General features: G+C 61.4%; 53 protein-coding genes (2 of these 53 running past the window's edge). 29 read left to right on the plus strand and 24 right to left on the minus strand.

Annotated elements, in window-relative coordinates:
* On the minus strand, window positions 1–1219 hold the 5' portion of the coding sequence (locus tag ELH03_RS15220) for an ABC transporter ATP-binding protein (RefSeq protein WP_130766473.1). The gene continues 695 nt to the left of window position 1, outside the view; the window shows 1219 of its 1914 coding nt (coding positions 1–1219); it begins with the start codon at window positions 1217–1219; its stop codon lies beyond the left edge, outside the window.
* A gap of 162 nt (window positions 1220–1381) precedes the next feature.
* Between ELH03_RS15220 and ELH03_RS15225 the strand changes: the two genes are divergently transcribed.
* Window positions 1382–1612 carry a CopG family ribbon-helix-helix protein gene (locus ELH03_RS15225; protein ID WP_003561346.1) on the plus strand — a complete coding sequence of 77 codons (231 nt, stop codon included), beginning with the start codon at window positions 1382–1384 and terminating at the stop codon, window positions 1610–1612.
* A gap of 112 nt (window positions 1613–1724) precedes the next feature.
* Here ELH03_RS15225 and ELH03_RS15230 read toward each other — a convergent pair whose 3' ends face one another.
* Window positions 1725–3581 carry an ABC transporter ATP-binding protein gene (locus ELH03_RS15230; RefSeq protein WP_128402825.1) on the minus strand — a complete coding sequence of 619 codons (1857 nt, stop codon included), beginning with the start codon at window positions 3579–3581 and terminating at the stop codon, window positions 1725–1727.
* Window positions 3582–3967: 386 nt separating this feature from the next.
* Between ELH03_RS15230 and ELH03_RS15235 the strand changes: the two genes are divergently transcribed.
* Together ELH03_RS15235 and ELH03_RS15240 are read left to right on the plus strand one after the other, a co-directional pair.
* Window positions 3968–4429, plus strand: coding sequence for a tRNA (cytidine(34)-2'-O)-methyltransferase (locus ELH03_RS15235; RefSeq protein WP_130766474.1), 462 nt, complete (start codon window positions 3968–3970; stop codon window positions 4427–4429).
* A 216-nt stretch (window positions 4430–4645) separates the two neighbouring features.
* Window positions 4646–6292: a Na/Pi cotransporter family protein gene (locus ELH03_RS15240; protein WP_130766475.1), complete on the plus strand. Its 1647-nt coding sequence runs from the start codon at window positions 4646–4648 to the stop codon at window positions 6290–6292.
* A 3-nt stretch (window positions 6293–6295) separates the two neighbouring features.
* Here ELH03_RS15240 and ELH03_RS15245 read toward each other — a convergent pair whose 3' ends face one another.
* Entirely contained in the window at window positions 6296–6556 is a 261-nt protein-coding gene (locus ELH03_RS15245; RefSeq protein ID WP_027683569.1) for a hypothetical protein, read from the minus strand.
* Between the two features lie 178 nt (window positions 6557–6734).
* Here ELH03_RS15245 and hemF point away from each other — a divergent pair, with 178 nt between their 5' ends.
* The 3 genes from hemF to ELH03_RS15260 all read left to right on the plus strand — a co-directional run bounded on the left by hemF (window position 6735) and on the right by ELH03_RS15260 (window position 8319).
* Entirely contained in the window at window positions 6735–7646 is a 912-nt protein-coding gene (gene hemF / locus ELH03_RS15250) for an oxygen-dependent coproporphyrinogen oxidase (RefSeq protein WP_130766476.1), read from the plus strand.
* A gap of 103 nt (window positions 7647–7749) precedes the next feature.
* Window positions 7750–8019, plus strand: a complete 270-nt coding sequence (locus ELH03_RS15255) for a hypothetical protein (RefSeq protein ID WP_003561356.1) — start codon at window positions 7750–7752, stop codon at window positions 8017–8019.
* 114 nt (window positions 8020–8133) lie between these two features.
* On the plus strand, window positions 8134–8319 hold the full coding sequence (locus ELH03_RS15260) for a DUF1059 domain-containing protein (protein ID WP_027683567.1): 186 nt from the start codon (window positions 8134–8136) through the stop codon (window positions 8317–8319).
* Here ELH03_RS15260 and ELH03_RS15265 read toward each other — a convergent pair whose 3' ends face one another.
* From ELH03_RS15265 to ELH03_RS15275, 3 genes are read right to left on the minus strand one after another with little or no spacing between them, the layout of a single operon-like run.
* Window positions 8320–9573 (minus strand): CCA tRNA nucleotidyltransferase, encoded by a 1254-nt coding sequence (locus tag ELH03_RS15265; protein ID WP_128411345.1) that lies wholly within the window; start codon window positions 9571–9573, stop codon window positions 8320–8322. It lies immediately after the preceding gene.
* A complete protein-coding gene (locus ELH03_RS15270) occupies window positions 9570–10220 on the minus strand; it encodes a CoA pyrophosphatase (RefSeq protein ID WP_128402831.1) in 651 nt (216 codons plus the stop codon). The genes ELH03_RS15265 and ELH03_RS15270 overlap by 4 nt, the downstream gene beginning before the upstream one ends.
* Window positions 10217–10840, minus strand: coding sequence for a DUF1285 domain-containing protein (locus ELH03_RS15275; RefSeq protein WP_128402832.1), 624 nt, complete (start codon window positions 10838–10840; stop codon window positions 10217–10219). Before ELH03_RS15275 ends, ELH03_RS15270 begins: the two co-directional genes overlap by 4 nt.
* 158 nt (window positions 10841–10998) lie before the next feature.
* Here ELH03_RS15275 and ELH03_RS15280 point away from each other — a divergent pair, with 158 nt between their 5' ends.
* The 5 genes from ELH03_RS15280 to ELH03_RS15300 are packed head-to-tail and all read left to right on the plus strand — an operon-like array spanning window position 10999 to window position 18245.
* Complete coding sequence (locus ELH03_RS15280) at window positions 10999–12009, plus strand: AAA family ATPase (protein ID WP_128411347.1); 1011 nt, start codon at window positions 10999–11001, stop codon at window positions 12007–12009.
* A 13-nt stretch (window positions 12010–12022) separates the two neighbouring features.
* Window positions 12023–12943, plus strand: a complete 921-nt coding sequence (locus ELH03_RS15285; RefSeq protein WP_027683563.1) for a DUF58 domain-containing protein — start codon at window positions 12023–12025, stop codon at window positions 12941–12943.
* The gene (locus tag ELH03_RS15290) at window positions 12940–15753 is read left to right on the plus strand and encodes a DUF4159 domain-containing protein (protein ID WP_130659174.1); all 2814 of its coding nucleotides are present in this window, start codon (window positions 12940–12942) and stop codon (window positions 15751–15753) included. The genes ELH03_RS15285 and ELH03_RS15290 overlap by 4 nt, the downstream gene beginning before the upstream one ends.
* Window position 15754: 1 nt before the next feature.
* Window positions 15755–17824: a hypothetical protein gene (locus ELH03_RS15295; RefSeq protein WP_128411349.1), complete on the plus strand. Its 2070-nt coding sequence runs from the start codon at window positions 15755–15757 to the stop codon at window positions 17822–17824.
* A gap of 4 nt (window positions 17825–17828) precedes the next feature.
* Complete coding sequence (locus tag ELH03_RS15300; RefSeq protein WP_130766477.1) at window positions 17829–18245, plus strand: GNAT family N-acetyltransferase; 417 nt, start codon at window positions 17829–17831, stop codon at window positions 18243–18245.
* A gap of 108 nt (window positions 18246–18353) precedes the next feature.
* On the opposite strand, the gene ELH03_RS15305 is transcribed toward ELH03_RS15300, so the two are convergent.
* A complete protein-coding gene (locus ELH03_RS15305) occupies window positions 18354–18917 on the minus strand; it encodes a GNAT family N-acetyltransferase (RefSeq protein ID WP_080763986.1) in 564 nt (187 codons plus the stop codon).
* 194 nt (window positions 18918–19111) lie between these two features.
* Here ELH03_RS15305 and ELH03_RS15310 point away from each other — a divergent pair, with 194 nt between their 5' ends.
* Window positions 19112–20122 carry a glutathione S-transferase family protein gene (locus ELH03_RS15310; RefSeq protein ID WP_128402837.1) on the plus strand — a complete coding sequence of 337 codons (1011 nt, stop codon included), beginning with the start codon at window positions 19112–19114 and terminating at the stop codon, window positions 20120–20122.
* A gap of 81 nt (window positions 20123–20203) precedes the next feature.
* Here ELH03_RS15310 and ELH03_RS15315 read toward each other — a convergent pair whose 3' ends face one another.
* A complete protein-coding gene (locus ELH03_RS15315) occupies window positions 20204–20680 on the minus strand; it encodes an NUDIX domain-containing protein (RefSeq protein WP_128402838.1) in 477 nt (158 codons plus the stop codon).
* Window positions 20681–20753: 73 nt separating this feature from the next.
* Here ELH03_RS15315 and ELH03_RS15320 point away from each other — a divergent pair, with 73 nt between their 5' ends.
* The 4 genes from ELH03_RS15320 (at window position 20754) to ELH03_RS15335 (ending at window position 23926) form a co-directional block, all read left to right on the plus strand.
* The gene (locus ELH03_RS15320; RefSeq protein ID WP_128402844.1) at window positions 20754–21662 is read left to right on the plus strand and encodes a metallophosphoesterase family protein; all 909 of its coding nucleotides are present in this window, start codon (window positions 20754–20756) and stop codon (window positions 21660–21662) included.
* Between the two features lie 159 nt (window positions 21663–21821).
* On the plus strand, window positions 21822–22382 hold the full coding sequence (locus tag ELH03_RS15325) for a tetratricopeptide repeat protein (protein WP_003561379.1): 561 nt from the start codon (window positions 21822–21824) through the stop codon (window positions 22380–22382).
* A 186-nt stretch (window positions 22383–22568) separates the two neighbouring features.
* Window positions 22569–23078 (plus strand): RNA polymerase sigma factor, encoded by a 510-nt coding sequence (locus ELH03_RS15330; RefSeq protein WP_018243069.1) that lies wholly within the window; start codon window positions 22569–22571, stop codon window positions 23076–23078.
* Window positions 23079–23080: 2 nt separating this feature from the next.
* Window positions 23081–23926 carry an anti-sigma factor family protein gene (locus tag ELH03_RS15335; RefSeq protein WP_128402839.1) on the plus strand — a complete coding sequence of 282 codons (846 nt, stop codon included), beginning with the start codon at window positions 23081–23083 and terminating at the stop codon, window positions 23924–23926.
* A 56-nt stretch (window positions 23927–23982) separates the two neighbouring features.
* On the opposite strand, the gene ELH03_RS15340 is transcribed toward ELH03_RS15335, so the two are convergent.
* On the minus strand, window positions 23983–24963 hold the full coding sequence (locus ELH03_RS15340; RefSeq protein WP_128411352.1) for a quinone oxidoreductase family protein: 981 nt from the start codon (window positions 24961–24963) through the stop codon (window positions 23983–23985).
* A gap of 5 nt (window positions 24964–24968) precedes the next feature.
* On the opposite strand from ELH03_RS15340, the gene ELH03_RS15345 reads away from it, so the two are divergent.
* On the plus strand, window positions 24969–25478 hold the full coding sequence (locus tag ELH03_RS15345; protein ID WP_197729998.1) for a winged helix-turn-helix transcriptional regulator: 510 nt from the start codon (window positions 24969–24971) through the stop codon (window positions 25476–25478).
* A 91-nt stretch (window positions 25479–25569) separates the two neighbouring features.
* On the opposite strand, the gene leuA is transcribed toward ELH03_RS15345, so the two are convergent.
* From leuA to ELH03_RS15360, 3 genes are all read right to left on the minus strand, one after another.
* The gene (gene leuA / locus ELH03_RS15350; protein WP_412104555.1) at window positions 25570–27357 is read right to left on the minus strand and encodes a 2-isopropylmalate synthase; all 1788 of its coding nucleotides are present in this window, start codon (window positions 27355–27357) and stop codon (window positions 25570–25572) included.
* Window positions 27358–27720: 363 nt separating this feature from the next.
* Window positions 27721–28980: a benzoate/H(+) symporter BenE family transporter gene (locus ELH03_RS15355; protein ID WP_130766479.1), complete on the minus strand. Its 1260-nt coding sequence runs from the start codon at window positions 28978–28980 to the stop codon at window positions 27721–27723.
* A gap of 162 nt (window positions 28981–29142) precedes the next feature.
* A complete protein-coding gene (locus ELH03_RS15360) occupies window positions 29143–29727 on the minus strand; it encodes an ATP-dependent Clp protease proteolytic subunit (RefSeq protein WP_003561390.1) in 585 nt (194 codons plus the stop codon).
* Between the two features lie 331 nt (window positions 29728–30058).
* Here ELH03_RS15360 and ELH03_RS15365 point away from each other — a divergent pair, with 331 nt between their 5' ends.
* On the plus strand, window positions 30059–30850 hold the full coding sequence (locus tag ELH03_RS15365) for a DUF2076 domain-containing protein (protein WP_128402002.1): 792 nt from the start codon (window positions 30059–30061) through the stop codon (window positions 30848–30850).
* Between the two features lie 135 nt (window positions 30851–30985).
* Here the strand turns inward: ELH03_RS15365 and queF are convergent, their stop codons facing one another.
* From queF to ELH03_RS15400, 6 genes are all read right to left on the minus strand, one after another.
* Complete coding sequence (queF, locus tag ELH03_RS15370) at window positions 30986–31450, minus strand: preQ(1) synthase (RefSeq protein ID WP_128411362.1); 465 nt, start codon at window positions 31448–31450, stop codon at window positions 30986–30988.
* Window positions 31450–32364: a CDF family cation efflux transporter EmfA gene (emfA, locus tag ELH03_RS15375; protein ID WP_128411355.1), complete on the minus strand. Its 915-nt coding sequence runs from the start codon at window positions 32362–32364 to the stop codon at window positions 31450–31452. Before emfA ends, queF begins: the two co-directional genes overlap by 1 nt.
* 216 nt (window positions 32365–32580) lie before the next feature.
* On the minus strand, window positions 32581–33252 hold the full coding sequence (locus tag ELH03_RS15385) for a DUF2161 domain-containing phosphodiesterase (protein WP_128411357.1): 672 nt from the start codon (window positions 33250–33252) through the stop codon (window positions 32581–32583).
* 15 nt (window positions 33253–33267) lie between these two features.
* Window positions 33268–33507 (minus strand): hypothetical protein, encoded by a 240-nt coding sequence (locus tag ELH03_RS15390; protein WP_003561395.1) that lies wholly within the window; start codon window positions 33505–33507, stop codon window positions 33268–33270.
* A 120-nt stretch (window positions 33508–33627) separates the two neighbouring features.
* The gene (locus ELH03_RS15395) at window positions 33628–35817 is read right to left on the minus strand and encodes an anthranilate synthase (protein WP_128411358.1); all 2190 of its coding nucleotides are present in this window, start codon (window positions 35815–35817) and stop codon (window positions 33628–33630) included.
* Window positions 35818–36082: 265 nt separating this feature from the next.
* On the minus strand, window positions 36083–38317 hold the full coding sequence (locus ELH03_RS15400) for a TonB-dependent hemoglobin/transferrin/lactoferrin family receptor (protein ID WP_130766482.1): 2235 nt from the start codon (window positions 38315–38317) through the stop codon (window positions 36083–36085).
* 269 nt (window positions 38318–38586) lie between these two features.
* Between ELH03_RS15400 and ELH03_RS15405 the strand changes: the two genes are divergently transcribed.
* Window positions 38587–39540 carry an extensin family protein gene (locus ELH03_RS15405; protein ID WP_128402008.1) on the plus strand — a complete coding sequence of 318 codons (954 nt, stop codon included), beginning with the start codon at window positions 38587–38589 and terminating at the stop codon, window positions 39538–39540.
* 24 nt (window positions 39541–39564) lie between these two features.
* Here ELH03_RS15405 and ELH03_RS15410 read toward each other — a convergent pair whose 3' ends face one another.
* Window positions 39565–41244 (minus strand): formate--tetrahydrofolate ligase, encoded by a 1680-nt coding sequence (locus ELH03_RS15410; protein WP_128402009.1) that lies wholly within the window; start codon window positions 41242–41244, stop codon window positions 39565–39567.
* A gap of 259 nt (window positions 41245–41503) precedes the next feature.
* Here ELH03_RS15410 and ELH03_RS15415 point away from each other — a divergent pair, with 259 nt between their 5' ends.
* A complete protein-coding gene (locus ELH03_RS15415; protein WP_080686023.1) occupies window positions 41504–42034 on the plus strand; it encodes a TIGR00645 family protein in 531 nt (176 codons plus the stop codon).
* A gap of 94 nt (window positions 42035–42128) precedes the next feature.
* Here the strand turns inward: ELH03_RS15415 and ELH03_RS15420 are convergent, their stop codons facing one another.
* Window positions 42129–43808: a hypothetical protein gene (locus tag ELH03_RS15420; protein ID WP_128402010.1), complete on the minus strand. Its 1680-nt coding sequence runs from the start codon at window positions 43806–43808 to the stop codon at window positions 42129–42131.
* A gap of 465 nt (window positions 43809–44273) precedes the next feature.
* On the opposite strand from ELH03_RS15420, the gene ELH03_RS15425 reads away from it, so the two are divergent.
* The gene (locus tag ELH03_RS15425; RefSeq protein ID WP_128402011.1) at window positions 44274–44999 is read left to right on the plus strand and encodes a helix-turn-helix transcriptional regulator; all 726 of its coding nucleotides are present in this window, start codon (window positions 44274–44276) and stop codon (window positions 44997–44999) included.
* A 46-nt stretch (window positions 45000–45045) separates the two neighbouring features.
* A complete protein-coding gene (locus ELH03_RS15430; RefSeq protein ID WP_128402012.1) occupies window positions 45046–45507 on the plus strand; it encodes a PAS domain-containing protein in 462 nt (153 codons plus the stop codon).
* A 71-nt stretch (window positions 45508–45578) separates the two neighbouring features.
* Here ELH03_RS15430 and ELH03_RS15435 read toward each other — a convergent pair whose 3' ends face one another.
* The 3 genes from ELH03_RS15435 to ELH03_RS15450 all read right to left on the minus strand — a co-directional run bounded on the left by ELH03_RS15435 (window position 45579) and on the right by ELH03_RS15450 (window position 48681).
* Window positions 45579–46709, minus strand: coding sequence for a DUF2333 family protein (locus ELH03_RS15435; protein ID WP_128402013.1), 1131 nt, complete (start codon window positions 46707–46709; stop codon window positions 45579–45581).
* Between the two features lie 149 nt (window positions 46710–46858).
* Window positions 46859–47932 carry a hypothetical protein gene (locus ELH03_RS15440; RefSeq protein ID WP_130766483.1) on the minus strand — a complete coding sequence of 358 codons (1074 nt, stop codon included), beginning with the start codon at window positions 47930–47932 and terminating at the stop codon, window positions 46859–46861.
* Between the two features lie 146 nt (window positions 47933–48078).
* Window positions 48079–48681: a thymidine kinase gene (locus ELH03_RS15450; protein ID WP_018243095.1), complete on the minus strand. Its 603-nt coding sequence runs from the start codon at window positions 48679–48681 to the stop codon at window positions 48079–48081.
* Between the two features lie 236 nt (window positions 48682–48917).
* On the opposite strand from ELH03_RS15450, the gene ELH03_RS15455 reads away from it, so the two are divergent.
* The 6 genes from ELH03_RS15455 (at window position 48918) to aptA (ending at window position 54737) form a co-directional block, all read left to right on the plus strand.
* Complete coding sequence (locus tag ELH03_RS15455) at window positions 48918–49874, plus strand: choline ABC transporter substrate-binding protein (protein ID WP_027683535.1); 957 nt, start codon at window positions 48918–48920, stop codon at window positions 49872–49874.
* A 72-nt stretch (window positions 49875–49946) separates the two neighbouring features.
* Complete coding sequence (choW, locus tag ELH03_RS15460) at window positions 49947–50792, plus strand: choline ABC transporter permease subunit (protein WP_026242356.1); 846 nt, start codon at window positions 49947–49949, stop codon at window positions 50790–50792.
* The gene (gene choV, locus ELH03_RS15465) at window positions 50789–51841 is read left to right on the plus strand and encodes a choline ABC transporter ATP-binding protein (protein WP_128402015.1); all 1053 of its coding nucleotides are present in this window, start codon (window positions 50789–50791) and stop codon (window positions 51839–51841) included. The genes choW and choV overlap by 4 nt, the downstream gene beginning before the upstream one ends.
* Before the next feature lie 31 nt (window positions 51842–51872).
* Window positions 51873–52622: a HugZ family pyridoxamine 5'-phosphate oxidase gene (locus tag ELH03_RS15470; protein ID WP_130766484.1), complete on the plus strand. Its 750-nt coding sequence runs from the start codon at window positions 51873–51875 to the stop codon at window positions 52620–52622.
* A 115-nt stretch (window positions 52623–52737) separates the two neighbouring features.
* A complete protein-coding gene (locus tag ELH03_RS15475) occupies window positions 52738–53055 on the plus strand; it encodes an ArsR/SmtB family transcription factor (protein ID WP_128402017.1) in 318 nt (105 codons plus the stop codon).
* Window positions 53056–53411: 356 nt separating this feature from the next.
* Window positions 53412–54737 (plus strand): omega-aminotransferase AptA, encoded by a 1326-nt coding sequence (gene aptA / locus ELH03_RS15480; protein ID WP_130766485.1) that lies wholly within the window; start codon window positions 53412–53414, stop codon window positions 54735–54737.
* 82 nt (window positions 54738–54819) lie between these two features.
* Here the strand turns inward: aptA and ELH03_RS15485 are convergent, their stop codons facing one another.
* A complete protein-coding gene (locus ELH03_RS15485) occupies window positions 54820–55734 on the minus strand; it encodes an HD-GYP domain-containing protein (protein ID WP_130659181.1) in 915 nt (304 codons plus the stop codon).
* Window positions 55735–56221: 487 nt separating this feature from the next.
* Here ELH03_RS15485 and ELH03_RS15490 point away from each other — a divergent pair, with 487 nt between their 5' ends.
* Window positions 56222–57303, plus strand: the 5' portion of a protein-coding gene (locus ELH03_RS15490; RefSeq protein ID WP_128402020.1) for a branched-chain amino acid ABC transporter substrate-binding protein. The gene runs 22 nt beyond the window's last position; 1082 of the gene's 1104 nt are visible here — the first part of the coding sequence; it begins with the start codon at window positions 56222–56224; the stop codon falls past the right edge of the window.

The following is a 57303-nucleotide window of genomic DNA, read 5'->3' on the forward strand; positions in this document are numbered from 1 at the left end:
CCGAACGGCCGACGATCCCGACCTTTTCACCCGGGCGGATGGTCAGGGAGAAATTCTCGACGACCGGCTGATGACCCTTGCCGTAGCGGAAGGAAACATTGTCGAAGCGGATGCCGGGCTGCCGGATCACCAGGCTTTTGGCATCCGGCCGATCGACGAGCCCCAGAGGCTGGGAAATCAGCTCGGCGGCGTTCTGGATGGTGCCGAGATTGCGCATGATGCCGTTGAACTGCGTCATCAGCCGTCCGAGCAGGAAATTCAACCTGAGCACGAGTGCCAACGAGAATGCCACAGCACCGGAGCTGACCAGGCCGCGCAACCAGAGATCGACGCTCAACCCCGCCATCGTCACGATCATCAGGCCGGAGAGCAGCGCCATCGAGGCCCTGACGCCCGTGATGAACCGCGTAAAGCGCAGCACCGTATCCTGATAGATATCGAAACCCTGCCGCATATAGCGGTCGCTCTCCTCGTCGCGCGCAAACAGCTTCAGCGTCTGCATGTTGCTGTAGGAGTCGACCATTCGGCCGTTCAGCATCGATCCGGCTTCCGCCGTTTCGCGGGAATGATGGCGGATCCGCGGAACGAAGTGACGCGCAAGCAGGCTGAAGGCGCAAAGCCAGAACAGCACGACGGCGGCCAGGGAAAAGTCCAGCCGGGCGACGAGCACGAGCGTCGTTGCGGCATAGATGCCGACGAACCAGACGCTTTCCATCAGCGAGGTGACGAGATCGCCGGTTGCCTGCCCGGCCGACCAGACTTTGGTGACGATGCGCCCGGAGAAATCGCTCTGAAAGAACGACAATGACTGCCTCGAGACGTGAAGATAGGATTGCCAGCGTGCGAGATTATAGAAGCCCGGCGTGATCACCTGCTGGTCGACGAGAGCGATCAGGAAGGCGACGACGAAACGCACGAGCCCGATAAGGGCGAGCATGCCGAACAATTCGCCGCCATGGGCGGCGAGAAGACCGTTCCAACCGGCCCCAGGCGTGATGCTCCCGAGGATATCGACCAGCCGCCCGACGAACCAGAAGAGCGCCGCCTCGATTGCCGCCGACGTGCCGCCGAGAACGAGCATGGCGACGAACGGCATCCTCGCCTGGCCGATATAGAACCAGATGAATCCAAGCGTCGAGCGCGGCGGCTGGAGATTGGCGCGTGGGCGGAACGGATCGATCCAGGTTTCGAACCGGCGGAGGATAGGGTTCAGCAACATAGAAGCGATATAGGCGGATTAGCCGGGCCGGCAAAGGGAATGAAAAGCGGACAGAATGTTATATTTTGGTAATTATCGGTAACATCGGCGGCATACCCATTGAATGCCCCCGAACTGGTCACAATCTCACGTTACGATCGCGCTTTACCGGAGACCATTTCCATGGAAACGAAAATGCTCGATGTGCATGTTCCGCTTCCGCTTGCAGAAAGGCTGGATGCCCTGGCATTCGCCCTGGGGTTGCCGCGCGACGAGATCATCGCCGAGGCCATTACCACCTGGATCGATCAGGAGGAGCACCGCCGCCTCGTCGCACTGCGCACGATCGCGGCCGCCAACACCATGGTCGTCGTCGAGCATCACCGCGTGATCGACTGGGCCGACAGTCTTTGAACGGATAAGAGGCAAACGCAGTCAGGTCTTCAGCAACCATCCGGCAAGCTTATAGCCATCCTAAGAATTCAAGAGGTCCTCCCCGCTTTCGCAGGGAGGGTCTCATTTCATCTTATTCCGCCGCCACTTCCGATTCCTCGGCGTGATCGGAGAGGAAGCCGCCGGACTGGCGGTTCCAGAGGTCGGCATAGATGCCGCCGCCTTCGACCAACTCGCTATGCGAGCCCGCCTCGATGATCCGGCCCTTGTCGAGCACGATCAGCCGGTCCATCTCCGTCAGCGTCGAAAGCCGGTGGGCGATCGCGATCACCGTCTTGCCCTCCATCAGGGCGAAGAGGTTTTCCTGGATCGCCGCCTCGACTTCCGAATCGAGCGCCGAGGTTGCCTCGTCGAGCACCAGGATCGGCGCGTCCTTCAGGAAGACGCGGGCGATCGCGACACGCTGCCGCTGGCCGCCGGACAACTTGACGCCGCGTTCGCCGACCTGTGCGTCGAGCCCCGCGCGGCCCTGCATGTCGACGAGGCCTTCGATGAACTCCCAGGCATTGGCGCGTTTGGCTGCCTCGATGACCTCGTCGTCCGTTGCTTCGGGACGACCATAGGCGATGTTGTCGCGGATCGAGCGATGCAGCAGCGAGGTGTCCTGCGTCACCACGCCGATCAGCGAGCGCAGGCTTTCCTGCGAGACGCCGGCGATGTCCTGCCCGTCGATGGTGATGCGGCCGGCCTCCAGGTCGTAAAAGCGCAGCAGCAGGTTCATCAGCGTCGTCTTGCCGGCGCCGGAGCGGCCGACCAGGCCGACCTTCTCCCCCGCCTTGATGTCGAGCGACAGGTTGTCGATGACGCCCTTGCTCTTGCCGTAATGGAAGCGGATGCGGTCGTAGTGGATCGCGCCCTTCTTCGCCGTCAGGGTGGGTGCGCCCGGCTTGTCGACGATGTCATGCTGTTTGCTCATCATCTCCATGCCGTCATAGACCGTGCCGATATTCTCGAACAGCGCCGAGACTTCCCACATGATCCATTGCGACATGCCGTTAACGCGCATGGCAAGACCGATGGCGATGGCGATGGCGCCGACCGAGATCGCTCCGTTCAGCCAGAACCAGATCGACAGACCCGAGATGACGAACAGCGCAACGCAGTTGTTCACGTAGACGCAAATATGGAAAAGCGTCACCTTGCGCATCTGCTTGTGCACGGTCTGCAGGAACTCGTCCATGCCCTCCTTGGCATAGACCTCCTCGCGGCCCGCATGCGAAAACAGCTTGACGGTCGCGATATTCGTATAGCTGTCGACCACGCGCCCGGTCATCATCGAGCGCGCATCCGCCTGCGCCGCCGCGATCTTGCGAAGCCGCGGCACGAAATAGGCGACGATGCTGATATACACCCCGAGCCAGACGAGGATCGGGATCATCAGCCGCCAGTCGGCCGCTGCGATAACGATGATCATCGTCAGGAAGTAGGTGACGACATAGACGAAGACGTCGAGGATCTTCATCACCGTTTCGCGCACGGCAAGCGACGTCTGCATCACTTTGGTCGCGACACGCCCGGCAAACTCGTTGGCGAAGAACGACATGCTGTGGCGCAGCAGGAAGCGGTGCATCTGCCAGCGTGCGATCATCGGATAATTGCCGAGCATCATCTGATGCATGATCAGCGAATCGAGCCCGGCCGTCAGCGGCAGGCCGACCAACACCAGCGCCGCCATCCAGAAAAGCTTGTGGCCTTCCCTCTCCAGGAATGTGGCGCGGTCGGCATTGGTCAGCCAGTCGACGATGTCGCCGAGGAACTGGAAGAGCGCCACTTCGCCGATCGCGATCAGCGCGGTGAGCACGGCCATCAGGCCGAGCCAAGGCGCAGCCGGTTTGCTGTAGTGCCAGCAAAAGGCAAAAAGACCTTTCGGCGGGGCGACAGGGTCCTCGCTTGGAAAGGGATTGAGTCGCTGTTCGAACCAGCCAAACATGAAATTGCTCCGAAACGTCACCGTTCCGGCTCCCGGCTTCGCGCCATCCCAGCGCTATGCAAGCACATATGGGAACCGAACGTTCAAGGGGCGAGGCTGAGACAGCCGCACAATGGATCAAAAAAGGAAATTCAGGGAAGAAATCCGCACTATCGGCGGAAAATCGCACCGCTTGGCATCACGGCCGGGAGGCGCACATACAGCAAAATATTCATTCTGGCGCTCCTTGCTGGCGATTAAAGATATGCACCGATAACGCGAAAACGAGGAATTTTCCAGCCCTGTTCTGCCGAAAAATTCATCTTTTCGGGTCCAAACGCGCCCTGTTGCGTCGAAATCACAGTTGCATTAGGCCTTTGGCGGCGAGAGCGGGAAGATGGCGCATCATGACTTCACTCAGACTGGCACTCTATCAGCCGGATATTCCCGGCAATACCGGCACGATCCTGCGTCTTGCCGCCTGCCTTGGCTTTGCGGTCGATCTGATCGAGCCCGCCGGCTTCGACATCTCCGACCGCAACCTGAAACGGGCCGGCATGGATTATATCGCCGCCGCCGCCCTCACCCGCCATGTCAGCTGGGACCATTTCGAGGCATGGCGTCTGACCACCGGCCGCCGCCTGATCCTCGCCTCGACCAAAGCTGCGGAGCGCTACACCGATCTTGCCTTTCGCCCGGACGATATCCTGCTCTTCGGTCGCGAAAGCGCCGGCGTGCCGGATCAGGTGCATGAGAGGTCCGACGCCCGCATCCTGATCCCGATGATCGAAGGCCAGCGGTCGATCAATGTCGCCGTGTCGGCGGCCATGATCGTCGGCGAGGCGATGCGCCAAACCGTCTGGGCCTGACGGACACCGGCGCTGGCCGAGCAAAGCCCGCGGAGTTGCCGATCCGCTCCAGAATATGTCGCAAAATAGCGTTGTCTATCTGTCAAACCGGCGTATATTTATTAGCCGGGCAATCAAAAATTCAGTATTGGCCTCCATGATTCCAACAAGTTGGAATGGTCATGCGAGGAAAACCGCATTTCTCCAGATCTGTGAAAGAAGAATAAAAACAACAAAATGGACTCTACAATCATCATGATCAACCTGTTCGGCGCCGTGGCTCTGCTGCTGTTCGGCCTCGCGCAGGTGAAGGATGGCGTATCCAGAGCTTTTGGCGCCCGCCTGAGAACGGGGCTGGCGACCGGCACACGCGGCAGTCTTCGTTCGTTCCTGTCAGGTCTCGTTGCAACCGTCGCGCTGCAGAGCTCCACGGCAACGGCGCTGATGACCGCCTCCTTCGTCGAGCGTGATCTGATCAAGCCGCGCATGGCGCAGATCGTTCTGCTCGGCGCCAATGTCGGCACCGCGATCACCGCCTGGATCGTCGCCACCGGCATCGAATGGCTCTCTCCTCTTCTCATTCTTGTTGGCATTGTGCTTTACCGCGGCCGTTCAAGCACCAGCCAGGGCGGCGGCACAGCGCTGATCGGCATCGGGCTGATGCTGCTGTCGCTACACCTCCTTGGTCTTGCGACGGAGCCGATGCGCGCCTCCCCTGCTCTCGCCGCCTTCATCGGCCTGCTGGACGGCGCCCTGCCCGTGGCAATGATCGTCTCGGCAGCGCTTGCCTTCGCATCCTCGTCGAGCCTTGCGGTGGTGGTGCTCATCCTGTCGCTCGCCTCGGCCGGCGTCGTCTCCGCCGAACTCGTCATCGTGCTCGTGCTCGGCGCCAATCTCGGCGGCGCAATACCGCCTGTCGTCGCGACATTGTCCGGTCCGGTTTCGGCGCGGCGCGTCACCCTCGGCAATCTCGCCGTCCGCACGCTCGGCTGCCTTATCGCCTTGCCGCTGGCGGGTTATGGCGCGGAACTCATCCGGATGCTGCCCTTCGGTCCCGCCAAGCTGCCGGTCGATGCGCATCTTGCCTTCAACCTTCTGCTGGCGGCGCTGGCCTGGCCATTCTCCCGGCCGCTCGCCACCCTGATGGCCCGGCTGGTGCCTGATCAGGCCGAACCTGACAGCGCCCCGAAATATCTGGATGCGCAGGAGCTTTCGACGCCGGTCGTGGCCCTCGCCAGCGCTACCCGCGAAGTGCTCGGCGTCGGCGACTTGATCGAGCGCATGCTGATCCGGGTCTCCGAGGCCTTCGAGCGTAACGACGCATCGAAGCTTGCCGAGATCCCAGCCCTCGAAGAGCGCGTCGACCGGCTGCAGCAGGCGGTGAAGGTCTATCTCTCGAAGCTTGGCCGCGAGGGTCTCAGCGACGAGAACGCCCGCCGCTCCATCGTCGTCATCGACTATGCGATCAACCTCGAACATATGGGCGACATCATCGAGAAGGGCTTGCTGGAGCAGGTGGCGAAGAAGATCTCCCTTGGCCTGAAATTTTCCGAGGACGGTCATCAGGAACTGCGCAAGCTGTTCGATTTGACGATCGACAATCTGCGCGTCGCCCAGACGATCTTCGTGACCCGCGACTTCAATCTCGCCCGTCAAATGATGGAGGTAAAGGTCGAGGTGCGCCGGATGGAAAAACAGTCTGCCGAGCGCCATCTCGAACGTCTGCGCGACGGCCGCGCCGACAGCCTGCAGACGAGTTCGCTGCATCTCGACATGCTGCGCGACCTGAAGCGCCTCAACGCCCACATCGTCTCTGTGGCGCATCCGATCATGGACGAAAGCGGCCTCTTGATCGAAAGCCGCGTGCGCGCTGACGCGAAGTGACGGTCAGTCAGCCGAAGGCAGGCGGCGCATGGTGAATTCGATCTGGTCGCCGTCGAGCTGACGCCAGCTCTCCACCTCGGTCCAGTAGGCGGCTTTCGGATATTCGTCGAACCATTCGCGCGCCTTGGCCCGTGCGTCCATGAGGCCGAGGCAATATGTCTCACGCACGAAATGGTCTTTCTTGCTCGGGCGATTTTCCGCCCGATGTCTCGCTATCCTGCGCTTCAGGCCGTCGAAGGACGGAGGCCCTGGAACTTTTCTCATCAAACCTACCTCCTCGGAAAAGGTAGTATCGAAATTCTTGATTTGCGAGTCGAATCTTGGAAGCGCTCGGCGGTGATTGCCTCGGCTTGGCGAGATGCAGCACCAGCTGGTAATCATGGCGTGCAATCAAGAATGAGCGAGTCGCCTCCGAAGGAGATGTCGACCGTCGGAGGCGTAAATGGAAAGACCGGAACTGCCGATCGGCTTGCCTGACGATATCGAAGAGAAGAAGGCTGCCGCCCGCAATTGGTTCGAGGGATTGCGCGATACGATCTGCTCCTCCTTCGAGGCCCTCGAGGATGAGTTGGCAGGGCCGCTTTCCGACCAGGAGCCTGGCCACTTCGTCGCCAAGGATTGGTCACGCGAAAACGGCGCCGGCGGCGGTGGCCGGATGTCGATGATGGAAGGCCGCGTCTTCGAAAAAGTCGGCGTCCATACCTCCACCGTCTACGGCGAATTCGCTCCGGATTTCCGCGCCCAGATGCCCGGCGCCAAGGACGATCCGCGTTTCTGGGCCTCGGGCATCTCGCTGATCGCCCATCCCGTGAACCCAAACGTACCGACCGTGCACATGAACACTCGCATGGTCGTCACCACCAGCCGCTGGTTCGGTGGCGGCGCCGACCTGACGCCGGTGCTGTCGCGCCGCCGCACGCAGGAGGACGAAGACAGCCAGCTCTTCCATAAGGCCATGGAGATCGCCTGCCGCAATCATGCCGTCGCCGATTACGATGCTTACAAGGCCTGGTGCGACGAATATTTCTTCCTGAAACACCGCAACGAGGCCCGTGGCATCGGCGGCATCTTTTACGACTGGCTGCATTCAAGCGAGGAAGCCGGCGGCTGGGACGCCGATTTCGCCTTCACGCGTGATGTTGGCCGGGCCTTCGCCATGGTCTATCCAAAAATCGTCCGCTCCAACTTCAATAAATTGTGGACAGAGGCCGATCGCGACGAACAATTGATCCGCCGGGGCCGCTACGTCGAATTCAATCTGCTGTATGATCGTGGCACGATCTTCGGCCTGAAGACCGGCGGCAACGTTGAATCCATTCTCTCTTCGTTGCCCCCCGTCGTCCGTTGGCCATGAAACTGTGATATCTCGTCGATAAATTCGAGGTGATAGACCTTCACGAAAACTCAGTGCGTCCTAACTTTATATGTATGTGCGTAACAATCGGAGGAGGATTGTCATGACGATACAAAGTGGCTCGCCAGCGTCTACGGATGTCCAGGAAACATCCCGCACGATCGACACATCCGAGTTTCTGACGCGCATTGCCGAGAAACTGCGGACCAAGAGCGGCTCGGATCTGCCGTTGTCCTGCTTCATCGAGCAGGTCAAGCTGCAACTGGCCGGCGGAAAGTCGCCGGAACAGCTGCAGAACGAAGCAGCGGCCGCCAACAGCAACATGCCCGAGCACCTTTCGGATACCTACAAAGCCTGGGCGATGCCCGACTGATAGTGCTTTCGCCGGCTGGCATGTCGATGCCGGCCGGAACCTTCTCTCCTCCCGCACATTCATCAATCGCGTGAAAGCGCGATTGTCGTTGTGTTCAGCATAGAGGAAAAGACCATGCGACTTTTCGAATGTGGCACACTCGTTCCCGGCTGCGCCTGGCATACCAGGGCGGATAATGACGCCGAGGTCGTCCGCCGGGCCGTCGAGCACCTGAAAGATGCTCACGGCGAAACCACGATCCGCGAGAACATGGTGGATAATATCAAGGCTCGCATCCGCGACGAGGCGAACGCAGCCTGATTATTGCACGCGTTCCTGCAGCCGGGCGAGCAGTGCCGCCCGGTCGGAAACGAAGTTTTCCTCCACCCACTGGTTTTCCAGGCCGGCGAGCAGCTCGCCGACGCGCGGGCCGGACGCGATTCCTGCCGAAATCACGTCGCCGCCGTTCAGCGGAAACGGTGGTTTCTTCCAGTGCATTGCCCTGTCCAGCAGCTTGTTAAGCCGCGCCGACCGCGCCATTTCGTCGAAATCGCTTTCAGCCTTGCCGCGCGCAACCGCAAGCGCCAGCTTCAGCCGTGTCGTAATGCCGTCGGCGCCGTTGCGGTAAAGCAGCCGTTCGAAGGCGGCCGACGACATGTCGTCATTAACAGGCGCTGCCATTGCCCAGGCCTTGAGATAGGCCGCTTCCGCATTCGAGAGCTTGAGGCGGACTGCGAGCGCCTCCATGCGCGCCGCATCGGGCGGCACGATCGCCGCAAGGCGCAGCAACGGATCGGGCGTCCAGCCGAGCGCCTTTTCAGTGGTGATCAGCGAAGGGATCGCATCGATCCCCCATCGTTCCGATTCCGGCAGGATTTCCGTCAGCACTGCCACCTGCCGCATCCAGAGCAGCGCGCGGCCAGGATCGTCGGCGCCAAGCAGCTTTCGCAGTTCAGACCAGACGCGTTCTGCCGAAAGCGTCGTCAGTTTCGAACGCGCGAGGGAACACGCCTTCAGCCCCTCAGGATCCGGCCGCCCGGAACCGTAATAGGCAAAGAAGCGGAAGAAGCGCAGGATACGCAAATGATCCTCGGCAATACGCCTTGCGGCATCGCCGATGAAGCGGATGTTGCGCGTCTCAATGTCGGCAAGTCCGCCAACGAGATCCACCACCTCGCCCTTTGCATCGGCATAAAGCGCGTTGATCGTCAGATCCCGCCGTTCGGCATCTGCCTTCCAGTCGGTGCTGAAGGCGACCTTGGCATGGCGTCCGTCGGTCTCGACGTCGGTGCGAAGCGTCGTCACCTCGAAGGGCTTGCCGTCGATGACGAGCGTCACCGTGCCGTGCTCCAGGCCGGTTGGGACTGCCTTGATGCCGGCCGCCGCCGCCCGCTCCATCACCGCCTCCGGTCTGAGTGTCGTGGCTATGTCGACATCATTGACCGGCAGGCCCATCAGGCTGTTGCGCACCGCACCGCCAACCACACGCCCTTCCCCGCCATCGGCGCTGAGAAGTGCTAAGATCCGGCCGAGCGCCGGGTCGCGGAACCATGCTTGGTCGGCAAGGCCGGTCATGCGTAAAGCCTTTCGTAAAGCGTGCGGACGATGCCGGCGGTGATGCCCCAGATCATTCTGGTTTCATAGGGCATGCGGTAGAAATGCCGGTCGATGCCGTCGATGACACGCCTGTCGCGGGTGTGATTGGCGGGATCCATCAGGAAGGAAAGCGGCACATCGAACACGTCGTCCACCTCGGCCGGGTTCAACGTCAGCGCAAAGCCAGGCGTGACGACGCCGAGCACCGGCGTGATGCGGAAGCCCGTCGAGGCAAGGTAATTCGGCAGCCGCCCGACCGTTTCGACGAAGGAACCAGCCAGGCCGATCTCCTCCTCCGTCTCGCGGATCGCCGCCATTTCGGGCGAGATATCGCCGGGATCGATCGAGCCGCCGGGAAAGGCGATCTGCCCGGAATGTTTGCGCAGCGTCGCCGTGCGCTTGGTGAAGATCACATGCGCCTCCTCGCCGTCGTCGACGACGGGCACGAGCACGGCGGCGTCGCGCAGCTTGAAGGTCTCGACCTCGGCCACGATATCGGGATTGAGTATGTGGTCCCCGTGATCGCGCCAGGCATGGTCGACCGGCCCGCCATTCTGGTTGAGCGCGCGGCGGCGGAATTCGGCTGCGGAAAACAGCGGGTAGCGGTGGGTGATCGCATCATTCATCGGCAAAGCGCATCCAGTTCGTCGGCCGGCATGACCGGGAAGACCTCGCCGGCGGAGCGGATCGCAAACATCGCCCGCCCCTCCACCTCGAAAGTCTCGCCGAGCGCGACCAGTTCATACATCACTGCACGCGACACCAGCGCCTCCAGCCGCCCGCGCACATGCAGATAGGGTTTCAATTCGGCATTCTCGCCCGCAATGGCAAAGCGCAGCCGATGCTCTCCTCCCGCCTCCACGACATCGCCGACATTGGTGCGAAAGGTCAGCACCTGTTGGCCTTGCCCCTCCGTCACGCTCATCTCCACGGCGATGAAAGGCGCGTCGACGACCCTTATACCGACCTTTTCCACAGGAGTTACGAGATAGGTCTTCTGGTCGTCGTCTTTTCTTAAAACCGTCGAGAACAGCCGCACCAGCGCCGGTCGACCGATCGGCGTGCCCATGTAGAACCAGGTGCCGTCCGCCCGGATTTCCATGTCGATATCGCCGCAGAAAGGCGGATTCCACCGCTCGACCGGCGGTAATCCTCGTTTTTTACCGGCATTTTCCTGAGACGCACGCGAAATCAGTGCGGCAAGTCCCGCCGCATCCGCATGTCCGCTGATTTCCTCGGCTGCCATTCTTCCGTCCCGGTTTGTCCTTAACGAAGTAAAGTCACGAGATAGTCATTCGCAACGAACTTGTCAGCCCGTCACATCTCCATAACTCTATCGGGTATGAGGCACATGTATAAGTCCGCCGATTCGCTGCCGAATGATTTCAGCCGTTGGAGATACGCATGGGTATGATGAAGACCGAAGCCAGCCTCGATGAAAAGGCGATCGTCGCCGCCGCCGAAAGGGCGCTCTCCGATATCGCCGCCATCCGCGGGGAAGTCTCGAAAGTGATCTTCGGTCAGGAAAGCGTCGTCGAGAACACCATTCTCGCTGTGCTGTCAGGTGGTCATGCCTTGCTCGTTGGCGTTCCCGGTCTTGCCAAGACCAGACTGGTGACCACGCTCGGCGAGGTGCTCGGCCTCGCCGCCAACCGCATCCAGTTCACGCCGGATCTGATGCCCTCGGATATTCTCGGCTCCGAGGTGATGGACCAGGACGACAGTGGACGCCGCTCCTTCCGTTTCGTCAAGGGCCCAGTCTTCGCCCAACTCCTGATGGCCGACGAGATCAACCGCGCCTCGCCGCGTACCCAGTCGGCCCTTCTGCAATCCATGCAGGAATATCACATCACGATCGCCGGCCAGCGCTATGACCTGCCGGCGCCCTTCCATGTGCTCGCCACCCAGAACCCGCTCGAGCAGGAAGGCACCTATCCTCTGCCCGAAGCTCAGCTCGACCGCTTCCTGCTGCAGGTCGACGTCAACTATCCCGAACTCGCCGCCGAGCGCCAGATCCTGCTCGAGACGACGGGCCTGGGCGAAACCCGGCCGGAAGCCATCATCGATGCGCAGCGGCTGCTCGAGATCCAGACCCTGGTACGCCAGATGCCGGTGAGCGACACGGTCGTTGATGCCATCCTGGCGCTGGTGCGTTCCGCCCGTCCAGGACAGGGCAATGCCTCGACCGACAAGAACGTCGCCTGGGGTCCAGGTCCTCGCGCCGGCCAGGCGATGATGCTCTGCGCCCGTGCCCGCGCGCTCTACGAAGGCCGTCTCGCACCGTCTCTTGACGATATCTTCGCGCTCGCCGAACCCATTCTCCAGCACCGCATGGCGCTGACTTTCGCCGCCCGCGCCGAAGGCATGTCGGTGCGCGATGTCATCGCCGGACTGGTCAAGCAGGCAAAGGGATAAGGAAGCCGGACGCGTGGCATCTATCGGACAGATCGTCAATCCGACACCCGGCAGCGATGCCCTTTCCCGCGCCAGGCAGCGGGCCGCTTTAGTGCCGGACTGCCTGGTGGAAGCCAAGCGCATCGCCAACACCGTGATCGCCGGCTGGCATGGTCGCCGCAAGCGCGGCATCGGCGAGAATTTCTGGCAGTTCCGTCCCTATTCCGAGGGCGAGAGCCTGTCACGCATCGACTGGCGCCGCTCCGCCCGCGACGACCATACTTACGTGCGTGAGCGCGAATGGGAGGCGGCGCACACGATCTGGCTCTGGTGCGACATGTCGCCCTCGATGATGTACAAGTCGAGCTATGGCAGCGTCTCCAAGGAAAGCCGCGCACTGGTCATCATGCTGGCGCTTGCCGAAATCCTCGCCCGTTCCGGCGAGCGCATCGGTTGCCCCGGCATCATGGAACCCGCCTCCGCCCGCAATGCCGCCGAACGCCTCGCAGCCGCGCTCATGCACACGCCGCTGACCGGCGGTCTGCCGGAAACGGCGATGATCCGCGGCTGGAGCGACCTCGTCCTTATCGGCGATTTCCTCGACGATGCGCCGGCAATCATGGAACGGCTCGGCCCGCTTGCCCGCCGCGGCCTGCGCGGCCATGTCGTCGAGATATCAGATCCCGCTGAAGAGATATTCCCCTATAGCGGCCGCACCGAATTCACCGATCCGGAGAGCGGCGCCAAGCTCGTTTCCGGCCGCGCCGAACACATCCGCGAGGCCTATCGCAACGCCTACCTCGCCCGCAGGGACAGCCTCGGCCAGTCGCTGCGCCATCTCGGCTGGACCTTCGCGACCCACCGCACCGATCATCTTGCTTCGGAGGCGCTGGTCGCGGTGCACATGTATCTGTCCGGCATGCCGGCCAAGGCAACGCATGGAGGGCAGCTGTGAACGCCCTTCCCTTCGCTTTCGCCTATCCCGCCATTCTCGGCGCGCTCGTTGCCTTGCCTGTCATCTGGTGGCTGTTGCGGCTGACGCCGCCACGTCCGAAGATCGAGGTCTTCCCGCCGCTGAAGATCCTCGCCTCGGTGCTGAAGCGCGAGGAGACGCCGGCGCAAAGCCCGTGGTGGCTGACGCTGCTGCGCATGCTGCTCGCCGCCACCATCATCCTTGCGATCGCCGATCCGGTTTTCAATCCGCGCACCAGTTCGCTCGCATCAGGTGGCCCGCTCGTGCTCTTCGTCGACAACAGCTGGGCGGCGGCACCCGACTGGGAGCGCCGCATCCAGACCGCCGACGCGTTGATAGACGACGCCGAATCCGCCGGCACACCTGTGTCTATCGCCTTCACCGCCGATCCGACCAACGACGCCGTACCCGGCACCGCCGCGGCCGCCCGCGACAAGCTGCGCGCCGCCGAGCCGCGACCGCTGGTACCGGACCGTGAGCGCGCCTTCCAGGCACTGCGCGCCGCCCTGAACGGCATAAAGCCCGGCACCCTCGCCTTCCTGACCGACGGCGCCGCCGCCAAGACCGACGACGCCACGGTGCGCAGGCTCGCTGAGCTCCAGCCCGCCGATCTCCGCCTGATTGAGGGCGATGCCGCAAGGACGGTCGCGATCACCGCAGCCAACAATGCGGCTGATGCCATGACCGTCAAGGTCACGCGGCTCAACACCTCGCAGGCAGCATCCGTGGCGCTGAACGCCGTCGATACCCAGGGTCGCTCGATCGCCAATGGCAGGGTGGATTTCCGCCCCGGCCAGAGCGTCGCGACAAGTTCGATCACAGCACCCTTCGAGATGCGCAATGATTTCGCGCGCGTCAGTGTCGACAACAGCGCCACGGCCGGCGCCGTCCACCTTCTCGACGACGCATTCAAGCGCCGCCGCGTTGTCCTGCTGTCAGGTGAAGGAGGGGATGAGTTCCAGCCGCTGCTCTCGCCGCTCTATTATATCCAGCGGGCACTGCAGCCCTATGCGGATCTGATCCAACCCGCCGATTCGGATCTCTCGGTCGCGATACCAAAACTTCTCGCCAACAATCCCTCCATCATCATCATGGCCGATATCGGCCGGCTGCCGGAGGAGACCTATGAGCCTCTGACGCGCTGGATATCGAATGGCGGCATGCTCCTGCGTTTTGCCGGCCCGCGCATGGCGGCTGCACCGGCGGACGATCCGCTGATCCCTGTCATCCTGCGCCAGGGAGAACGGGCGCTGGGCGGCACATTGTCCTGGAGCGAGCCGCAGTCGCTTGCCGAATTTCCGAGTTTCGGGCCTTTCGCCGGCATAGCGCGTCCGGCCGACGTCGTCGTCAAGCGGCAGGTGCTTGCCGAACCGACACCCGATCTTGCCGAACGCACCTGGGCGAGCCTGGCCGACGGCACACCGCTCGTCACGATGAAGCAGATCGCATCCGGCCAGATCGTCCTGTTTCACGTCACCGCGGAAGCAACCTGGTCCGATCTGCCGATCTCAGGCACTTTCGTCGACATGCTGCGTCACCTCCTGCAGATATCGCGCTCGGGCGGCGTGACATCGGAGGCGCGCGGCAATGCGCGTGTCTCCGAAACCCTGCCGCCATTCCGTATGCTGACGGCCAAGGGCACGCTGGTCTCCGAGACCGGTTCGGCGCGGCCGCTCATTCCACAGGCCGGAGCCGAACCGACGGCGAATTTCGACAACCCGCCTGGGCTCTACGGGTCCGAGGATGGTTTCACCTCTCTGAACGTGCTGCCTGAGAACGCCGAACTGACGCCGCTCGACACGGCAGGGACCAATGCCGTGCGCGAAGGCCTGATCGGCGGCGAAAGCTGGTCGGCAAAACCCGCACTCTTTCTCGCAGCCTTTCTGTTGCTGCTGGCCGATAGCCTGATCGTCCTCTTCATGAATGGCGCATTCTCGCGATTGCGCCCGGCCGTCCGCACCGCTGCGATGATCGCGATCGCCGTCGGCGCCGGCTTTCTCATGCAACCCGGCATACTTCACGCCGACGACTCCAAGCCCGGCGACGACCTCATCTTGCAGAGGCTTGATAACACGCACCTCGCCTATGTCGTCACCGGCGAACAGGACGTGGACAATATTTCCGAGCGCGGTCTCGAGGGTCTCACCCAGTTCCTGACTTTCCGCACGACGCTGGAGCCGGCACCGCCCGTGGGCATCGACCTCACCAAAGACGAGCTCTCCTTTTATCCGATCATCTACTGGCCGGTTTCGGCAACGGCGCCGATGCCATCGTCGGCGGCGATCAGCCGTATCGACGCCTATATGCGCAATGGCGGCACCGTGCTTTTCGATACACGCGATCAGATCAGCGCATTGGACAATGGCGGTAATGTCAGCGCTAACGGTGAGAGGCTGCAGGCAATCCTCGCCAATCTCGACATTCCGCCGCTCGAGCCAGTACCGTCCGACCATGTGCTGACGAAATCCTTCTATCTCCTGTCGAGCTTTCCCGGTCGTTATACCGGCAGCCCCCTCTGGATCGAGTCCCGGCAGGGTGGTCAGGGGCCGAGCGAAAAATCGGCGGCGACGGCCGACGGCGTCTCGCCGATCCTGATCACCGGCAATGATTTCGCCGGCGCCTGGGCAATCGACGACAACGGCGTACCGATACTGCCGACCGTGCCGTCGGATGAAACGCAGCGCGAATATGCCTACCGTTCCGGCGTCAACATCATGATGTATATGCTGACCGGCAACTACAAGACCGACCAGGTCCATGTTCCCGACCTCCTCGAACGGTTAGGACAATGAGATGACGTTCGACTTTTCGCCCTTCCTGCCCTGGTCGATTCTGGCTGCACTTGCGGTCGTCAGCGCTGTTATCGCCGCCTTCGCGATCTGGCGTGGCATTCGCGGCGCCTGGATCAGAACGCTGGCAGCACTCGCCATGCTGACCGCCCTTGCCAATCCTGTGCTCCTGCAGGAAGACCGGGATCAGTTGTCGACGATCGTCCCGGTTCTTGTCGATCGAAGCCAGAGCCAGCAGACGCCCGATCGCGTCAAGATGACCGACGATGCGCTTGCGGCCTTGAAGGGACAACTCGCCCGCTTCCCCCAGATAGAGCCCCGCTTCGTCGATGTCGAAGGCGACGTCAATTCCGACGTGCCGTCCACGCGCCTGTTCGACGCGCTGTCGGCCAACATCGCCGATGTCCCGCCCGCCCGTATCGGCGGCGCCATCATGCTGACCGACGGTGAAGTCCATGATGTTCCGGCCGCCAATCAGGCGCTCGGTTTCGACGCGCCGATCCATGGCCTCGTAACCGGCAAGCCCAACGAATTCGATCGCCGCATCGAAGTCATCAAGGGGCCGCGCTTCGGCATCGTCAACGAAGAGCAGCAGGTGATCTTGCGCGTCTTCGACGACGGCCCGAGCCCCGGCGGTACGGCCGATGTCACGGTGAAGCTGAATGGTGACGAGATCGCCACCCTGCAGGCGACACCCGGGCAGGATACGCCCTTCTCCTTCAAGGTTCCGGGTGGCGGCAGCAATGTGCTCGAATTCTCGGTCGCAGCACTTCCTGGCGAAGTGACCACCGCCAACAACCGTGCCGTCCACGTCATCGACGGCATCCGCCAGAATCTCCGCGTCCTGCTTGTCTCCGGCGAACCGCATGCCGGCGAGCGCGCCTGGCGCAACCTGCTGAAATCCGATGCGTCGGTCGATCTCGTCCACTTCACCATCCTGCGTCCGCCGGAAAAGCAGGACGGCACACCGATCAACGAGCTGTCGCTGATCGCTTTCCCGACGCGTGAGCTCTTCGTCGACAAAATCAAGGATTTCGACTTGATCATCTTCGATCGCTACCAGCACCGCGGCGTGCTGCCGCTGCTCTATTACGATTACATCGCGCAATATGTCGACAACGGCGGCGCGCTGCTGATCGCCGCCGGTCCCGAGCACGCCGGCCCCGATTCCATTGCACTGACGCCACTTTCCTCGGTCCTGCCCGCAACGCCCACCGGAGAGATGATCGAGAAGGCCTTCTATCCCCGCCTGTCCGAGGAAGGCCGCAAACATCCCGTCACGCGCGGCCTTGATGGTTCGGGCGAGGACCCGCCGCATTGGGGCCGCTGGTTCCGCAGCGTCGATGTCGACCGGCCGCAGGGCGAGACGATCATGCTCGGCGCCGACAACCACCCGCTGCTGGTGCTGAACCGCGCCGGCCAGGGCCGCGTCGCCATGCTGCTTTCCGATCAGGGTTGGCTCTGGGCGCGCGGCTTCGAAGGCGGCGGTCCGAACGTTTCGCTCTATCGCCGTATCGCCCATTGGCTGATGAAGGAGCCGGCGCTCGAGGAAGAAGCGCTGACCGCGCGCGCCTCCGGCCGGACCCTTGAGGTCACGCGCCAGACGATCGGCGACAATCCCGGCAACGCCACCGTGCGTTATCCCTCCGGCAAGACCGAAACCCTGCCGCTCACCCAGTCCGAACCGGGCCTCTACAAGGCCGAGAAGAGGATGGACGAGATCGGCCTCTTCGAAATCCGCAACGGCAAGCTGTCGACGCTTGTCCATATCGGCGCCGTCGACGCGCCGGAATTCAAGGCGATGATCTCGACGACCGATGTGCTGCAGCCGGTCGCCGACAGAAGCAAGGGTCTCGTCGCCCGCGTCTCCAATGCGAATGGCGCGATCTCGGTACCGCCGATCCTGCCGGTGCGCGGCCAGGTGCGCGTCTCCGACAACGATCGTATGATGATCCGCATGACCAGCGAGACGGTCTTGAAGGGCATCAACACGCTGCCGCTCTTTGCCGGGTTCGCCGGCGTCGGCATCCTGCTGCTCGCCTTCGGCGCCATGTGGTGGCGCGAAGGACGGTAATCTCATGCCGGAATTCGAGCTCACCGCTTCACCCTCGCCGGAGGAACTCGCGGCGATCACCGATGCGCTCTCGGCCTTCAACAACAACGATGTCGGCCCCTCGGATCGCCGGCCGCTTGCGGTCCTCATCCGCGATACCGACGGCAAGGTGACCGGCGGTCTTTCCGGCTTTACCGCCTGGGGCTGGCTCTTCACCCAGATGCTCTATATTCCCGATACACTGCGCGGCACCGGTATATCAGGCAATATCCTCGCAAAGGCGGAAGAAGAGGCCAGAGCGCGGGGATGCCGCGGCGCCTGGATCGACACGTTCAGCCCTCAGGCTCTGCACGTCTATCTGCGTCAGGGTTATGAGATTTTCGGAGAACTCAAGGATTTCCCGGAAGGCCGCACGCGCAGCTTCCTCCGGAAAAGCCTCTAGCGCATCGTGCTTTCCGAAAATCGGAATCGATTATCGGAAAGCACGATGCGAGGATTGAAAGAGTTGGAGCGTCCTTTGTGCGTCCGAAAGGACGCACGGCGCTCTAAATCATTCGCGCCAGGCGATCGTGCCTTTCAGCCGCTCGTGCACGCCCTCGGCGATCGGAACGACGAGCACACGACGGGGATCGACCGGGCCTGGAAAAGAAAGCGCGTTGTAGGCGACCTTCTCGAAGCCGAGCGGTCCGTAATAGGGCGGGTCGCCGACGAGGATGACAGCTTCCGATCCCTTGCGTCTTGCCGCCTCCACTGCGATCCGCACCAGTTCCCGGCCGATGCCCTTGTTCTTGTGAGAGGGACGGACGGCGAGCGGGCCGAGCAGATGGCCCTTCACTGTACCGGCCAATACCGGCGTCATGCGCACGGAGGCAATCGTCTCGCCGTTATCGGTGCAGATGAAGGAAAGCGACAGGTCATGCGGTCCCTGCTCACGGATGCGCGCGGCAGCGCGCGTGAAGCGGCCTGGACCGAAGGCTTCTTCGTTGATGTGTTCGATGGCGGCGTCATGGGACGCGTCTTCAGTGAGGTAGACGAGATCGTGCTTGTACATGATGACAGAAACCGGATGGACAGATTGATGGGTCTCGAACACGCCTTGGGCGTTCGGGAGCATCAGCGTCGTCGCGGGTTTCTGGAAATGAACATCAGGCAGGGGTCCGAAAATCGTGAAAAGGCCGATAGCAGGAAAAATTTCCGCCGTCCAACGCAAAATGCGCGACGTGACGCACTGTTCAATCTTTGCCGCCTGTAAAGCCCTGCCATCTGAGATATCTTCCCTTCCAACACGCAATCAAGGGAATGAAGATCATGGGAATGCTGGTGGACGGCGTCTGGCATGACGTCTGGTACGACACGAAGGAGAGCAAGGGCCATTTCAAGCGGCAGCCCTCGCAATTCCGCAATTGGGTGACATCAGACGGTGAGGCCGGCCCCTCCGGCAGCGGTGGCTTCAAGGCAGAGGCCGGACGTTACCATCTTTATGTCTCGCTCGCCTGCCCCTGGGCGCACCGCACCCTGATCTTCCGCAAGCTGAAGAAGCTCGAAGAGCTGATCTCGGTTTCGGTCGTCGATCCGCTAATGGTCGAGAACGGCTGGGAGTTTAAGCTCAGCGACGGCGCCACCGGCGATCAGCTCTTCGGCGCCGCCGCCCTCTGGCAGATCTATGTCAGGGCCGATCCGCACTATTCCGGCCGAGTCACCGTTCCCGTGCTCTGGGACAAGAAGACCGGCACGATCGTCAACAACGAATCCGCCGAGATCATCCGCATGTTCAACAGCGCCTTCGACGGACTGACCGACTCGACGGCTGATTTCTATCCCGAGGACCTTCGCCCCGACATCGATGCGCTGAACACCACCGTCTACGACACCGTCAACAACGGCGTCTACAAGGCTGGCTTTGCCACCACCCAGGAAGCCTATGAGGAAAACGTCGGCAAGCTGTTCGAAACGCTCGACATGCTCGACGAACGCCTCGGCAAGCGCCGCTACCTCTTCGGCAACAGGTTGACCGAGGCCGATTGGCGCCTGTTCACCACGCTGGTGCGCTTCGACGGCGTCTATGTCGGCCATTTCAAGTGCAACATCCGCCGCATCGCAGATTACCGCAACCTGGCCGGCTATCTGCGGGACCTGTACCAGACAGCGGGCGTTGCCGAGACGGTGAACCTGAAGCACATCAAGCAGCACTATTACCGCAGCCACAAAACGATCAACCCGACCGGCATCGTCCCCGTCGGTCCGGCGCTCGATCTCGACAGTCCGCACGGCCGTGCTACAGCGCCGCGCGTCTTTTTAGACGCGCAAAGGACGCTGTAGCACTTTGAATTGCTGCATAATTTTATCCCTAAATCGATTCCGATTTAAGAAATTATGCAGTCGCTTGCCGCCGCCTGAGGTTCACCAGCGGTGGGCGAGCTCCTGCTCGCCGCGAAGCTCTGCGAGACGACGGTGCGTCGCCTTGGTCGTACCCTCGGGCAGGCTGTCGAGCGAAAAGAAGCCGCAGTCGGAGATCTCCCAGTCCGGCGGCCGCGGCGCCGTCTGCTCGACGGTCGCCCGGTAGAAGACGACATGGTCGCGCCTGGTGGTCGTGGTATTGAAATAGACCTGGATCAATTGCGGCTTGCCGATGATCCTAAGGTTGCCCTCCTCGCGCAATTCCTTGGCAAGCGCCTCCTCGACCGTCTCGTTGCGCTCGAGCCCGCCGCCCGGCATATGCCAGCCGCCGATATAGCTATGGCGCACGAGAAAGATGCGTCCGTCTGCATCGAAACAGGCGGCCCGCACGCCCACAGTCATGCTGCGGACGAAACTGAAATAGACATGCAGCAGGCGCAACGCCAGCCTCATGTAGAGGGGCCGGTTTTCTTTATCCACTATCGCTCCGTTTCAGCTCTTCATCGCGCCCGATGTGTTTGATTTGTCAATAAGCTGGTCTATGTCTCGTAACATGTTCAAGCTCGCGCATATCTCCGACGTCCACCTCGGGCCGTTGCCCAGTCTTTCCATTCAGGAGCTGTTTTCTAAACGCATAACAGGCTTTGTGAACTGGCATCGAAATCGACGCAAGCACCTTTTCGGCAGCACGTTGGATCTGCTGCTCGACGACATCCGCGCCCATCAAGCCGATCACGTGGCCGTCACCGGCGACCTCGTCAATCTGGCGAGCGGCATTGAGATTCGCGCCGCCGCCGCATGGCTGCGCGCGCTCGGCGATCCCGCGAACACGTCAGTCGTTCCCGGCAATCATGACGCCTATGTGCCAGGCGCCTATGAGAAGTCGATGCGCGCCTGGTACGATTATGTCCGCGGCGATCTGGGCCCGCCGCAATGGCAGGACGACCGCCATATCTTCCCCTATCTGCGCGTCCGCGGCAAAGTCGCGATTGTCGGCTGTTCGACAGCGGTCGCCACCCCTCCCTTCGCCGCCTCTGGCTTTTTCGGCGCGCGACAGGCCCGCGATACTGTCAACATACTGCGTGCGGCTGGCGAAGCCGGTCTCTTCCGCGTCGTCATGATCCATCACCCGCCGATCCGCGGCGCCACGGCCTTCTACAAACGGATGATCGGCATCCGCCGCTTCGCTGCCGTGATTTCGACGGGCGGCGCCGAACTCGTGCTGCACGGCCATACGCACCTGAACACGCTGCATTGGCTGCGCGGCCAGGTGCAGCCAGTGCCGGTCGTCGGCATCGCGTCAGCCTCGCAGGGACCGGGCAGCATCAAGCCGCCCGCCGCCTACAATCTCTTCTCCATCGACGGCTCTCCCGGCGCCTGGGAGCTCAGCGGCGAGCGCTTCAGCCTCAACAGGGCCGGCGACGCAGTGATGCCGGAAAGTGCCAATATTTTCGCGCCTTAGCGTCACTTCCGGACCCCTTTTATGCAGCACTTGAATCGATCTGCGAGGACATCAGGCCACCGTCGCAACATTTGCCATGGAGGTTGCTTACCCTCTTGGTATTTTTAGTGGTAAGCGTACAATCCGAGCAATTGCATTGCCTGAGAACGGAGCGCGCCGATGACTTCTTCTTTCCGTCACCTGTCCAGACTTTCGCTCGCCGCCGGCTTTGCCTTCGGCATCGCCACGGCCGCTTTCGCGGTCGGCGACAACAACGACGACACCAATCCGCCGCCGAAGACCCAGACGACCAAGACCTGCACCGGCGGCAAGGTCTGGGACAAGGCCAAGAAGGAATGTGTCAACCCGAAGAAGAGCAGCTTCAACGACGACGATCTCTACAAGTTCGCCCGCGAGTTTGCCTATGCCGGCCAGTATGACAACGCCATCACCGTGCTCAATCTTGCCCGCAACCAGAACGACCCGCGCATCCTGAACTATCTCGGCTACGCCAACCGCAAGGCCGGCCGCATGGAGCTCGGCATGTCCTACTACCGCAAGGCGCTGCAGGCGGATGAGAATTACATCCTCGCCCGCTCCTACATGGGCATGGCGCTGGTGGAACAGGGAGACATCCAGGGCGCCCGCGTCCAGCTTGTCGAAATCCGTGATCGCGGCGGCGAAGGCACCTGGGCCTACCGCGCTCTGCTGCAAAGCTTGAACGGCTACAAGACATATTGACGCAAGCTTTGCGGGCCATAATACGAAAATCCCTTGGGAAAGAGGGATGAAGACGACCGGATGCTTGCGAAGTGCAGGAGACTTGTTTCATAAAGCACATGTATCGCCGGCGCCAACCATGTCGGCTTCGCGCCGAGGGCGAACCCTTCGTCCGCGAAACCATTGTGAATGCTTCTTGGATAGACAATGCGTCAGCCCGCAACGACCATCGATCTCCGGCGTGATCTCGTCGGCCTCCTGCCCCGCCTTCGCCGCTTCGCGATCACGCTCGCGGGTGAGGTTGCTGTGGCCGATGAACTCGTTCAGTCCGTCTGTCAGCGCGCCATCGCCAAAGGTCATCAGTGGAGCGGCGAAGGCCGGCTGGAAAGCTGGATCTACACGCTTGCCCGCCAGCAATGGACCGACGATAACCGCAAGCGCAAGCCGAAGGCTTCCGTCCGCGGCAACGTCACCGATATTCGCGAGGCCGCGCGCGAACGCTCGGCGGCGGTCGATCCCGACACCATCCATCACATGATTTCCGATATGCCGGATGGCGTTTCCAGCATGTTCCTGCTTGTCGACGTCGAAGGCCACAGCTATCAGCAGGCGGCCGACATCATGGGCATTCCGGTGGCAAACGTCGTCTCGCAGCTCGCCACCGCAAGACTGCAATTCGCCGGGCTTGCCGGCACCCACCCGATCCACAGGTTCTGAATTTGCTCGATCTTAGGAAATTGCCGCTCGAAGCCCAGCTTACCGCCCTTCTCGACGGCGAAGTCTCGCCCGAACAGCGGCACGAACTGGAGCAGCGTCTGGCAAGCGACGAGAATGCGCGCCGGCTGCATGAGAAGCTGCGCCATGGGGCTGATTTCGGCCGTCGCCGCCTGGACGATATCCTGAAGGAGCCGGTGCCGCTCGCCCTCGTCCGTTCCATCAAGAGCACGCAACCGCCGAAAACGTCGATCGCCCAGCGCGCCACGCGCCCGCAAGTGAAACTGGCGCCGAGCGGCCCGCAGGCGCTGGCCGCCGCCCTCATTCTCTTTGCCGTCGGTTGCGGTATCGGCTATTTCGTCGGCACCGCCCCGGATGCCGACGAGATCGCCACCACGGCTACCACCAATGCGGCCCCGGCCAACACCAACGACTGGCTGGGCGACGTCACCGCCTATCAGCGCCTGCTGATCCGCCAGCCCCGTCATCTCGTCGAAGTGCCCGCCTCGCAGGCCGAGGAAATCTCCAGCTGGCTGACGACCGCGATCGGCGTGCCCTTCCGCGTGCCGGATCTGAGCGCCGAAGCCTGGACCTTCCAGGGCGCGCGCGTCATCCTCGGCGACAGCCGTCCTGTCGGGCAGCTCGTCTATTCGAATGCCGATGGCGACATCATCTCCATTTGCTTCCGCAAAGACGCGCAGCCGCCGGAGACCGACGACTTCAAAGAAACGATCAAGGACGAGATCGGCCTCGTGACCTGGCACAATGCCGGCACCTCCTACGTGCTCGCCGGCCCCTCCGCCGAAGCAACGCTCGGCCAGCTTGCCATGGAGATCGCCACCGCGATCTGATTGCCGGAGCATGATGACGAGCGGTTTCGCACGACGTCGTGCTCGCCTTCTTTGATTTAAGGCACCAGCACCACCTTGCCGACCGCCCTCCGCTCCTCGATGGCGCGATGCGCTTCTGCCGCTTGATGCAGTGGGAAACGACCGCCGTCGATAACCGTCAGGGCACCCGCCGCGGCAAGCTCGAAGAGCGCGGCAATATCCTCCTGCACACCCTGAGGCGTCAGCAGCGGCAATAACGAAAATCCCTTGATTGACTGATTGTCATCGAGCATGTGCTCGACATCGGGCGCCTCAAGCCCAAACCGCCCCATCGCCGCCAGCACCAACTCGCCGCAAGGCGCCAGCGCATCGAGCGCCGCCCTTGAAAACGCGCCGCCAACGGTTTCATAGATGATATCCGCGCCGCGCCCTCCGGTCAGCCTCTTGACGCCCTCCTGCCAGCCGGGCGCCGTATAATCGGCCGCATGATCGGCACCGAGAGATAGGGAAAGCGCCCGCTTCTCGTCACTGCTCGCCGCCGCGATCACCATCTTCGCCCCGTCGCGCCTCGCCAGCTGCAGGAGGAGCGAACCGACACCGCCGGCTGCTGCGTTGACGAGAACGATTTTGCCTTTCACAGGACTGCGGCGTAGGAGGTGCAGCGCCGTCAACCCCTGCACCATCAGCGCGGCAGCCGCCTCGAAGGAGACCGCATCCGGCAGTGGCACCACCGCCCCGCCATCGACTGCGACGAACTCGGCATAACCGCCCGAACCGCGCCCGAACGCGAAGAGAGGAACGGCAACCCGCGCGCCAATGAGCGAGCGGTCGGCACCAGGCCCTGCTCGCTCGATTATACCCGCGACCTCGACACCGGGAAACATCGGCAGGTCGGGCGTTACGGCATAGCGGTCGGCCCGCATCAACACCTCGAAGAAGTTGACACCCGCCGCATGAACGCGGACGAGAACCTCGCTCGGCTCCGGCTCGGGAACCGGCAGTTCCACGAGCTCGAGGACATCGGGCGGACCGAAGCGAGTGAATTGAACGGCTTTCATGGCAGATGAACCTCACGTCTGGTTGGCGTGGGGCAGGTTTAGCAATAGGATATCAGGCAAAAATACACACTCTTTCGTGCCTTACCCACCAGGAGGTGACCATGGCTGAGCCGATGAAAAGACTGCCGGAATTGCCGGTCGAGCGCGCGTTGAAGGTGATCTCAGGACGCTGGAAGCCGGTCATCCTCTATTACGTCTTCTCCCGCCCGAAGCGTCTATCGGAACTGAAGCGGATGATGCCCGCCATCACCCAGAAGGTGCTGATCCAGCAGCTGCGCGAGATGGAGGAGCACGGGCTGGTCGCCCGCCAGATCTTCGCCGAAGTCCCCGCCCGCGTCGAATACAGCGCGACCGAACTTGGCCTCGGTCTCGAACCGGTGCTACTGGCGCTCTGCCAATGGGGTCAGCGCCACGCCGAAGCACGCAACGAAGCCGACGAGATCGCCGACTGCATCGTCAGGCCGCGCTGCGCTCCAGCGCCGCGCGTCTTTTCAGACGCGCATAGGGCGCTGTAACACTTTGAACTGCTGCATAATTTTATCGTTAAATCGATTCCGATTTAAGGAATTATGCAGTAGTGCGATCGCGGCCTGAGACCTGCCAAAATCAGGCCTTGCCAGCCTTCACGTCGAGCACGCGGTTGGCGGCCGAGACGATCGCCTCCAGCGACGCCGCGACGATGTTGGTATTGATGCCGGCGCCGAAGAGTTTGCCGCCGGGATAGGAGGTCTCGACATAGGAGATTGCCGCTGCGTTCGAGCCATGCTGGAGCGAATGCTCGGAATAGTCCTCGACCGACATCTCGATGCCGAGATAATGCGACAGCGCATTGATGAAGCCGTCGATCGGACCGTTGCCGCGCCCTTCGATGCGCTTGATCTCCCCATTGTCGGTGATCTCGGCTGCGACGATCCGCTGGCCCTTGTGCTCAGTGTCAGGATAGGTGTGATGGTCGACGAAGCGCAGGCGCCCTTCCGGCTGCGTCACGTAGCGCTCGATGAAGCGGTCATAGATGCGCCGGGACGGAAGCTCTTTGCCCTCTACGTCGGTGATGCGCTGGATATCCTCGCGGAATTCCACCTGCAGGTTGCGCGGCAGGTTCAGCCCGTAATCCTGCTGCAGGATATAGGCGATGCCGCCCTTGCCGGACTGCGAGTTGATGCGGATGATCGCCTCGTAGGAACGACCGACATCGCGCGGATCGATCGGCAGGTACGGGACTTCCCACACGGGATGATTGGCGACCTGTGCTGCCTTCATACCCTTGTTGATTGCATCCTGATGCGAGCCGGAGAAGGCCGTATAGACCAGCTCGCCGACGTACGGATGACGCTCGCCGATCGCCATCTGGTTCGAATATTCGAACACTTCCTTGATGCGCTCGATATTCGAGCAGTCGATCTCTGGATCGACGCCTTGCGTGAACATGTTCAGCGCCATCGTCACCATGTCGACGTTGCCGGTACGCTCGCCATTGCCAAACAGCGTGCCTTCGACGCGGTCGGCACCTGCCAGCAATGCCAGTTCGGCAGCGGCAATGCCGGTACCGCGATCGTTATGCGGATGCAGGGAAACGATCAGGTTCTCGCGATTGTCGAGGTTGCGGCACATCCATTCGATCTGGTCGGCATAGACGTTCGGCGTCGCCATTTCGACGGTGGACGGCAGGTTGATGATCAGCTTGTTATCGGGCGTCGGCTTGACGACCTCGATGACGGCATTGCAGATTTCCAGCGCCACATCGAGTTCGGTGCCGGTAAAGCTCTCCGGCGAATATTCGAATCGGTAACCGCCGCCGGCCTTCGTGGCCATATCGGTGATCATCTTGGCGGCATCGACGGCGATCTGCTTGATGCCCTGCACATCCTTGGCGAAGACGACGCGGCGCTGCAACTCGCTGGTGGAGTTGTAGAAATGCACGATCGGCCGATTTGCGCCTTCCAGTGCTTCGAAGGTGCGGGTGATGAGTTCCGGGCGGCACTGTACCAACACCTGCAGGGAGACGTTGTCGGGCACATTGCCCTCCTCCACGCACCAGCGGGCAAAATCGAAATCGGTCTGCGAAGCCGAGGGGAAACCGATCTCGATTTCCTTGAAGCCCATCTCGATCAGCAGCTGGAACATGCGCGCCTTGCGATCGTGGCCCATCGGGTCGACGAGCGCCTGGTTGCCGTCGCGCAGGTCGACCGAACACCAGACCGGTGCCTTGGTAATGGTCTTCGTCGGCCATGTGCGGTCGGGAATGTTCACCTGCGGATAGGCCCGGTATTTCATAGCAGCGTCGGGCATGCCTTTTGCGGGGGCCGTCTTGTTTGTGGGGGCCATCTTATTCTCGGAGGCCAACTTATTTTGGGAGGCCACCTTATTATGGGAGGATTGCGTCTTCGCGTCCATCGTATCGTCTCCTCGTCCCGGCATTTGCCGCTCTTAGCCGATCACGTCGGGCTTGGCGATAAACAAATGCGGACCTTGTCGGTCGTTAGGTCAATTTTGAAAGTGAGTCGCGAGGAGCGATGGCCGGGCGGGCTTTCGGCCGCCGGGCGCTCCTCAAAGGACCCGGCAACCGCGCGTAAGGCCGAGGAGAAGAAGCGAGGTCATGGCGCGCGTATTGTCACGGAGGGCGATGCGGCCGCGTGCAATCGTGTCAGAAATTCTGGCGCCAGTGGTCTTCATGACCGCGCTTATAGCCTCGGACGGTAAAGCTGGCAAGTCCTTGCGAGGCTTTTGGTCGCCGCCAACATTCGACCAACTGCCCAGCTATTGCCGCCGGAGCCGCTTGAAAGCGCCAGGATCCGACTGAGCTCGGTCTTTCCAAATCTTCACCAGCCGCGATAGCGCCAGCATCAGCCCACCCGCGATCAGGCCCCAGAAGGCGCCGGAAATGCCGCCGAAGGAAACGCCGGAGGCGGTGACGAGGAAGGTGATTGCCGCCGCCTCGCGCGAATCCGGCGCCTGGAAGGCCGACATCGCCGAGGACGAGAAGGCGCCGACCAGCGCCAACCCCGCTACCGCCTCGATCAGGATCGAAGGCGCGAGCGCGACAAAGGCCGTCACCGCGCCGGCGAGCAGCCCGAGAATGATATAACCGACGCCGGCGATCAGTGACGCCCAATAGCGCCGCTTCGGATCGGCATGGGCGTCCTGTCCGGCGCACATCGCCGCGGTGATGGCCGCCAGATTGACCGCGTGGCCGCCGAACGGCGCCGACAGCAGCGAAAAGAAGCCGGTGACGGCAAACAGCGGACCGGGCTTCGGATCGTAGTGGTTGACCTTCAGCACCGCGATACCCGGAATATTCTGCGAGGCCATGGTGACGATGAAGAGCGGCAGCGCGATCGAGACGAGGCCGGCAAGATTGAACACCGGCCGGACGATCTCCACCGTCGGCACCAGTGATTGTTCCAGCGAGCCGAGCGCACCGTCTGGGATATCGACGCCGAAGGCGAGCACCAGCACGAAGGCCGCGAGTGCTGCCGGCACTGCCCAAAGCCGCTTGAAGGCGCCGACGACGATCCAGGCGACGACGATCGGCAGACCGAACAGCGGATTGAAGCCGATCGCCTTCACCGGCGCGAAGCACAGGCCGATCAGCACGCCGGCGAGCATCGCATTGGCGAGTGGTGCCGGAATGGCTGCAACCGCTCGCCCGAGCGGCTTGAACAGTCCCGCAACGATAATCAGCGCAGCACAGATCAGGAATGCCCCGACCGCCGCATTGAAGCCGCCCTCGATCGCCCCGGTGCTTGCCAGCAGTGCGGCACCCGGTGTCGACCAGGCGATGCTGATCGGCAATCGGGTCACGGCACTCAGCACGATCGCGCAGACGCCCATGGAAATCGACAATGCCATCAGCCCGGAAGCCGCCTGTAGATCCGTGGCGCCGACCGCCTGCAGCCCGTGCAGCACAACGGCGAAGGAACTGGCGGAACCGACGAAGGCGGTCAGCAGCCCCATGAACAGGGCTTGGACGGAAAAATCTTTGAGCATGGCGGGACTCGAGCTGCGCGAATGGCGCATGGAGCATGATGGTTGCCCCAGGCGCAAGTCCGGATTCAGTGCTTACCGTTCAGACCTTGCCGCGAGGAGATCATCTCCGTTCAAGCACTGTCCGAAAACAGAACGCCCTCACCTGCGATCGGCAGGCAAGGGCGGGTTCTTGGCAGCTTTGGCTGAGAAAACTTAGATATCGGCCTGCGACGTCACGATCCGTGAAACGAGGCCATACTCCTTCGCCTCTTCGGCCGAAAGCCAGTAGTCGCGATCCGTATCCTTGTCGATCTTGTCGAGCGGCTGGCCAGTGGCCGCTGCCATGATCCTGTTCAGGCGCTCGTTCATCTTGATGATCTCGCGCGCCTGGATTTCGATGTCGGATGCCATACCGCGCGTGCCGCCGGAGGGCTGATGCAGCAGGAAGCGCGTGTTCGGCAGGCACAGGCGCCGCTCCTTCGGAGTGGCGACATAGATCAGCGCGCCGGCGGAGGCGACCCAACCGGTGCCGATCATCCAAACCTTCGGCTTGATGAACTTGATCATGTCATGAATGGAATCGCCGGATTCGACGTGGCCGCCGGGCGAATTGACATAGATGCGGATGTCCTCGTCGCTGGCCGCGGCAAGCGCCACAAGCTGCGAGCAGACCTTCTGCGCCAATTCCTGATTGATCGGTCCGTAGATGAAGATCGAACGCGACTTGAAAAGATTCGCCTCCGTTTCCTTGCCGAGCGGCAGTTCCTTCGTCTTGTCGTCCTGGTCTTCGTCGTTCATTCGAACCTCTTGGAGATGAATTCGGGTTCCTCGCACATAGTGCGACTCAATGCCTAAAACAATGCGGGAAAAACACAAGGCACCGAAGCGATGGAGATATCCTTAAGAAGCCGCGCGCCGTTCTGCAAGCCTTACTGAATTGTAACGGCGAAAGGCTTTGAAAAGCCTAAATCGGTTCCTACCTCAACCTCACGCGGCAAACGCCGCCAGCGCATAACCCCGAAATCGGAATCGATTGTCGGAAAGGATTATGCGCAGTTTTAAATTGATAGAGCGTCCTTAGCGCGTCCTGTCGGTCGCGCGGCGCTCTAGATCATTAGGAGACAGGACAATGTCACCCGAAGAACGCCAATTGCTGACCGCCCTCTTCGACCGCGTACGCACCGCCGCGGCCACACCGCGTGACCGCGACGCCGAGGCCCTGATCGACCAGGCGACGCGCGAACAGCCCTCCGCCACCTACTATCTGGCCCAGGCCGTCATCGTTCAGGAAAAGGGGCTGGAGGCGGCCGCCAACCACATCAAGGAACTCGAAGAGCGTGTCCGCCAGTTGGAAGCCGGCGAGAGCGAACACCACCAGGCCGAACAGGGCGGCGGCTTCTTGAGCTCGATCTTCGGCAACACCCAGACGCAGCAGCCGGCCCCAGTCCCCTCCAATCCTGGCCCCTCCAATCCCGGCCCTTGGGGCCAGCAGTCCCGCGGCTATGACGATTCCCGCGGCTACGACCGCGATGTCCGCCAGCCGCAGCAACAGCCGACCGGCCCCTGGACCCAGCAGGCCTATGCGCCGTCGGCTGGCGGCAGCTTTCTGCGCGGCGCGCTCGGCACGGCAGCCGGCGTTGCCGGCGGCATGCTGCTTGCCAATTCGCTGAGCGGCATCTTCGGGAACCACATGTCCTCGCTTGGCTGGGGCTCGCCCTTCGGCGCCAATCCCTTCGGCAATGCCAACGCGCCCACCGAGGAAACCGTCATCAACAATTATTACGGCAACGACGACACCCGTCAGGCCTCCGACAACGTCGACGACAAGGACAACGACAACGGCAACTTACAGCAGGCCGACTATGACGACAGCGACGATTCCACCGACGACTCGTCCGGCGACGACGTCACGGATGCTTGAGGTGTAAGGGCCAAGGAACGGGCGCCAGTTGGTTTTACATGCCGCACCGTCGCCCAGCCCTTCGCTTGGGCTCAGGGCGTTCGCTGCTGCAATCGATTCGCTGGATCGATTGCTCGGGCTGCGCCCGACCGCAGCTCACCCACGGCCGCGATAGGTGGCAACGCCCTGGTCCGGCAGCCACACGCCTTCCGGCGGCTTGCCCGTCTGCCAGAAGACGTCGATCGGAATGCCGCCGCGTGGATACCAGTAGGCGCCGATCCTGAGCCACCGGGGATCGAGCAGCTCGACGATGCGCTTGGCGATATAGACCGAGCAATCCTCGTGGAAAGCGCCGTGATTGCGGAAGGAATGGAGGAAGAGCTTCAGCGACTTCGATTCCACCAGCCATTCGCCCGGAATGTAGTCGATGACGATATGAGCGAAATCCGGCTGCCCGGTCATCGGGCAGAGCGAGGTGAATTCCGGCGCGGTGAAGCGCACGACGTAATCGGTGCCGGCATGGTTGGACGGCACTTTTTCAAGCACCGCCTCCTCCGGCGATTGCGCGGTTTCGGTCTGCTGACCCAGCATCGACAAGCTGGAAACATCGGTACTCGGCATCATGCCTCCTTGACGACTTTGACGCGGATGCCGTGAGCCTTTTCGCCCTCCGGCTCCACATGAATTGCGATAGTGGCGCCCTCATGAGCCGCCCTGATGGCATCCTCAAGGCGGTCGCATATATCATGCGCCTGCCGCACGGACATCCCGCCGGGCACCACCATGTGGAAATCGATGAAGGTGACGGTGCCTGCCCGCCTCGTTTTCAGGTCATGCACGCCGATCGAGCCCGCCGCATGGGTGGCGATCGCCTGCTTGATCGCTTCCTCCTCATGCGGCTCCACCGCCTGGTCCATCAGCCCGCCAATCGATTGCGAGATCACCCTCCAGCCCTGATAGAGGATGTTGACGGCAACGAGAATGGCAAGCACCGGGTCGAAGATCGCATAACCTGTCGCCAGCGCCAGCAGTAGGCCGACGAGAACACCGACAGAGGTCACCACATCGGACATGATGTGCTGCCCATCCGCCGTCAGCGCTGCCGAGCGATGTCTGCGTCCGGTCCGGATCAGCAACCGCGCCCAGATCGCATTGATGACGCCGGCCGCGAAATTGATCGCGAGGCCGAGCACGGGTGCATCCAGCATGCGCGGCTCGGCGAGATAACCAACCGCCTCGTTGACGATCAACAGGGCGGCGACGACGATCAGCACGCCCTCGGTGACGGCAGACAGATATTCCGCCTTATGATGTCCGAAGGGATGGTCGTGATCGGCCGGCTTCTGCGCATAGCGAATGACGAAGAAGGCAATGAAGGCGGCGACGACATTGACCGATGATTCGAGCCCGTCCGACAGCAGCGCCACCGATCCGGTGACCCACCACGCCACCATCTTCAGACCCATGACGCCGAGCGACAGCGGAATCCCCCACATCGCCAGCTTCCGAACCGTAAGATCGCCGTTGTCACTCATATCGTTCCCCTGCGGTTGCGAATGAATTGCAGCTTTCAAGCCGTTGAAACGCAAAACCGCCCACGCGAATGTCGCGCAGGCGGTTCAGTTCAGGGTGATATGGGCGATGATGGAGGATTTGTCAAAGGGGAATGACACGCCGTTCACAGGCGTTGCCGGCCTTGGCGGGAAAGCGGCCCTCGCCGAGCGATCCCCGATGCTCGGTACTGCGCCGGCTCAGGGAGTCAGATCGGCAAGGACAGGCTGCGGCCAGCGCAGCAGAGCTGCCTGCCCTGCAGACGTCAGGGCGTAAACACCCTTTTCTATCCGCTCGAACCATCCGTAGACATTGTCGCGCAGGATCGGGCCGGCGTTGGGCACAAGCGCCTTCATCTCCCGCGGTCGCTTGAGCCCTCCATCAAGTGCTGAGGCGCAGAGCAACGCCTGCTGGCGATAAGCGGTCATGATCGGCGACCGCGAACCGCCACCGACGGCGGGATCCCCACGGCGGCGCTGATGCTCCTTGACGAGCCGCGAGCGCCGCTTCGGATTGGTGCGCGGCATAGGCGAGACGGAACTGACGATGACGCTGACCTCGCCGCCGTCGGAGACGCCGAGCATGCCGATACCGAGCCGCCGGCAGAGGTCGCGGTAGCGTCTATCGGCCTCTCGGCCGCGGCCTTTGGCGGAAACGCGGGCCGCAACCCAGACTTCATCGCTCATCGCCGCGCGATCGACCGCCTGGAGAAGCAGTTCGAGGTTGAAGGAGAGTTTCAATTCGCAGACCACCACGACCGGCGGCTCGGCACCGCTCAAGCCGACGAGATCGCATCCGCCGACCTCGCCCTTCACGACAAAACCGGCCGCCTCCAGGAACGCTTTGATCGGCAGGTAGAGCGACGTCTCCATGATGAAAACGGCGCCTCAGGCGGCGTTAAGATCGGCAATCTCGCCATATCGTGCAAGCAATCGCGGCGACGACATGTCGCCGGTTTCCTCGTCGACGATCACGGCATAGGCCGCCACGCCGACGAAACGCTCAGCCATCGCCGAAGCGATCTTTTCCGCGCTGACGGAGTTCGATGCCTGCCGCATTTCTCCGGGCACGAGATTGCCACGGTTCTTGCGATAGGGGAGAACGATGAACTTTTCAGCATTGGCCACGGCGATAGGTTCCAATTGATCGTTCCTGAAATGTTCTGATTTGCAGGAAGAAGTCAAGTCTCGGCCGACGACCCAATGGCTAGCCCTTCCCACAGCAGGAAGGGCCAGCCGAATTTACGGTCAGGCAGCCTTCGTCTTCACCTTGCGTGCCAGATGCGCCACGACATTTTCGATCATCCGCATCCCGGCATCGCCACCGAGCGTCATGATCGACTCCGGATGGAACTGCACTGCGGCGATCGGCTCCTTGGCATGTTCGATGCCCATGATCGTGCCGTCGTCGCTTTCCGCCGTGATGATGAACTCGCGTGGCAGCGTCGAGGGATCGGCAAAGATCGAGTGGTAGCGGCCGACCGTCACCTCCTTGGCAAGGCCGGAGAAGACGATGCCTGGCTCCAGCACGCGGATGCGCGACGGTTTGCCGTGCATCGGCAGCGCCAGATGGCGCAGTTCCCCGCCATAGGCTTCGGCGAGCGCCTGCAAGCCGAGGCAGACGCCGAAGATCGGCAGGTTGCGCGCCCGCGCCTTCTTGATCGTCGCCTTGCAGTCGAAATCCTTGGGCGTTCCCGGTCCGGGCGACAACACGACGAGATCCGGGTTCAGCCTGTCGAAGATTTCCTCCGGCACCGGCGTGCGCACGGTCGAAACCGTCGCCCCCGTCTGGCGGAAATAATTGGCGAGCGTGTGGACGAAGCTGTCTTCGTGATCGACGAGCAGGATGCTGACGCCCTTGCCGACGCTCGCAACGTCGCGCTGGATCCTGCCGGAATTGCCAGTCTTGGCGTCTCGGATGGCGGAAAGCATGGCGGAGGCCTTCAGTTCTGTTTCGGCTTCTTCTTCGTCGGGAATGGAATCGTTGAGCAGCGTCGCACCGGCGCGCACCTCGGCGATACCATCCTTGATACGCACGGTGCGCAGGGTCAGGCCGGTGTTCATGTCGCCATTGAAGCCGACCATGCCGATCGCCCCGCCATACCAAGCGCGCGGGCTTTTTTCATGGCTCTCGATGAAGCGCATTGCCCAGAGCTTCGGAGCGCCGGTGACGGTGACGGCCCAGGCGTGGCTGAGGAAACCGTCGAAAGCGTCCATGTCGTCGCGCAGCCGCCCTTCGATATGGTCGACCGTGTGGATGAGGCGCGAATACATCTCGATCTGCCGGCGGCCGATTACCTTGACCGAACCCGGCTCGCAGACACGGCTTTTGTCGTTGCGGTCGACATCCGAGCACATGGTGAGTTCGGACTCGTCCTTCTTGGAATTCAGGAGCTTCAGGATCTGCTCGCTGTCGGCGATCGGATCGTCGCCGCGCTTGATCGTGCCCGAAATCGGGCAGGTTTCGATGCGACGGCCAGAAACGCGCACGAACATTTCGGGTGAGGCGCCGACCAGATATTCCTGATGGCCGAGATTGATGAAGAAGGAATAGGGCGACGGATTGATCGCCTTCAGCCGCTTGGAAATGTCGGACGGCTTGCTGTCGCAGCGCTCCATGAATTTCTGTCCGGGCACGACTTCGAAGAGGTCGCCCTTGCGGAAACTTTCCTTCGCCTTGGTAACGAGCTCGGCATATTCGCCCGGCCGGTGATCGCTCTTCGGCGGAATGGCATCCGTGTGTTTGAAGGGTTCCGCCGCGATATCCTGGGCCTTGCCCTCGGTCGACACGCCGCCTTTTTCGAAGTCGTAACGGTCGACCCAGGCCTTGGCGGCATAGTTGTCGACGACGAGGATCTCGTCCGGCAGGTAGAGCACCATGTCGCGCTGGTCCGAGGGCCGCGTCAGCTTCAGATCGATTGCGTCGAACTGGAAGGCGATGTCATATCCGAAGGCGCCATAGAACCCGAGGCTCGCATCCGCCTGCGAATAAAACAGGTCGGTGACGGCGCGCAGCACGGTGAAGACCGTCGGCATCTTCGAGCGTTCTTCCTCGGTAAACACCCGGTCCGGCGTCTTGACGGTCAGGTCGAGGCGACGGGCCGAGGAAGCGCCGAGCACGATGTCGGACACCGTCTTCAGCCGCTCAGTCACGAAGCCGAGGATCACTTCCCCGCGTTCATTATAGGCCTCGATCCAGACGTCACGCCCGAAAGAAGAGATGCCGAGCGGCGGATCGACGACGGCTGTATCCCAGCGCGTATAGCGGCCCGGATATTCGTAGTTCGACGAAAACACCGCGCCGCGGCGCTCGTCGAGCTTGTCGACATAGGAAGAGACCGCATCGCCGTAGGGGATCGCCCGCCGCTGCCGCGTGACTGATATGCCGCCCTTGGTCTCGTAGATTTCCGCACCATCATCCCGCAGGATCGTTACCATTGTTCCACTCCGTTATCGGGGCCCGGACGACAGGCGGCCATAAAACAAAAAAAACCGCCTCGAAGTTTCGGGCGGCTCACTCGTCGTCTTTGAACACGATTGGTCGAGGCCGCCTTAGCGAACCCACCACCAAACTGCAATGTTCAAGGACTTGATCATGAAAAATTGTTAGCCTGAGATCAGCCATTGCGCAAGAGGCGAATGCGGGAATGAAAAAGGGCGACCCGAAAGCCGCCCCTCCCCAACCTTGAAGAGGTGATCGCGATCAGAAAGTCTTGGTGATCGACACCTTGAACGTACGGCCCGGCTCCGAATACCACTCCTGCGGCTGCGACGCCGTCACCGAGGTCAGGTTGACGTCGCGCACGGCGAGCGCGTTGTAATGTTCCTGATCGAAGATGTTGTACACACCCCCCTGGACCCGCAGACCCTTCAACTGTTCCGGCGTCCACCATGCCGTCAGATCGACGACACCATAACCGGGCGCATCGAATGTGGTCGCAACATCGTCGTCAGGCATGGCTGCCGAAAGCGTAGAGGAAAGATCGAAGCCGTAGTTGTCGTTGCTCCAACCACCGCCGATGATCGCCTTGAAGGGAGCAACCGATCGCAAGTATTTGCCCGTATCCTCGTTACGGCCATAGGCATAGGCAAGCGACGCGTGCAGGTTGATGCCATTGTTGAACGTCTTGACGGCACTGGCTTCAATACCCGAGATCGTGGCCGCGGACACGTTCGTGTAGTTGAACTCCGTAAAGCCGGTCGCGTCCCTGGTTGTCACCGTCTCGATAAAGTTCTGGTAGCGGGTGTGGAAAGCCGCAATCCGACCGGTAAAATCGCCCGTGTCGAAATTGGCGCCGATTTCGACGCCGCGGCCGATTTCCGGTTCCAGATCAGGATTGCCAAGCTGGGCGTAGCGGCCCGTCGGGTTGTAGAAGCGGCTGTAGAGCTCGTCCACGGTGGGTGCACGGAAACCGACTGCCAGCTGCATGTAGAGCTGCACGTCAGGCGTCAGCTCGTATGTCGCAAGAATCTTCGGCGACAGGCCGGCTTCCGTCCGATCGTTCAGATCCCCGAAACGGGTAAGCCCGGTATTGCTTGCGAAACTTCCGCCGGTCGAGGGATTGTAGTTGAACCAGTCGAAGCGGAAGCCGGGTGTCAACGCGAAGCCGGTATTACCGATTTCGATCTTGTCTTCGAAGGTCAGCCCAAGATTCTGGCTATCGACATTGGGCACTTCCGCCTGGTTGTTCAGCGCTGGGCACGTTGTGGGCGTCGGGCAAAGGGCCCAGCTATACTGGCTCCAGCTGGAAACGCCGACATCGAGGCCAACGCGAACGGAGTGGCTGAGACCGGAATATTCGAAGTCCTTCGTCGCCGTGCCGCTGAAGCCCCAGGTTTCGTTTTCTATCTCGTTGTTACGGCCATAGGCCACATTGGCAGTCGTACGGCCCCTGCTGCCGGCTTCCTTCTTCAAATCCAGCCAATAAAGCGTGGCGCGCGCACTGCTGAAGAATGCGTCGGAAGACTGCGCCTCATAATCGTAATCGAGAGAAACGCGGTCGCGGTCGCGCAGTTCGCGGCCGTCATAATTGTCGATCAGGAAGTTACGGGGCGTAGTGCCGCCCTGGAGTTCGCGCAGGTCGGTCTTGAGATCGCGGCGGAAGCGTTCGGCCGTCAGGCCGATGCGATGACCGCCTTCCAGCTCCTGTCGCAGCTTGAAGAGCAGGTTGTGCTGGTCGAAATCGGCGGGATCCGCCTCGGTGCGAGGACGGCCATAGCTGTCATTGTCGCCCATATTGTCGCGTTCATGGCCCTTGCGGTAGCCGCCCTGAAACAGGATCGACGTGTTGCCGATCTTCTTGGCAGCGGCGGCCGAGCCGGAAATACTGCGGTCTTCACTGTCATATGTCGACTTGACGATCGCACCCCAATCCCGGCCTTCGGGAATAAGATCCTCCGGCTCGAGCGTATTGAGAACGATGGCGCCGCCGAGCATTCCCGAGCCACCCTTGCTCGAATCCGCGCCGCGCACGATATCGAGCGAGGAGAGCGAATCGAAATCGAAGGTGTCGCCGCCGCCATTGGCGTTGGCCGGCGCGAAAGCGCCCTGGCGCGAACTATTCGAAATATACGGGATCGGAATGCCGTCGATGGTGGTCAGGATGCGTGCGCCGGAAAGGCCGCGCAGGTTGAAGCCCGCGTCGCCACGCGAATAGTTCACACCTGCATCGACGCTGCGGCCGATATCGTCAAAATTGGTGACTTGCTTCTCTTCCAGAGTCTTGGCGGTGATCGCGGTCGCAAGCGGCGTGTCGGCGACGCTGCCCGGCGCTACGCGTTTGCCCTTGACGACGATCTTCTGCAGGACGGTGCTGTCATCTGCAGTGGCTTGTGGCGTGGTTGCCGGAGCACTTTGCGCGAAAGACTGCGAAACAGGAAGAACAACTGTGGCTGCCGTGCAGACCAATAGAACCGAGCGCCAATGCCGGACGATCATAACCTACCCCTTAATGATGATTACCGGGCTGGCTGGTCGTGGCGCGTCGAACGCTCGAGGGGCTGGCTGGGCTTTGCGGATGAAGACGATGCAGAATTCCGCCTTCTTTTTGCCGCATAAAAAACATGAGGAGTATTGTCAACATAAAGCAGCGATTTATGTTGAATAAACCAATCAGGTTTTAATGATCTCTCCGGACGTTGCGAAATTGCAACGAAATCCGCCCACTTGCGTTATCCCTAGCTATCGACACCAGGGAATCGGATGCGTTGAGAAAACTTGCGATACTGGCGATCCTTCTCGCCGCAACCGCCGTTCTTGCCGGTGCCCGCCTGCCCGTTCACGGGCCTCTGCCACAGCAGAGGCCCGATATCGAGGGCACTTCCGCACCCATCCCCGATTCAAATGCCGAAGGCACGCAACCGCCGCCGGCCGCAGAAATGCCCACTCCTGAACCGAAGCCCGACATTCAAAAACCAGAGACTCAAAAACCAGAGACATCGACACCGAACGAACCGACGACACCGAAAACCGAACCCGCCAAACCGATGCAGGGACCACCACTTCCCCCTGGGAAGGAAAACCCGCAGGCTCCGACGGAGGAGAACAAGCCCCCCGCCGCACAAACACTTGAGGAACAGCATCTAACGATCGAGCCCGAAAGCGATGCCGAGCACGCCGAGTGCACGGCTGCGCTTCAGGCCCTGGGCGCCGTCTTCAAGGACACGCCACGTATCGACGACGGCAATGGCTGCGGCATCGACAAGCCGATCATCATCTCCGAAGCCCTACCCGGCATCAAGCTGAAGCCGGAGGCGACGATCCGTTGCCCGGCAGCGCTTGCCCTTGCCCGCTGGATGAAGGAGAGCGTCATTCCTGCCGCCTCCACCGCTCTGCCGGAGCAAGGCCGCATCACCACCGTCAACCAGGCGTCTGCCTATATCTGCCGGCTGCGCAACAGCGCCGAAACGGGCAAGATCTCCGAACATGCCCGCGGCAACGCCATCGACATTGCGAGCTTCCATTTCGAAAAGGGCGAGGATGTCGCCGTCCGCTCCCGCCGCGAGGATCCGACACTCACCGGCGCCTTTCAGCGCACCGTCAGCGCCGCCGGCTGCCTCTACTTCACCACCGTACTCGACCCGGAAAGCGACGCCGCCCATGAGACGCATTTCCATCTCGACGTGATTGAGAGGAAGGGTAGCTATCGCTATTGCCACTAGTCATCCCGGCAAGCCGTGAGTGGATCAGAACAAGCCCTCAATATAGCCCTGGTCGTTCAGGAAAATGCGTTCCGCCGACGGTGATTTCGGCAGGCCGGGCATCGTCATGATCTCGCCGGTGATGGCAACGACGAAGCCGGCTCCCGCCGAAAGCCGCACCTCTCGCACCGTTACGATGTGGCCTTCCGGCGCACCGCGCAGGTTCGGATCGGTGGAGAAGGAATATTGCGTCTTCGCCATGCAGATCGGCAGATTGCCGTAGCCCTGCTCCTCCCATGTCTGCAGCTGGTCGCGCACCGCCTTGTCGGCCGTCACCTCGCCGGCATGGTAAATCTTCGAGGCGACGATCTCGATCTTCTCGAACAGCGAAAGGTCGTCGCCGTAAAGCGGATGGAATTTCGCCTGCCCGGATTCTGCCAGCTCCACCACCTTGTGCGCCAGGTCCTCGATGCCGGCCGAACCCAGCGCCCAGTGGCGGCAGAGAATCGCCTCGGCGCCGAGTCTCGAGACAAATTCCTTGACTGCCGCGATCTCGGCGTCGGTATCCGAGACGAAATGGTTGATCGCGACGACGACGGGCACGCCGAAACGGCGCACATTGGCGACGTGCCGGCCAAGATTGGCGCAGCCCTTCTTCAGCGCCGCGACATCCTCCGTGCCGAGATCTTCCTTCTTCACCCCACCATTCATCTTCAGCGCCCTGACGGTCGCGACGATGACCGCCGCATCCGGCTTCAGCCCAGCCTTGCGGCACTTGATGTCGAAGAATTTCTCGGCGCCGAGATCGGCGCCGAAGCCTGCCTCCGTCACCACATAATCGCCGAGTTTCAGCGCCGTCTTCGTCGCCGTCACCGAATTGCAGCCATGGGCGATATTGGCGAAGGGCCCGCCATGCACGAAGGCCGGATTGTTCTCCAGCGTCTGCACCAGGTTCGGCTGCATCGCATCTTTCAAGAGCACCGCCATGGCGCCGTCGGCTTTCAGGTCACGCGCATGCACCGGCGTCCTGTCGAAACGATAGCCGATGATGATGTCGCCGAGCCGCCGCTCCAGATCCTTGAGATCGGTGGCAAGGCAGAGGATCGCCATAACCTCGGAGGCGACGGTGATGTCGAACCCGCCCTGGCGCGGGAAACCGTTGGCGACGCCGCCGAGCGAGGAGACCATGCTTCTGAGCGCCCGGTCGTTCATGTCCATGACCCGCCGCCAGGTGATGCGGCGGATGTCGATATTCTCTTCGTTGCCCCAGTAGATGTGGTTGTCGACCATCGCCGCCAGCAGATTGTGTGCGGAGGTGATCGCATGGAAATCGCCGGTGAAATGCAGGTTGATGTCTTCCATCGGCACGACCTGCGCATAACCGCCGCCGGCCGCTCCTCCCTTGACGCCGAAGCAAGGGCCGAGCGAGGCCTCGCGGATGCAGACGACGGCTTTCTTGCCGATCCGGTTCAGCCCATCGCCGAGCCCGACGGTGGTCGTCGTCTTCCCCTCCCCCGCCGGTGTCGGATTGATCGCGGTGACGAGGATCAGCTTGCCGTCCTTCTTGCCCGCTTGTTGGGCGATGAACTCGGCGCTGACCTTCGCCTTGTCGTGACCATAGGGAACGAGCTGCTCGACCGGAATGCCAAGTTTCGCCCCGATTTCGAAGATCGGCTTCTTGGCCGCGGCGCGCGCAATTTCGATATCGGATTTGATGGCTGGCATGGATGTTCCCCCGTCCCGACCTCCGCGGGCGCGGAGTGGCTGTTTTCCCTTCATCGAGATAGCGAAATATCAGCGGGGTGTGAATAGCGCCACGCCTTGCGGCCGCCACGCTTGCAGCGCCGCGCGTCTTTTCAGACGCGCAAAGGACGCTGCAACACTTTGACCCTACGCATCGACCCGAAAATCGGTTTCGATTTTCGTGTCGATGCGCTAGGCGTTTATGTGGCGGTCAGCGATCGCGGCTTCACAGGGTGAAAACATGAAATCACTGGAACTCATAATCGAGCGCATCATCCTGTCGAGCCGCTGGATCCTCGTCGTCTTCTATATCGGCCTCGTAGCGGCGCTCGCCGTCTATGCCGTTTCCTTCGCCTACAAATTCCTCAAGATCGCCTCTGGCGTCTTCGAACTCGACGAGGCGGAGATGATCCTCGCCATGCTCGGCCTGATCGACGCAGCCCTCGTCGCAAGCCTGATCGTCATGGTGATGATCTCGGGCTACGAGAATTTCGTCAGCCGCTTCGATGAGGCCAGCGAGGCCGACAACGAGGTCTCCTTCCTCGGCAAGCTCGATTCAGGCAGCCTGAAGATCAAGGTCGCCTCCTCGATCGTCGCCATCTCCTCCATCCACTTGCTGCAGGTCTTTCTCAACGCCGACCAATACGAGGACGGCAAGATCATGTGGCTCACCCTGATGCACCTGGCCTTCGTCGCCTCCGCCGTCATGCTCGGCTTCCTGGAGAAGCTGATGAGCGTGACCTCGAAGAATGATCTTAAAGACAAAGGCTAACGGCGGGCACGAGGACACCTTCAGACCGGTGAACGAGCAGTGGCCCAAGACAACAGCGCCGGACCGTCATGAAGTGCCTTTCCGCAGTCCGATATCAATTTGCCAAGGCCGCAGCAGGAACGATCTCGGCCTTCTGATTTCTGGGGCAACGGAGACTTTCCTTCGCGTCCGGTCCACAGACATGCGAGCCGGGCTCTTCACCATAGGGGATGATACCATTGATGATGCCAAGATCGAGCGCCTGAGAACGAAGTATATTCCCTTGCTCAATTGATGTCGCAAGCATCATCATCTCGTATGTCTCGGCCCGGACGCCCATCTCGTCGAAATAGGCGAAGAATTTCGTATATTCAGCCGCCGCGGGTCTGACGAGGCCGATAGCGGAATATCCGACAATCCGCGGCGTTCCGCTCGTCAAGACAACAGTACAGGTCGAAAGGCAGTACGCACGGCCGGCAAAGACTTCGCCCTCGGTCGGTCCGCTTTTGGCGATGCTGGCTATGCAACGCGGATCCAGCTTGGGACAATTCGGCAATTGCGTTCTGCCAATTGATGTCTCCAGACCTGCAGCACGGACCATACGCCCCATCGCGAAAGCCGCATCCATGTCCCCGCCATTAGACTGAAGAACAACCGGTAGCTTTCTTTCGCCGAGCGTCTTCAAGATTGCTTCCAGCCGGGCCGGTGTATCCGGCGTGATGTCTCCATCCGCGGAAATCCACTGTGTGCACTCTTCCTGGCAATTGCCATGGTACATCACGAGAAAGTCCATCGGCCGGGTTCTCGGCAAAGTCTCGCTTGTGTCTGCGGCCGCATCCTGCACGGGCGCTTGAGATACCGTCGCCTTAGCCGGCACAGGCGCTTCGGCTACCGGATGGCCGTGACAGATAGCCTCGGCCATGGCATCCGGCGCGCAGAGCGGCATGCCGGGCCGCTCATTGTAAGCTAGGACGTCCGTCGCAAGCCCCATTCGAACTGCGTCTGCGGGCGCTACGATGTTGATGCTGTCAGGCGTGGCGCCCATCATCAGACCGATCACATCCTGGCTGACGCCCATTTCTTTCAAATAGGCTGTCAAGGCAGCGGTGGCCTTCTTTCCAAGTTTGGTGGAACTGCTCTGCCCCGCCACCTTGCGCCCAACCTCCTTGCGGGAGATTTCCTTCTTCTTGCCATTCACGATCTTGTATTCGATGCGATAGGAAACACGCACCTTGTTGTAGACGGTCGTGATCTGGTGGACGCCGATAAAGGCCCATTGCGATGCGACACGCGACGTACCGCCGGCAAAGGCCAGCGGACAGGCAGAAAAGCAGTAAGCGCCGGCCGAATAGGTGTCACCGACCGCGGTGCCGTCCTTTGCGATAGCGGCTTGGCAGCGCGTATCCTCAACAGGACAATCTTTCAGCTGCGTCCCGCCGACCGCTGTTTCCAGCCCGGCCTTGCGGATCATCCGGCCCATCGCATAGGCGGCATCGACATCGCCGCCCTCCGAACGGAAGACGACAGGCAATTTCCGGTCGCCGATCTTCTTGAGAATTTTTCTCAGCCGCGCGGGCGTATCGGACGTTATGCGCCCCTCCGCCGATATCCATTCCGGACAGTTTTCCTGGCAGAGAAAACTACGCACGAGGATGAAGCTCATCGGCGGCTGTGCTGCCTTCTTCTCCTCGGCAGCCTGCAAGGTTGCCGCTCCGATCGGCAAGGTCAAAAGGAGAAAAACAAGTAATGATCTGAAAAATAAACACTTCACCAAAAAAGAAATTGCAAAGCGCACGATTAAATTGCCTCAGTTGTACTGAGCATACGCTTAGCAAGTGGATTGACTGCCAGCAAGCCGGATTTCGATGTGTGCTGCAGTCCTCTTATCCTTATTCTCTCATCGCAATCAGGCTCACATGGCGAACCATCGCGGCCGTGTTCACGCAGATCACCTGCCCCAGCGAAAGCCGCTGGAGCCCACCGCCTGTAGGCCAGTGCGAGAAGACCGGACTTCTCCCCGAGCTCTCCCAAGTGATTCTCTGCCTGCCCTGCTGTGCGTGGCTATAGCTATGCCGTCACGAAGGGCCTCAAGATACCGCAACGTTATTTTTGCAAGTCGAAACTCAATCAGAGCGCGATCTCCCGTGGCTAATTTTCCACAATTTGAATGAATCGGCTTGTCCTAAGTTAATTGGGGCTAGCATCCCGCAGATTTTCTGTATTTGATAGCGGTAACATTGAGGCTGCCGAGGGCGTACAAATGTCTTACATGACTACCTCTGAAAGACAGTCATTGCTTTCGGCAGAGCTTGCGAGCGCTCGAACGCGCAGCCTGTTTGCGCAGGCGCTCGGCAGGGTCTCCACAGCCTTCGGATTGTCGCATGCGACGCTGATGCACGCTCCCTCCCCCGAAGACCTTCTCTTGAAACCCCTGCTGATCGAAAGCTCGCTTCCGGCCTCCTATATCAGGGATTTCGACCGCGCCCATATGATGCGCGGCTGCCCTTTCGGCCTAAGGCTGAGGCAGTCCGCTGTGCCGCCGGCCTGGCACCTCAACGACGCCGTCAATGGTCAGGCTTTTCCCGCCGAACTGCGCGCCCTGATGCTGCGCCATGCCATACCGGCAGGCGTTGCCATGCCGACCATCGCAGCCGACGGCCAGCGCCTGGTCTTTTGGTTCTGCGGCGAGCGCGCCGCACTCGGTCAGAGCGAGATCAACGAGCTGGTAATGATCATCCTCCATGCACTCGATGCATACAATGCAGTCAAACGCAACGAGGAATGCGCGCATACCGCGCTATCGAACCGAGAACTAGAAGTTGTGCGCTGGACTGCCCAGGGCAAGACCTCGATCGAAATCGGCCAGATCCTGACGCTCTCGGACCATACGGTGAACGCCTATATGACGAATGCGATCAAAAAACTCGATTGCGTCAACCGCACCCAGTTGGTAGCTAAGGCAATTCGATTGAAGCTGATCAACTGAGAAATCAGAAGAGAGTCAGCACGTCGTCCCGTGATCTGGGGGAAACGTGCCTCTTCACTTCGAACAGCCCGTCATTGACAAGACAGAACAATCCCGCGCCCACATCGGCATTACCGATGCGGAAGTCGTCCAGATGCTCGCTGCCTATCGTCTTTTCGGCTTCTGGCGCATCGACATCGAGACAGGACATTTCTTTGCAAGCGAGGATGTCCACGCGATCTTCGGCCTCCCCTATAGCGACGGCCCTGTCAACCTGACAGAGCTGATGTCGCGCATCCACGAGGAGGACCGCAGCCTGATCGCCCAAACCTTCGAAGAGGCGAGCCTTCACGGCGTCGGCTTCCATTTCGTCTATCGCGTCGACAATCGGCTTGGCGGCTACAAACTCGTGCGCAGCGTCGGCCGCTTCCGTGACGATGAAAGCGGCGGCGGCATCGTCGGCATCACCTATGAATTCGTCGAGAGACTGCGCGTCGTCGGCTTCGAGGACAACGCGATACCCCGCTGATTCAAAAATGATGGCGCGTCCTGCTGGACGCGCGGGATCCAAAGCATGTCGCGCAAAGATCGCGACGCGCTTTAGCGGTCGAGCACCGAACGGATCTCGACGAGGTTCGAGCGCACCCTCAGAATATAGAAGCCCATCGTGGCGAGATGGCTCGGCATGATCCAGCCATCCTCGCGCCCGTTCGAGATGATCGCCGGCTGGATGCGCAGCGCCGACTGGAACTGCCGCATGGTCCCGCCCCAGATCGCTCCGAGATTGCGTTCCGCCACCACCTGCGAGAAATCCGCCTGGGCGGCCGCCATGATCGCATAATAGCCGTAGAGCTGGCCGTAGGCGAACCAGAACCGGTCGTCGGCACGCGTATCGAACCAGCCGCGATTGTGGTTTTCCGAACGCTCGGCGAGCATGTCGGAGGTGCCGCCGAGATCGTTGGCGATGCGGTCGATGAACTGGACGAGATTGTCGGCACGGCCGTCGAAAATGGCGTTGCAGAGGGCGAGATCGGTGTTGAACTTGCGCAGGCTGCCGATCGCCGAGCGGTAATAGGAAGGCGTCGGCGTCTTCGGCCCGAACGGGTTGAGCCCGAAATACCAGCTGTATTCGTCGAACTGCAGGTTGCCGCGCGCGTTCTGCAGGTCGCTGTTGATACCCGACGTGCCGCGCACACGTCCGAGCGTGTCGACAAGCTCCACCGAGGTGCGCCGGACCGCCTGGTTGACACCGCGCTGGAACGACGCCTTGTTGTCGAAGAAGGGCGTGTGGTCCCAGTCGATGCCGAAGAAGCCCGCCTTGTAGAGCACCATGGAGGAAATCCATGCGTTCTGGTTGACGTTAAAATCAGTCAGGTCGGCCGCGACGTCGACGATCGCCGAGCGCTGGCAGGTCTTCGGCGCCGTGGCAGCAGCCCCCTCGGCGACCGGCACATCCTGCCCGGCTGCGACCTTGCGCTCCGAAAGCCGATATTGGTCGACGAATGCGGGATTGAAATTCGTCCAGGCCTGCGTCTGCCAGAAGAAATAGCCGTAGAGGGCGACCAGCAGCGCCACGAACGCGATGACCGGCAGCCGGATCATCCAGCTTCGGCGCTGATACCAACCGTGCGCGGCAAGAAAGGGCCAGAAGGCCCAGGCGGAAAACAGGCGGGCCCAACGGCCGATCGTCTGGCCGATCAGCCTGAAAAAACCGGCTATCCGGTCAAGCATCGTCGTCTCCTGTCAGGCGAGGCGAACATCGGGACATTGCCGCCCCGCTGCACCCCACATATGCGCTCGATGGGCCGAGCACAACACGAGCCCTTCGATTTTCCGGAATGAAAGCATTGGGAAGAGGGGTATTGTCTACGCCCTGCGGGTCAGGAGCGCAGGAAAGGCAGGTTGAAACGGAAGGACCTGCGCGCCGTGTCGATCAGAGGCGCTCCCGATGTTTCCGGCGGCGGTTCGGCATAGGTCGGAAACCTTCTGGCGAATTCGAGATCGGCACGGCTCTTGCGCCGCTCCAGATCCTGAGCGACCAGCATGCCCTTCTCGAACAGTTTGATCGGCGCAGCGATATCAGGAAAGAGTTCCGGCTTGATCCTCACCTTCATGCCCGGCCGGTCGGTATCGACCTGCGCCTGGTAGATGATCAGTCGCTCCTCCACGTCGATCAACAGCTTGCGCAGCAGCACGTTGCAGGCAGCGATCCGGCCATTCAGCGAATCGACAAAGGCCTGGAACAGGCCGATGAAGCGCTCGCGCCGCTGGCTGTCGTCGCGCATCTCGTGCTCCCCGGCGGAAATCCGCTCGGCTTCCGCCTTCAGCGCCCGCCGCTCCGCCTCCATCTGCTCCCAGTGCGCCCTGTTGCCGTAGACGCCGATACGGCCCTGCGTCGTCAGCGCCTTGGCATTGAGCTCCTTCATCTTGAGACGGGCGATATCGATCGAAACGACCAGCCGGCGCCGTTGCTCGACGATGTCGACGAGGTTGAGTTCGGCTGCCCTGTGCCGTTCGGTAAGCGCGGCGCGCTGGCCGGCGATCAGCCTGGCGAGCGCGTCCGATTTCGTCAAAAGGTCGAGCAGCCGCTCGATGACCGGCGCCTCGCGCACCCGTTCGGTATACATGCGCCACATCCGCTGGCGCGACACCCAGCCGGCCATCTTCTCACGCAGCGTCAGCCCCCGGAAACTATCGAGATCGGCAGAAACCTCGGCCGTCAGCCGGTCGAGGGAAAAGACCAGCTCGGCCAGTTGGGCGTCGAGCGCCGCAGCATCGGCGATATGGGCTTGGAAGCGGGCATTCTGCTCGAGGAAGACCTCGTCGGCCGACCGTGTTTCGTCGCCGCCGAAGGCGCCGATCGCAGCCACGCAATAGGCCCCCTCGGCCGCAATCCTCTCGGCAAGGCTGTCTGCAGCTTCGTACTGACCGTCGAATGGCGGGGGTTTGCGCACCTGATCTCTCCAGGGAATCTCCTGACCCCAAGCTAGAGCCTTTCCTGGTCAGATTGAAGCATTCTGTTGGCTCAAACGGAGTCGGATGCTCAACCGGCCGGCGCGGTCGCTTGCGGCGCCCAAGAAAACAGGCGGCGTCGCTGGCTTCAGACCGGCTCGGCGATCCAGGCACCGTTCATCGCGTCGTCCCAATGCCTGCGGCAGAGCGAGACATATTTCTCGTTGCCGCCGACATCGATCTGGGCGCCTTCGTGCAACACTTTTCCTTCCCCGTCGAGCCGCACCACCATCGTCGCCTTGCGCCCGCAATGGCAGATCGTGCGCACCTCACGCATTTCATCGGCGATCGCCAGCAGTTCCTGCGAGGCCGGAAACAGCTTGCCCTGGAAATCGGTTCTCAGCCCGTAGACCATCACGGGGATTCCGAGCCTGTCGACGACGCGGGCAAGCTGCCAGACATGGACAGGCGTCATGAAATGCGCCTCGTCGACGAAGATGCAGGAAATCGGTGCTCCTTCGCCGCTCAGCGTCGCAACCAACCGGAACAGATCCTCATGCGGCTCGAAGGGAATGGCGCTCGCCTCCAAGCCGATCCGCGAGCCGATGACGCCTCGACCCGCGCGCTCGTCGAAGGCGGCGATCAGCTGCACCGTGCGCATGCCGCGCTCCTGGTAATTATAGGAGGCCTGCAGCAGCATCGTCGACTTGCCGGCGTTCATCGTCGAGTAGTTGAAATAGAGTTTTGCCATCCGATTTCTCCTTGATCGGCTTATTGAAAGCTCGGAATGGCAAAGAAAAGCCCTGAGGGAGCGATAATCACAGGAATCCGGCTCGAAAACCACCGAAAGCCCCGGAAACAAGGCATTGCGAAAAAATCCGCGGACGTCGCAATCGCATGGGTCGATACGGCGCAAACGCACTGAGGTCGCTTGTCAAACTCGGTTATTGATGGTTGGCTTGGGAACTTAAAGACTGGGAGTCTAAAATGAAAACAACAAGCACGTTCAAACTCGTTACCGCAACTGCCGTCGCCGCCCTCTCCGTTGCGACCGCCGCCTTCGCCGCCGATCCCGACAGCTGCTCCACCGTTCATTTCTCGGACGTCGGCTGGACGGATATCACCGCCACCACCGCCACCGCATCCGTCGTCCTGAAGAGCATCGGCTATCAGACCGACATCAAGGTTCTCTCGGTGCCGGTCACCTACACCTCGCTGAAGAACAAGGACATCGACATCTTCCTCGGCAACTGGATGCCGACACAGGAAAAGGACGTCCGGCCCTATCTCGACGACAAGTCGGTCGAATCCTTCGGCCCCAACCTCGTCGGCGCCAAGTATACGCTCGCCACCAACGCCAAGGGCGCCGAGCTCGGCATCAAGGACTTCAAGGACATCGCCGCTCATAAGGATGAGCTGGACGGCAAGATCTATGGCATCGAGCCTGGCAACGACGGCAACCGCCTCGTCATGGACATGATCGAAAAGAACACCTTTGGCCTGAAGGATTTGGAAGTCGTCGAGTCCTCCGAGCAGGGTATGCTTGCTCAGGTCGCGCGCGCCGACAAATCAGGCAAGCCCGTTGTCTTCCTCGGCTGGGAACCCCATCCGATGAACACCAACTTCAAGCTGACCTACCTGACCGGCGGTGACGATATCTTCGGTCCGGATTTCGGCGGCGCCAAGGTCTTCACCAATGTCCGCGCCGGCTATCTCGACGAATGCCCGAATGTCGGCACGATGCTGAAGAACCTGACGTTCTCCCTCGACATGGAGAACCACATCATGGGCAAAATCCTGAACGACGGCAAAGAGCCGGAGGCTGCAGCTTCCGAATGGCTGAAAGCGAACCCCGCAGCACTCGAGCCCTGGCTCGCCGGCGTCAAGACCCGCGACGGCAAGGGCGACGCTCTCGCGGCCGCCAAGACCGGCCTCGGCCTCTGATGATACGAACGGGGCGGCTCGCCGCCCCGTTTCATTTTTGTCCGATTGTTGTTTTTCTGGATGGGCGCGCCCTTGAATTGGATCACCGAATTTAAGATTCCCGTTGGCCCTTGGGCCAAATCCTTCGTGGACTGGCTGACCTCGAACGGCGAATGGTTTTTCAACCAGATCGCCTTCCTGCTGTCGAGCGCCATAGACGGCCTGCTCTTCGTGCTGCAGAAGCCTCATCCGCTGATCGTCATCGCTGCCATCACCGCGATCGCCTTTTGGCTGCGCCGGTCGATCGCGGTCGCCGTCTTCACCTGTCTTGGGCTGCTGCTGATCGTCAACCAGGACTATTGGAAGGAAACGACGGAGACGCTCGCCCTCGTGCTCGCCGCCACCTTCGTCTGTATGGTGATCGGCATTCCGCTCGGGATTGCCGCCGCCCGCCGCCCTTGGATCTATGCTGCCATGCGCCCGGTACTCGATCTCATGCAGACCATACCGACATTCGTCTACCTGATCCCGGCGCTCATCCTGTTCGGCCTCGGCATGGTGCCGGGCCTGATCGCGACCGTCATCTTCGCAATCCCCGCCCCGATCCGGCTGACGCGCCTCGGCATCATCTCGACGCCGCCGTCCCTCGTCGAAGCCGCCGTCGCTTTCGGCGCGACGCCGATACAGGTGCTGCGCAAGATCGAGCTTCCCTACGCCACGCCGCAGATCATGGCGGGTCTCACCCAGACCATCATGCTGTCGCTGTCGATGGTCGTCATCGCCGCCCTTGTCGGCGCTCCCGGGCTTGGCGTGCCCGTCGTCCGTGCGCTGAACACCGTCAATATCGCCAAGGGCTTCGAGGCGGGCTTCTGCATCGTCATCCTGGCAATCATTCTCGACCGGATGTTCCGCACGGCGGGTGAAGGAGGCGGTGCATGACCGCAGTAAGCTTTAATAATGTCAGCATCATCTTCGGCGATCGGCCGGAAACCGCGCTTGCCATGGTCGATCAGGGCAAATCGCGCGACGAAATCGGCGCCACGACCGGCTTGGTGCTCGGCGTCGCCGATGCCTCGCTGACGATCGAGGAAGGCGAGATCCTGGTGCTGATGGGCCTTTCCGGCTCCGGCAAGTCGACGCTGCTGCGCGCCGTCAACGGGCTCGCTCCCGTGGTGCGTGGCGATGTCGCCGTCTCCACGACCACCGGCCCAGTCAACCCCTACAGATGCAATGCCAAGGCGCTGCGGGATCTGCGCACGCACACCGTCTCCATGGTGTTCCAGCAGTTCGCTCTCCTGCCCTGGCGCACGGTCGCCGAGAATGTCGGCTTCGGCCTCGAGCTCGCCGGCATGCCGGAAGCCGAACGCAAGCTCCGCGTTGGCGAGCAGCTTGAACTCGTCAATCTGACGAAATGGGCAGGCCGCAAGGTCAACGAGCTTTCCGGCGGCATGCAACAGCGTGTCGGCCTTGCCCGCGCCTTTGCCACCGGCGCCCCGATCCTGCTCATGGACGAGCCTTTCTCGGCGCTCGACCCATTGATCCGCACCCGTCTGCAGGACGAGCTCCTGGAGTTCCAGCGGCGGCTGAAGAAGACCATTCTTTTCGTCAGCCACGATCTCGACGAGGCCTTCCGCATCGGCAATCGCATCGCCATCATGGAGAGCGGCCGCATCATCCAGTGCGGAACGCCGCACGACATCGTCAAGAACCCCGCAGATCAGTATGTCGCCGATTTTGTGCAGAACCTCAATCCGATCAACATGCTGACGGCGGCCGACGTCATGCAGCCGGGCCTCGGCCAGACTGCCGCCGGCATGAGCGTCAGCGCCACGGCCCGCGCCGCGACCCCGCTCATCGATATCCTCGATGCCCTTGCCCGCCAACCGGGCAGTATCGGGATCGTCGAGAACGGCGCGATCGTCGGCACCATCTCGGCTCAGGATATCGTTGCCGGCCTCACCCGCCATCGCCGCAAGCAGGAAGCTTGATGTTTTCCGTCCGCTTTGTCACAAAGCGGATATGAAAGATCAGCCATCGCCCTTACGCGAAACCGACGACGATGCCCGCAAGCTCGCCCGCGTGCTTCTGCGCTCCGCCAGGCACGCGGCGATTGCCGTTCTCTCCCCCGAGACCGGCTTCCCCTTCGCCAGCCGCGTGCTCGTCGCCACCGATATCGACGGCACCCCCGTCATCCTGGTTTCGCAGCTGTCGGCTCATACCAGGGCGCTCGCCAGAGACCCGCGCGCCTCGCTCCTGACCGGCGAGCCAGGCAAGGGCGATCCCCTTGCCTATCCCCGTCTGACGACCCAATGCGTGGCAGAACCTGTCGAGCACAGCAGTCCATTCTACGCGCGGATCCGCACGCGCTTTCTCGCTCGCCATCCCAAGGCGAAGCTTTATATCGACTTTCCTGATTTCCTGTTCTTCCGTCTCAAGCCTGAGCAGGCCAGCCTCAATGGCGGCTTCGGCCGCGCCTACCAACTCGAAGGGAACGATCTCGTCATCCGGTCAGCCGCGAATGAGGAGATTGCCGCCGGGGCGGCAGAAACAGTGCGAGATTTAGTAGAACGCTATCCCGATGTGGAGGAGAGCCTTGCTACCAGGCTAAAGGCGCCGGAATCGGGTTCCTGGCGCATTTGTGGTGTCGATCCCTCAGGTTTTGACATGATTTCCGGCGATTTTCTGCTGCGATACGAGTTCGAAACCCTCGCTGTGGATGCCGATCACATTTGTTCAAACATATCTAAAATAGCATACTCGATACCTTAAATTTAGGTATATACAATCTTCGAGCCCAGTTGCTAGTTTTTGGTGTCAGTCAAAATCCCGGCTGGCGGCCTGCGCCAACACGCTTGATGTACGTTTCGCATTAGGAAGATAACATATGGAAACCTCTGATTTGGCCGATCACACGAACGTGGCGGCAGCTTTATTGTCGGCCATGGCAAACCCGAAGAGATTGCTGATCCTGTGTAGCCTGGTGAAGGGCGAAGTAGCCGTCGGCGCGCTTGCGACGCAGGTCGGGCTCAGCCAGTCGGCTCTCTCTCAGCACCTGTCGAAACTGCGCGCCCAAAAGCTGGTCAAGACCCGCCGGGACGCACAAACCATCTATTATTCGAGTACCTCCGAACCGGTCATGAAGATCCTGGCAACGCTCGAAGACATCTACCTCGTGCAGAACCGGAATAGATCCGCCGCTTAATGATAGCGCTGACATGAATGTTGGCCGATGCCGTGCTGCAAGGGAATGTTCCCGGAGGCTTGGCAACGATATTTCAGCACGTGAACCTTATGGCACGACCGGCAAATTTGCGATTTGCCGGTCGTGTCTTTGAAGGCCCTGGTCTTCTGCTCCTTTCGCCGGCGGGGAAGGAATTGCAGCCTGAACGCGGTGAAGCGCTCGCCCCGGGATCGACCGAAACAATTGAGCTTCCCGTTAGGAACCGTTCTCGGGACTTTTCCCGTTGACGCTTTGGGAAGCCCTGATAATTTGACCGGGCAGTAAAAATATGGGCGTAAAGCCCCCGGGAAAGGGCCGTCAGCGGCCAGGAGAACAGCATGTCCAATCGCCTCAACGCACCGAACGATCTTCGCGCCTTCTGGATGCCGTTTACGGCAAATCGCCAGTTCAAGAAGGAGCCGCGTTTGTTCGTTGGCGCCAAGGACATGTACTATACGACCCATGACGGCCGTCAGGTGCTGGACGGCACGGCTGGCCTCTGGTGCGTCAATGCCGGCCACTGCCGCCCGAAGATCACCGAGGCGATCCGCGAGCAGGCCGGCGAGCTCGATTACGCGCCGGCCTTCCAGCTCGGCCATCCCAAGGCCTTCGAGCTGGCAAACCGCCTGGTCGACATTGCCCCGGAAGGCCTGAACCACGTTCTCTACACCAACTCCGGTTCCGAATCCGTCGAGACGGCGCTCAAGGTGGCGCTCGCCTATCATCGGGTGAAGGGCAATGGATCACGGTTCCGCCTGATCGGCCGCGAGCGTGGCTATCACGGCGTCAATTTCGGCGGCATCTCCGTCGGCGGCATCGTCACCAACCGCAAGATGTTCGGCACGCTTCTGACCGGCGTCGATCACATGCCGCACACCCACCAGCCCGGCAAGAACAACTTCACCCGCGGCGAGCCCGAGCATGGCGGCGACATCGCCACCGAGCTCGAGCGTATCGTCACCCTGCATGACGCCTCTACCGTCGCCGCCGTCATCGTCGAGCCGGTGGCAGGCTCCACCGGCGTCTTGATCCCGCCGAAGGGCTACCTGCAGAAGCTGCGCGAGATCTGCACCAAACACGGCATCCTTCTGATCTTCGACGAGGTCATCACCGGCTTCGGTCGCCTCGGCGCCCCCTTCGCTGCGCAATATTACGACGTCAAGCCCGACATGATCACCGCCGCCAAGGGATTGACCAATGGCGTCATCCCGATGGGCGCCGTCTTCGTCACCTCCGAGATCCATGATGCTTTCATGAACGGCCCGGAGCACATGATCGAGTTCTTCCACGGCTACACCTATTCCGGCAACCCGATCGCCTCCGCCGCCGCACTCGCCACGCTCGACACCTACAAGGAAGAGGGCCTGCTGACACGCGCCGCCGAGCTTTCGGACTACTGGGCCGACGCGCTGCATTCGCTGAAGGACTGCCCCAATGTCATCGACATCCGGAACACCGGCCTGATCGGCGCGATCGAACTCGACCCGATCGCCGGCGAGCCGACCAAGCGCGCCTTCACCGCTTTCCTGAAAGCCTATGAAAGCGGCCTGCTGATCCGCACCACCGGCGATATCATCGCCCTCTCCCCGCCGCTGATCATCGAGAAGCACCATATCGAGGAGCTCTTCGGCAAGCTGCGGACGATCCTGCAGAACAACATCTGAGAAAGCTCCGAAGGCTTCGGCATCAGCGCCTGCGGCGGATCCAAGTCCGTGCAGGCTCTTTTGTTGCGAAGATGGATAGACTTCAGTTCACGGCGACGACGGAAAGGCAGAGGGCGAATTTCTTCAAGAGCCGACGATCGAAATGCCCTTCGTTGCCAAGCATCCATTTCAGTGCTTGGCTCGCGCTCCATGGCGCCCTGTACGGCCGCACCGAGGTGATGGCGTCATAGACGTCGCAAATCGCAGCGATACGCGCATTGAGACTGACCTGCGCTTCTGAAAGTTTGCGGGGATAGCCCTTGCCGTCGATACGCTCATGATGGTTGAGGCAGACGTCGAGAACGATCTCCGACATGCCTTCCTGACGCGACAGGATTGCGTGTCCCTTTTCCGGATGGTCGCGGATCATCTTGATCTCGTCCTCGTCCAGGGGGCCTTCCTTGTTGAGTATCTCGAGCGGAATTTCCAGCTTGCCGACGTCGTGCAGCAATCCTGCTGTGCCGAGCATCTGAACAGTCGTCTCGTCAAGTCCGAGATGACGGCTGAAAAGGATCATCAGCGCACTCACCGAAATCGAATGCAGGAACGTCGCCTCATCCCTGGATTTCAGACGCGTAACGCTTAGAAAGACCGTGGGATTCTGATCGATAGACTTGGACACCGAGGAAATCACCGGCGCCACCTGATCGACGCTGATCCCGTCGCCATGCTGGAGTCGGCCAAAAACGCTTTCCAGCACCTGCATGGATTTCTGGATGGTCTCGCGTGCCGCCTTGGTGTCGATCTCGATATTGCCGCCCGGCAGGCCGTCAATATCGAGGCCTCTGCTGGTGTTGATGATAACACCTGTCATGCCGCTCTTGCGAAGCTTCTGGGCATCGATTTCACGGCGCAGGAGAAATCTTCGTTTAGACAGAAGAGGATCCTGCCAGGCACCCTCGATCGCCTCGACAAACATTCCGGTGCGCACCTGTCTGGCTTCGACTCGCTTGAGCATCCAGCTCTCTATTCCTGAAATATCTCTCTGTTTATCGTCGACCGCTCTTTTGCATCGCAGCAATATATGCGCGAACAATGGTTCTACTCTAATTGGTAGAATCAAGTGTTAATCTCAAAGCAGAATTCTAATATTCAGACAGATAGAGAGAGCTTCCGCGAAATTCGGCAGGTTCATCGGCGCGCCGCTGACGCGCGGTACCGGCATCCTGCAGAGATAGGAAAACTGCGCCGAGATCGATGATTTTTGGACGATCTCGCGCCGGATCGGCTCAATTCTCGTTTCATTTTGTTATCAACTTGCGGAATCTCACCAAAATTCCTAGAAATCTTGCCGTTGCACCCATTCGAGCCAAATATGGCCGGGGGCGCATTGATCGCGCCGATATCGATCGTCCTTGGCACGGCCTTGGGGCCGTTGAACGATCCGGAAAAGCCGGCGCGACGCTTCATCGCGGGTCGAATGACCCCATCCAAGGAGACAGACAATGACCATCAAGACATTGACGGCGACCCTCGTCGCGTCACTCGCCTTTGCGCCGCTTGCCCATGCCGATATCACCATCGGCCTGATCGCACCGCTGACCGGCCCCGTCGCAGCCTATGGCGACCAGGTAAAGAACGGCGCCCAGACAGCCGTCGACGAGATCAACAAGAAGGGCGGGATTCTCGGCGAGAAGGTCGTCCTTGAACTGGCCGACGATGCCGGCGAGCCGAAGCAGGGCGTTTCCGCCGCCAACAAGGTCGTCGGCGACGGCATCCGTTTCGTCGTCGGCCCGGTGACATCGGGCGTCGCCATTCCCGTTTCGGACGTGCTTGCTGAAAACGGCGTGCTGATGGTCACCCCGACTGCGACCGCCCCCGACCTGACCAAGCGCGGTCTCACCAACGTCCTGCGCACCTGCGGCCGCGACGACCAGCAGGCCGAAGTCGCCGCCAAATACGTGCTGAAAAATTTCAAGGACAAGCGCGTCGCCATCGTCAACGACAAGGGCGCCTACGGCAAGGGCCTCGCCGACGCCTTCAAGGCGACGCTGAACGCCGGCGGCATCACTGAAGTCGTCAATGACGCGATCACGCCTGGCGACAAGGATTTCAGCGCGCTCACCACCCGCATCAAGTCCGAAAAGGTCGACGTGGTCTATTTCGGCGGCTACCACCCGGAAGGCGGCCTGCTCGCCCGTCAGCTGCATGACCTCGCCGCCAACGCGACGATTATCGGCGGCGACGGCCTCTCCAACACCGAATTCTGGGCAATCGGCACCGATGCGGTAGCAGGCACCATCTTCACCAACGCTTCGGACGCCACCAAGAGCCCGGATTCCAAAGCCGCAGCCGACGCGCTCGCCGCCAAGAACATCCCGGCCGAAGCCTTCACGCTGAACGCCTATGCCGCCGTCGAAGTGCTGAAGGCCGGCATCGAGAAGGCCGGCAGCGCCGAGGATGCGGAAGCCGTCGCGACCGCGCTGAAGGGCGGCGAAGAAATCCCGACCGCCATCGGCAAGGTCACCTACGGCGAGACCGGCGACCTGACCTCGCAGAGCTTCTCGCTCTACAAGTGGGAAGCCGG

The organism is Rhizobium beringeri, from assembly GCF_004306515.1.
In the GTDB taxonomy this organism is placed as follows: Bacteria; Pseudomonadota; Alphaproteobacteria; order Rhizobiales; family Rhizobiaceae; genus Rhizobium; species Rhizobium beringeri.

Coding starts and splice junctions, on each gene's coding strand:
- ELH03_RS15320 (WP_128402844.1), top strand. CDS start 20,754: ATGTTCAAGCTCGCGCATATCTCCGACGTCCACCTCGGGCCGTTGCCC.
- ELH03_RS15415 (WP_080686023.1), top strand. CDS start 41,504: ATGAAATCACTGGAACTCATAATCGAGCGCATCATCCTGTCGAGCCGC.
- choV (WP_128402015.1), top strand. CDS start 50,789: ATGACCGCAGTAAGCTTTAATAATGTCAGCATCATCTTCGGCGATCGG.
- ELH03_RS15245 (WP_027683569.1), bottom strand. CDS start 6,556: ATGAGAAAAGTTCCAGGGCCTCCGTCCTTCGACGGCCTGAAGCGCAGG.
- ELH03_RS15410 (WP_128402009.1), bottom strand. CDS start 41,244: ATGCCAGCCATCAAATCCGATATCGAAATTGCGCGCGCCGCGGCCAAG.
- ELH03_RS15450 (WP_018243095.1), bottom strand. CDS start 48,681: ATGGCAAAACTCTATTTCAACTACTCGACGATGAACGCCGGCAAGTCG.
- ELH03_RS15435 (WP_128402013.1), bottom strand. CDS start 46,709: ATGCTTGACCGGATAGCCGGTTTTTTCAGGCTGATCGGCCAGACGATC.
- emfA (WP_128411355.1), bottom strand. CDS start 32,364: ATGAGTGACAACGGCGATCTTACGGTTCGGAAGCTGGCGATGTGGGGG.
- ELH03_RS15365 (WP_128402002.1), top strand. CDS start 30,059: ATGTCACCCGAAGAACGCCAATTGCTGACCGCCCTCTTCGACCGCGTA.
- ELH03_RS15310 (WP_128402837.1), top strand. CDS start 19,112: ATGGGAATGCTGGTGGACGGCGTCTGGCATGACGTCTGGTACGACACG.
- ELH03_RS15330 (WP_018243069.1), top strand. CDS start 22,569: ATGCGTCAGCCCGCAACGACCATCGATCTCCGGCGTGATCTCGTCGGC.
- queF (WP_128411362.1), bottom strand. CDS start 31,450: ATGCCGAGTACCGATGTTTCCAGCTTGTCGATGCTGGGTCAGCAGACC.
- hemF (WP_130766476.1), top strand. CDS start 6,735: ATGGAAAGACCGGAACTGCCGATCGGCTTGCCTGACGATATCGAAGAG.
- ELH03_RS15455 (WP_027683535.1), top strand. CDS start 48,918: ATGAAAACAACAAGCACGTTCAAACTCGTTACCGCAACTGCCGTCGCC.
- ELH03_RS15470 (WP_130766484.1), top strand. CDS start 51,873: ATGAAAGATCAGCCATCGCCCTTACGCGAAACCGACGACGATGCCCGC.
- ELH03_RS15345 (WP_197729998.1), top strand. CDS start 24,969: ATGAACCTCACGTCTGGTTGGCGTGGGGCAGGTTTAGCAATAGGATAT.
- ELH03_RS15475 (WP_128402017.1), top strand. CDS start 52,738: ATGGAAACCTCTGATTTGGCCGATCACACGAACGTGGCGGCAGCTTTA.
- ELH03_RS15260 (WP_027683567.1), top strand. CDS start 8,134: ATGCGACTTTTCGAATGTGGCACACTCGTTCCCGGCTGCGCCTGGCAT.
- ELH03_RS15235 (WP_130766474.1), top strand. CDS start 3,968: ATGACTTCACTCAGACTGGCACTCTATCAGCCGGATATTCCCGGCAAT.
- ELH03_RS15485 (WP_130659181.1), bottom strand. CDS start 55,734: ATGCTCAAGCGAGTCGAAGCCAGACAGGTGCGCACCGGAATGTTTGTC.
- ELH03_RS15275 (WP_128402832.1), bottom strand. CDS start 10,840: ATGGCAGCCGAGGAAATCAGCGGACATGCGGATGCGGCGGGACTTGCC.
- ELH03_RS15395 (WP_128411358.1), bottom strand. CDS start 35,817: ATGGTAACGATCCTGCGGGATGATGGTGCGGAAATCTACGAGACCAAG.
- ELH03_RS15255 (WP_003561356.1), top strand. CDS start 7,750: ATGACGATACAAAGTGGCTCGCCAGCGTCTACGGATGTCCAGGAAACA.
- ELH03_RS15400 (WP_130766482.1), bottom strand. CDS start 38,317: ATGATCGTCCGGCATTGGCGCTCGGTTCTATTGGTCTGCACGGCAGCC.
- ELH03_RS15425 (WP_128402011.1), top strand. CDS start 44,274: ATGTCTTACATGACTACCTCTGAAAGACAGTCATTGCTTTCGGCAGAG.
- leuA (WP_412104555.1), bottom strand. CDS start 27,357: ATGGACGCGAAGACGCAATCCTCCCATAATAAGGTGGCCTCCCAAAAT.
- ELH03_RS15265 (WP_128411345.1), bottom strand. CDS start 9,573: ATGACCGGCCTTGCCGACCAAGCATGGTTCCGCGACCCGGCGCTCGGC.
- ELH03_RS15225 (WP_003561346.1), top strand. CDS start 1,382: ATGGAAACGAAAATGCTCGATGTGCATGTTCCGCTTCCGCTTGCAGAA.
- ELH03_RS15230 (WP_128402825.1), bottom strand. CDS start 3,581: ATGTTTGGCTGGTTCGAACAGCGACTCAATCCCTTTCCAAGCGAGGAC.
- aptA (WP_130766485.1), top strand. CDS start 53,412: ATGTCCAATCGCCTCAACGCACCGAACGATCTTCGCGCCTTCTGGATG.
- ELH03_RS15355 (WP_130766479.1), bottom strand. CDS start 28,980: ATGCGCCATTCGCGCAGCTCGAGTCCCGCCATGCTCAAAGATTTTTCC.
- ELH03_RS15270 (WP_128402831.1), bottom strand. CDS start 10,220: ATGAATGATGCGATCACCCACCGCTACCCGCTGTTTTCCGCAGCCGAA.
- ELH03_RS15295 (WP_128411349.1), top strand. CDS start 15,755: ATGACGTTCGACTTTTCGCCCTTCCTGCCCTGGTCGATTCTGGCTGCA.
- ELH03_RS15280 (WP_128411347.1), top strand. CDS start 10,999: ATGGGTATGATGAAGACCGAAGCCAGCCTCGATGAAAAGGCGATCGTC.
- ELH03_RS15240 (WP_130766475.1), top strand. CDS start 4,646: ATGGACTCTACAATCATCATGATCAACCTGTTCGGCGCCGTGGCTCTG.
- ELH03_RS15325 (WP_003561379.1), top strand. CDS start 21,822: ATGACTTCTTCTTTCCGTCACCTGTCCAGACTTTCGCTCGCCGCCGGC.
- ELH03_RS15360 (WP_003561390.1), bottom strand. CDS start 29,727: ATGAACGACGAAGACCAGGACGACAAGACGAAGGAACTGCCGCTCGGC.
- ELH03_RS15305 (WP_080763986.1), bottom strand. CDS start 18,917: ATGCTCCCGAACGCCCAAGGCGTGTTCGAGACCCATCAATCTGTCCAT.
- ELH03_RS15340 (WP_128411352.1), bottom strand. CDS start 24,963: ATGAAAGCCGTTCAATTCACTCGCTTCGGTCCGCCCGATGTCCTCGAG.
- ELH03_RS15300 (WP_130766477.1), top strand. CDS start 17,829: ATGCCGGAATTCGAGCTCACCGCTTCACCCTCGCCGGAGGAACTCGCG.
- ELH03_RS15385 (WP_128411357.1), bottom strand. CDS start 33,252: ATGGAGACGTCGCTCTACCTGCCGATCAAAGCGTTCCTGGAGGCGGCC.